This is a genomic window from Pseudomonas sp. B21-040, assembly GCF_024748695.1.
Taxonomy (GTDB): Bacteria; Pseudomonadota; Gammaproteobacteria; order Pseudomonadales; family Pseudomonadaceae; genus Aquipseudomonas.
Genome location: NZ_CP087176.1, coordinates 1212596 through 1269578, shown reverse-complemented (window position 1 = coordinate 1269578; position 56983 = coordinate 1212596). Strand labels below are relative to the sequence as shown.

The following is a 56983-nucleotide window of genomic DNA, read 5'->3' as shown; positions in this document are numbered from 1 at the left end:
CAATGCGCGCAGTACCGTGGCTCTGGATCAGGAACAGTGCGACCAGCACGATCAGCGACAGCGGCACCACCCAATGGTCGATGCCATCAAACGCCAGCCCCAGGCCTTCGATGGCCGAGAGCACGGAAATCGCCGGGGTGATCATGCTGTCGCCGTAGAACAGCGCCGCACCGATCAACCCGCAGACCACCAGCAAGGTGCGCAACTTCGGGTGCCCCGCCGCCGCCCGTCGGGCCAGTGCGGTCAAGGCCATGATCCCGCCTTCGCCCTGGTTGTCGGCACGCAGGACAAACATCATGTACTTGATCGAAACGACCCAGATCAGCGACCAGAAGATCAGCGCCAGAATCCCCAACACGCCGTCATGGTTGACCGGCACGCCATAGCCACCGGAAAACACTTCTTTGAGGGTGTACAGCGGGCTTGTGCCGATATCGCCGTAAACCACTCCGACCGCCGCGACCAGCATGCCGATCGGCTTCGCCGCCGAATGCTCGGCGCCCGCCACCTGACTACTTGCCTGACCCATCCACCACTCCTGATTCCCAGACCCGGCTTCTTTTAAAGAAGCACTATGCTTTGTCGTGCAGCATGCGCTGTTTTACTTCACGTTACAGACGTTTTGTTGACTGTAAAAATTCGGTAAAGCCTAACGGCGCGAAGCATAGCGCAGCACTCGTCGTATTTCCCTGCATAAAGCTGGTCAAGTGAGCGACTCATCGCTAGAATTGCGCACTTTTTGACCAGAGGCGCACCAAGCGCCCGTCTGTCGCCTTGCCGTCTTCGGCTGGAGGCGTCCCAAATACCGAGGTTAGACATGTCCACCACTCCTGCGCCGGCCAATCCAAAGGTTGGCTTCGTATCCCTGGGTTGCCCCAAAGCACTGGTCGACTCCGAGCGCATCCTTACCCAGCTGCGCATGGAAGGCTATGACGTTGTGTCCACCTATCAGGACGCTGACGTCGTGGTGGTCAACACCTGCGGTTTCATCGACTCGGCCAAGGCAGAATCGCTGGAAGTGATCGGCGAAGCCATCAAGGAAAACGGCAAGGTCATCGTGACCGGCTGCATGGGCGTCGAAGAAGGCAACATTCGTAACGTGCACCCGAGCGTGCTGGCCGTGACCGGTCCGCAGCAGTACGAGCAAGTGGTCAACGCCGTGCACGACGTCGTGCCGCCGCGCCAGGACCACAACCCGTTGATCGACCTGGTACCGCCACAAGGGATCAAACTGACCCCGCGCCACTACGCCTACCTGAAGATTTCCGAAGGCTGCAACCACAGCTGCAGCTTCTGCATCATCCCCTCGATGCGCGGCAAACTGGTCAGCCGTCCGGTCGGTGACGTGCTCGACGAAGCCCAGCGCCTGGTCAAGGCCGGCGTCAAAGAGCTGCTGGTGATCTCTCAAGACACCAGCGCCTATGGCGTCGACGTCAAGTACCGCACCGGTTTCTGGAACGGCGCGCCGGTGAAAACCCGCATGACCGAACTCTGCGAAGCCCTGAGCACGCTGGGCGTCTGGGTTCGCCTGCACTACGTTTACCCGTACCCGCACGTCGACGAGCTGATTCCATTGATGGCCGCCGGCAAAATTCTGCCGTACCTGGACATCCCGTTCCAGCACGCCAGCCCGAAAGTGTTGAAGTCGATGAAACGCCCGGCGTTCGAAGACAAGACCTTGGCGCGCATCAAGAACTGGCGCGAGATCTGCCCGGACCTGATCATCCGTTCGACCTTCATCGTCGGCTTCCCTGGCGAAACCGAAGAAGACTTCCAGTACCTGTTGAACTGGCTGACCGAAGCTCAGCTCGACCGCGTCGGCTGCTTCCAGTACTCGCCGGTTGAAGGTGCGCCCGCCAATGACCTGGACCTGGACATCGTTCCGGACGACGTCAAGCAGGACCGTTGGGACCGCTTCATGGCGCACCAACAAGCGATCAGCTCGGCGCGCCTGCAAATGCGCATCGGCCGCGAAATCGAAGTGCTGGTCGACGAAGTCGACGAGCAAGGCGCGGTTGGCCGCTGCTTCTTCGATGCCCCGGAAATCGACGGCAACGTGTTCATCGATAACGGCAGCAACCTCAAGCCAGGCGACAAAGTCTGGTGCAAAGTGACCGACGCTGACGAATACGACTTGTGGGCTGAACAGATCTAAACGCAAAAAATACGCAAAGCCCCGCTCTCTTGACGAGATGCGGGGCTTTTTTACGTCTATCGTTTTGTGGGAGAAAGGACTCGCACCCTCCACGCACATAAGGCATCCGGCCATGCGCCATCATTCGGTCATCCTCACACCGAAACAGAGTGACTACAAAGAACTCACCCGGGTCTGGGAGGCCTCGGTACGCGCCACCCATGACTTTCTGCCAGACAGTTACATCCTGTTGTTGAAAGATCTGGTGCTGACCCGCTACCTCGATGCGGTGATGCTGATTTGCACCAAAGACTCACGCCAGCGCATCACCGGGTTCGCCGGGGTGGCAGCCGGCAAGATCGAAATGCTCTTTATCGATCCGGCGCATCGCGGCCAGGGTCTGGGCAAACAGTTGCTACGCTATGCCATGGAACACCTGAATGCCGATGAACTGGACGTCAACGAACAGAACCCGCAAGCGCTGGGGTTTTACCTCAAACAAGGCTTCGAGGTGATCGGTCGCTCCGAGTTTGACGGCATGAAGCAGCCTTATCCGCTGTTGCATATGCGCCTGCGCCAGGCGCAACAACTGACGCGTAATGGCTGACACAACATAGATCAAATGTGGGAGCTGGCTTGCCTGCGATGCAGGCGACGCGGCAGGTCAGTTAGACCCGGCTGATGCCATCGCAGGCAAGCCAGCTCCCACAAAAAGCCCCAGCACTGAAATGGAGCCGGGATTAACCGGCGCCAGGCAGGTACAATGCCCACCCCTTTTTTGTTACGGCCCTGTCATGACTGACCCGATTCGTCTCTCCAAACGCCTCATCGAACTCGTCGGCTGTTCCCGTCGGGAGGCTGAGCTGTTCATCGAGGGCGGCTGGGTGACCGTGGACGGTGAAGTCATCGACGAGCCGCAGTTCAAGGTCGACACGCAAAAAGTCGAACTCGACCCAGAGGCCAAGGCCACCGCACCGGAACCGGTGACTATCCTGTTGAACGTACCCGTGGGCATGGACGCGGACACCGCCATGGCCACCCTGAGCGCCGAGACCCTGAGCGAAGAGCACCGCTTCAGCAAACGTGCGCTCAAGGGCCACTTCCTGCGCCTGACCGCCAGCACCGACTTGCAGGCCAACGCCAGCGGGCTGCTGGTGTTCACCCAGGACTGGAAGATCCTGCGCAAACTCACCGCCGATGCCAGCAAGATCGAGCAAGAGTATGTGGTCGAGGTTGAAGGCGACATGGTGGCTCACGGCCTCAACCGCCTGAACCACGGTCTGACCTACAAAGGCAAGGAGCTGCCGCCCGTCAAAGCCAGCTGGCAGAACGAAAATCGCCTGCGCTTTGCCATGAAGAACCCGCAACCGGGCGTGATCGCCCTGTTCTGCCAGGCCGTAGGCTTGAAGGTCGTTGCCATCCGCCGCATCCGCATAGGTGGCGTGTCCATCGGCAAAGTGCCGTTGGGGCAATGGCGCTACCTGTCCGGCAAAGAGAAGTTCTAAAACCTCTCCCGCCGCCACACATTTCGGTGCCGCTGTTTGATGCGGCGCCCACTGCCGAATATCAGGATTGCACACCATGATTCATAACGACGTACTGCGCAGCGTTCGCTACATGCTGGACATCAGCGACAAGAAAGTCATCGAGATCATCAAACTCGGCGGCATGGACGTGTCCATGGAAGACCTGTTGACTTACCTCGACAAAAAAGAGGAAGACGAGGAAGGCTTCGTGCGTTGCCCGGATGAAGTCATGGCGCACTTCCTTGATGGCCTGGTGATCTTCAAGCGCGGCAAGGACGAAAGCCGTCCACCGCAGCCAATCGAAGTGCCGGTGACCAACAACATCATCCTCAAGAAACTGCGCGTGGCGTTCGAACTGAAAGAAGACGACATGCACGCGATCCTGAAGGCCGCCGAGTTTCCGGTGTCCAAGCCGGAGTTGAGCGCGTTGTTCCGCAAGTTCGGCCACACCAACTACCGCACCTGTGGCGACCAGTTGCTGCGCAACTTCCTCAAGGGCCTGACCCTGCGCGTTCGCCCGCAGTAAGCGCCCATCCCTGTAGGAGCACAGCTTGCTGGCGATGGCGATCTTCAAAACGCCATCGCCAGCAAGCTGTGCTCCTACAGAGGCCGTTGCAGGCCACGCTGTATAGATCCTCATTCCCGGCAAAAATAGTGGCTCCGCTTAACGCGGCTGACGACTAGGGTGTAGTCACCCTTAAGCGCTCAGGATTTGCCATGCACCCGTACTTTTCCCTTCAAGGTCGCACCGCCCTTGTAACCGGCGGCACCCGTGGTATCGGCAAAATGATCGCCAAGGCTTACGTCGAGGCTGGGGCGACGGTGTATGTCTGCGCCCGGGACGCCGAAGCCTGCCAGCAAACGGCGGATGAATTGAGTGTGCTCGGTCGTTGCCACGCGATTGCGGCCAACCTGGCCACCGAAGAAGGCGTGCTTCAGTTGGCCACGCAACTGGGTGAACAGATCACCCATCTGGACATCCTGGTGAACAACGCTGGGACGACCTGGGGCGCACCACTGGAAAGCTACCCCGTCAAAGGCTGGGAAAAGGTCATGCAACTCAACGTAACCTCGGTGTTCAACTGCATTCAGCAGTTCTTGCCACTGTTACGCAAGGCAGGCTCCGCCGCCAATCCGGCACGGATTATCAACATCGGCTCGGTGGCCGCGATTTCTTCCTTTGGTGAACAAGCGTATGCCTACGGCCCGAGTAAAGCGGCCCTACACCAACTGTCGCGGATTCTGGCCCGGGAACTGGTGAGCCAGCACATCAACGTCAACGTGATCGCGCCGGGGCGCTTTCCGAGCAAGATGACGCAGCATATTGGCAGCGATGAACAGGCGCTGGCGCAGGATACCGCGATGATTCCGATGAAGCGTTGGGGCCGGGAGGAAGAGATGGCGGCGCTGGCGATCAGCCTGGCGAGCACGGCGGGGGCGTACATGACGGGGAATATCATTCCGTTGGATGGTGGGTTTAGCCTCTAGATCGGCAGTGCGGCTATCGCGGGCAAGCCACGCTCCCACAGGTTTTATGCCGTACACAAAATGTGTATACGCCCGAGAACCCTGTGGGAGCGTGGCTTGCCCGCGATGGCGGACTGACAGGCACCAACGATCCCGTGGCCGCTCGGGTTATCATGCCCACCCTCACCCCGCCTCGACCCAGACCATGACCTACAGCGTTTCCCCCATCGGCTTCGTGCGCTCCTGCTTCAAGGAGAAGTTCGCTATCCCGCGCCAACCGCAACTGGCCCCAGCCGCTCGCGGTGTTCTGGAGCTTGTCGCGCCGTTTGATCAGGGGGATGCGGTACAGGGCCTGGAACAGGTCAGTCACGTTTGGCTGCTGTTTGTGTTCCATCAGGCGCTGGAAGAAAAGCCACGCCTGAAAGTCCGCCCGCCACGTCTGGGCGGCAACAAATCCATGGGCGTGTTCGCCACCCGCGCCACGCATCGGCCCAATGGCATTGGTCAATCCGTAGTGAAGCTGGACAAGGTCGAAGCCAATCGCCTGTGGATATCCGGTATCGATCTGTTGGACGGCACGCCGATTCTCGACATCAAACCCTACGTGCCTTACGCCGACATCATCGACAGCGCCTCCAACAGCATCGCCAGCGCCGCGCCGCAATTGATCCCCGTGCAGTGGACGGATGCAGCGCTGCATCAGGCTCACGCGCATGCTCAGCGCCTTGAAGAGCCCCTGGTGGCGCTGATCGAACAGTGCCTGGCCCAAGATCCACGGCCGGCCTACCAGACGCCGACGCCCGAACGGGAATACGGCGCACAGTTCTGGGACCTGGATGTGCGCTGGCATTACCCCGAAGCAGGGGTTATCCGCGTTCTCGAAGTCATCCCTGTACCTGACTTGTAGGAGCAAAGCTTGCTCGCGATGGCGAACTCAAGGACGCCATCGCCGGCAAGCCGTGCTCCTACAGGGATTGCGTCGGGCATAACAAAGCCCCACTGCCTGCAAGGACAATGGGGCTTTTTAGTGATGCGTTTGCTTACTTCTCGACGAATGCACGCTCGATCAGGTAGTCACCCGGCTCGCGCATCCGCGGCGAAACTTTCAGGCCGAAGCTGTTCAACACTTCGCTGGTCTCGTCGAGCATGCTCGGGCTACCGCACAGCATGGCGCGGTCGTCCTGCGGGTTGATCGGTGGCAGGCCGATGTCGCTGAACAGCTTGCCGCTGCGCATCAGGTCGGTCAGGCGGCCTTCGTTCTCGAACGGCTCGCGGGTCACGGTCGGGTAGTAGATCAACTTGTCACGCAGCGCCTCACCGAAGAACTCGTTCTGCGGCAAGTGCTCGGTGATGAACTCGCGGTAAGCGACTTCGTTGACGTAACGCACGCCGTGGCACAGGATCACTTTTTCGAAACGCTCGTAGGTTTCCGGGTCCTGGATGACGCTCATGAAGGGCGCCAGACCGGTACCGGTGCTGAGCAGGTACAAATGTTTGCCAGGCTTCAAGTCATCCAGCACCAAGGTACCGGTAGGCTTCTTGCTGATGATGATCTCGTCGCCTTCCTTCAGATGCTGCAACTGGGAAGTCAGCGGGCCATCAGGCACCTTGATGCTGAAGAACTCGAGATGCTCTTCCCAGTTCGGGCTGGCAATCGAGTAAGCGCGCATAAGCGGGCGGCCGTTGGGCTGTTGCAGGCCGATCATCACGAACTGACCGTTCTCGAAGCGCAGGCCCGGATCGCGGGTGCACTTGAAGCTGAACAGAGTGTCGTTCCAGTGATGAACACTGAGGACACGCTCGTGGTTCATGTTGCTCATGTACGTGGGACTCCTGGAGATTTTGCCTGCGCCAGTGATATGCGCAATTGCATCGCATTCTAAAGGCAGAGACAATATCTGTTAAATGGATTATTAAGATAAGGGTTATCGGTTATATCGATATGCGATTTACTCTCCGTCAACTTCAAGTTTTCGTCGCCGTCGCCCAGCAGGAAAGCGTATCCCGTGCTGCGGGCTTGCTCAACCTCTCACAATCGGCGGCGAGCACCTCGATCACCGAACTGGAGCGCCAGTCCAGCTGCCAGTTGTTTGACCGCGCTGGCAAACGCTTGAGCCTCAACGCCCTCGGCAAACAGTTGCTGCCACAGGCCGTGGCATTGCTCGATCAGTCCAAGGAAATTGAAGACCTGCTCAACGGCAAGTCCGGGTTCGGCTCCCTGGCGGTCGGCGCGACCCTGACCATCGGCAATTACCTTGCCACCCTGCTGATCGGCAGCTTCATGCAGCGCCACCCGGAAAGCCAGGTGAAGCTGCACGTGCAAAACACTGCCAATATCGTGCAACAAGTTGCCCACTATGAAATTGATCTGGGTCTAATCGAAGGCGATTGCAGTCATCCCGACATCGAAGTGCAGAGTTGGGTCGAGGATGAACTGGTGGTGTTTTGCGCGCCTCAGCATCCACTGGCCAAACGCGGCACCGCGACCATGGAAGAACTGACCCACGAGGCCTGGATTCTGCGAGAACAAGGCTCTGGCACACGGCTGACCTTTGACCAGGCCATGCGTCACCATCGCAGTGCGCTGAATATCCGGCTCGAACTGGAACACACCGAAGCGATCAAGCGCGCCGTGGAGTCGGGATTGGGGATCGGTTGCATTTCGCGCCTGGCACTGCGCGATGCGTTCCGTCGTGGCAGCCTGGTGCCCGTGGAGACACCGGACCTGGACCTGGCGCGGCAGTTTTATTTCATCTGGCACAAACAGAAATATCAGACGTCGGCGATGCGCGAATTCCTCGAGCTGTGCCGCGCGTTCACCGAGGGGGTTCAGCGCAGCGACGAGATCGTTCTGCCAAACATCGCTTAAAGCAGGATGACTGCCCAGACCAGCGCGATCATGCTCAACGCCACGAATTGAGCTGCGCTGCCCATGTCCTTGGCGTTTTTGGACAGCGGGTGCAGTTCGAGGGAAATGCGATCGATGGCGGCTTCCACCGCCGAGTTCAGCAGTTCGACGATCAGCGCCAACAGGCAGACGGCGATCAGCAGCGCCTGTTCGACGCGGCTGACGTTCAAGAAGAACGAAATCGGTATCAGGATAACGTTGAGCAACACCAGTTGCCGAAAGGCCGCTTCACCGGTGAAGGCGGCGCGCAGGCCATCCAGCGAGTAACCGGAGGCATTGAGGATGCGTTTGAGGCCGGTTTGGCCTTTGAAAGGTGACATAGAATGGGCAACTGACCAGGTAGGAATGGGAACGCTAGATCAAGCAAAGTCAAAAAAGCGTGAACATGTAATAGTTTAGTGGCTGGAAATTGACTCAAGTTGTTGCAAGAGCAACGCCGCCTGAGTGCGGGTCCGCACATTCAGCTTGCGGAAAATCGCCGTGACATGGGCTTTGATCGTCGCCTCGGAGACGCTCAGCTCGTACGCAATCTGTTTATTCAGCAAGCCCTCGCAAACCATGGTCAACACCCGGAATTGCTGGGGCGTCAGGCTCGCAAGGCCTTCGCTGGCCGCTTTGGCCTCATCGGAAACACTGACCGCTTCAAAGGCTTGAGGTGGCCAGAATACGTCGCCGTCCAGCACCGCACGGACAGCCTTCTGGATGACACTCAGGTCGCTGGATTTTGGAATGAACCCACTGGCGCCGAACTCACGGGACTTGACCATGATTGACGCTTCTTCCTGCGCGGAAACCATCACCACCGGAATTTGCGGGTACTGACCGCGCAACAGCACGAGCCCGGAAAAACCGTAGGCGCCGGGCATGTTCAGGTCCAGCAGCACCAGATCCCAGTCGGACTTTTCATCCAGGCGGGCTTCCAGCTCGGCAATGCTCGCCACTTCCACCAGCCGAACATCCGGGCCCAGGCCCAGCGTCACGGCCTGATGCAGCGCACTGCGAAACAGTGGGTGATCATCGGCAATCAGGATTTCGTATGTGGCCATTTTTCAAATGATCCTGTTTTTCAAACAACTCAAGGCACAGCCACGAAGCTGCACTAACAGGGCACGTTCAACGCCAATCACGTAGCTATTAACTAACGCAAGAATTCGGCGTATCAAACCTGGCCGCGCCCTAATCGGCGCCAAGCATGCCCAGCGAAGTCGGGGTGGTCAAGGTGCTTGGCCGGTACAGTTCTTTGCAGTATGGGTGACAATCAGCAGATGACCGGGGCCGTGTTTTGCACGAACGGCATCAGGTCGGCGTGAGCCGGCGTTGCCACATTCATGTCCAACTGATGCTTTGCGTCCAGGTAATGCTGGCTGAACACGTCGAAATAAGCGTCCAGCGCCGATGCAGCGTCAGTGTCACCGGCCAGATCCAGACACAGTGCCGCCACTTCGGCGGTGCACAAATGCTCGCTGCGGGTCGACCTGCGCAACCGATACCGTGACAGTTTCTCGGGCAGCAGGCTCAAGATCGGAAGCCGGTCAAAATAGGGGCTTTTGCGGAAAATCTTCCGGGCCTCTGTCCAGGTGGCATCCAGCAAAATGAACAGCGGACGTTTCGAGCTATCCGTGTCGACGCTGTTGGTGACACGCTCGGGCTCGACGTACTCCCCCGGAAACACCAGATACGGCTGCCATTGCGGGTCGGCCAGCAACGCCAACAGTTGTTCATCGACCTCCGTGCGCGACCAGATGAACGCATGGTTGTCGCGCACTACATCGGCAATCAGCCAACCGGTGTTGCTCGGTTTGAACACTTCCTTGTTGGTCATGATCAGGCACACACCAGAACGCGCCTCGACCTGCGGGCGCCAGGCGCACAGGCAGTGGCTCTCGATCACGCGGCAGGCACGGCAACGCGCTGCCCGCCAGCCTCGGGCCTGAATCGGCTTGATACCCTCTTCCTCTCGCATATCGCGCAAGCGGGCCACAGCGTTGGCAGCAAAGTGAGAAATTGCGGGGTTCATCGCAGGCAACGCCGGCAAGGGAAGTAAATCGACACGAAAAACACTCGGCAGGGCAAAAAGTGGCGCCAGTTTACCAGAGCAGTCGGTGCAAGCCTGTACCGTCTGGAGCTCGTCCCCTATAATTCGCCGCCACTGAACGCACAGTCATGTGGCGGGTCGAAGCACCAGTCACTGAACCAGGAGAGTTTCATGCTGCGCCTTATCGTTCCCACCGTTGCCATTTTGCTGGCGTCGTCCTTCAGTGCTCAGGCGGCGTCCTTGAAAGAGCAGAACCTCAACAAAGAGCTGCAAAATGTCGCGGCACAAAGCAGCGTCGGCACGCCACGGGCGATCAACGAGGACATTCTCGATCAGGGCTACACTGTCGAAGGCAATGTACTGATCAACCACCTGAGTGTGCAGAGCAGCCACGCCGAAAAGATGCGGTCTGACCCGAAAGCGGTTTACTTCCAGCTTGGCGCGTCCGTCTGCAGAAACCCGGGGTTCCGCAAGCTGATGGCAAAGGGCGCGATCATGCGTTATGACTTTGCCGAGGTGAAGTCCAATCGCCCGATCGGCTCCGCAAGCTTCCAGGAATCGGATTGCCCGAAAGCCACACCGGTGAAGAAAAAGTAATCAACGAGCATTTGCGCGCCGCTGTTCATCCTCGGCGCGCAGTTCAGCCAATAACGCCTGCAAGTAACGTGAGCGCCGTTCGGCTCCCTCTAAACGCCGACAGCACTCCTCTTCGAGACTCACATGATGGGTCTCGGCAGATGATTTCAGTAATCGATACAGTTGCGCATCGATTTCCAGAATGACTCTGGCCATAACATCCCGCCTCCCTGCTCCTCGCCCTGCTTGAGCGAAACAAATCCTTCAATCTCTTGAACCGCGCGCCCTGCCTTTGACGCAAAGTTGTCGTGTTACGCCTGTAACTTAGTAAATCAGAGCGCCAGAGACTCGGCTCGTGTTCAGACGAGCGGTGAAATCACCTTGCAAACCGTCAATAAGCGATTGCCAGGAAAGACTTTGCGGCGCAATGATCAAGGCAGCGTAAATCTCTGCAAGGGTCTAGATTCATAGTGTTCCCATTCACTTTTCCGGGCTGGAAAGGGGCCGCCCGCGACGCGTCTTGATGTGCGAATGTTTCCTTCATCCAAGGGAAAAACAGAGCCTGTATGGAAGGAGAAATTGATGCCTTACCAACCGAATGATCTGCTAAGCCGTCATTTTGAAGAAAGCGGCCACGACCTCACCAGCAAGGTCGAAGAACAGCTCAACCTGGTTTCACCCAACAGTCCCAACCTCCCCATTTACCGCGACATGATCCTGACCGTGCTGCGCATGGCCCAGGAAGATCACAACCGCTGGAATGCCAAGATCACCCTTCAAGCCCTGCGCGAACTGGAGCACGCCTTTCGTGTTCTCGAGCAGTTCCGGGGGCGGCGTAAAGTCACCGTGTTTGGCTCCGCCCGAACACCGATCGAACACCCGCTGTATGGTTTGGCCCGAGAATTGGGGGCGGCGCTGGCGCGCTCCGACCTGATGGTGATCACGGGTGCTGGCGGCGGCATCATGGCGGCCGCTCACGAAGGGGCCGGCAGGGAGCACAGCCTGGGATTCAACATCACCCTGCCCTTCGAACAGCATGCCAATCCCACCGTGCAAGGCACTGCCAATCTGCTGCCCTTCCACTTCTTTTTTACCCGCAAGCTGTTCTTCGTCAAAGAAGCCGATGCGCTAGTCCTGTGCCCAGGTGGTTTCGGCACCCTGGATGAGGCGCTGGAAGTACTGACATTGATTCAAACCGGTAAAAGCCCTTTGGTGCCGGTGGTACTGCTGGATGCGCCGGGCGGCAAGTTCTGGCAAGGCGCGCTGGACTTCATTCACCATCAATTGGAGGAAAACCGCTACATCCTGCCGACCGACATGAAGCTCGTGAGCCTGGTCTACAGCGCCGAAGAGGCGGTGGAACAGATCAACCAGTTCTACAGCAACTTCCATTCCAGTCGCTGGCTGAAGCGTCAGTTCGTGATTCGCATGAATCACAGGCTCAGCGAGCAAGCGCTCGAACACATGCAGAAGGCCTTTGCCGACTTGTGCCTGAGCGATCGTTTTCATCAGCATGCCTACAACGAAGAGGAACACGACGAAGCACAGTTCAGCCACCTGGCGCGACTGGCCTTCAATTTCAACGCGCGTGATCATGGCCGTCTGCGCGAACTGGTGGATTACATCAACCTGCCGGAAAACCGGGCTCAGCCCAAACCCCAGACACAACAACTCACGCGCAAACCTTCCAAGGTGACGTAAGGCAGAAAAAATGGCCCGCTATCGAAATAGCGGGCCATTTTTTATCAATCATCCATTCCCCGGCCACTGAGCAAGCGACCGATCATCTCCATGGAGTATCCCCGATAACTCAGGAAGCGCCCCTGCTTGGCACGCTCCCGAGCGTCTATCGGAAGATGCCCGGAAAATTTACGCCGCCAGGTATCCTCCAGTTGCTCCTGCCAGTTGATACCACTCTCGCGTAACGCCAGTTCGATATCGACTCGTTGCAGACCGCGCTGGCTCAACTCCTCACGAATACGCAAAGGGCCATAGCCCGAACGGGCACGGTAGGAAACAAAGCTTTCGAGGTAACGGGATTCAGACAGCAGGCCCTCTTCCGTCAAGCGGTCGAGTGCTGTGTCGATCATTTCAAGGAGGGCGCCGCGCTGACGCAGTTTACGCGTCAGCTCGACTCGACCGTGCTCGCGTCGTGCGAGCAGGTCCATTGCGGTTCGCCGCACCGCGACGAGTGTATCGAGTACGGCGGTCATCGGATCAATCAGATATCAGCGTCAGCCAGGTCATCAGCAGTCTCTTTGACTGGCGATGCTTTGACGTCCGGCGCCGGGGTCAGCAGTTTGTCACGCAGCTGCTTCTCGAGCTTCGCGGCGATTTCCGGATTGTCCGCCAGGAACTTGGCCGAGTTGGCCTTGCCCTGACCGATCTTGGTGCCTTCATAGGCATACCAGGCACCGGATTTCTCGACGAAACCGTGCAGAACACCCAGGTCGATCATCTCGCCATTGAGGTAGATGCCTTTGCCGTAAAGGATCTGGAACTCGGCCTGACGGAACGGCGAAGCCACTTTGTTCTTCACGACCTTGACGCGGGTTTCGCTACCGACGACTTCATCACCTTCTTTCACCGCGCCAGTACGACGGATGTCCAGACGAACCGAAGCGTAGAACTTCAGCGCGTTACCACCGGTGGTGGTTTCCGGGCTACCGAACATCACGCCGATCTTCATACGGATCTGGTTGATGAAGATCACCAGGCAGTTGGCGTTCTTGATGTTACCGGTGATTTTACGCAGCGCCTGGGACATCAGACGGGCTTGCAGGCCGACGTGCATGTCGCCCATTTCGCCTTCGATTTCTGCCTTTGGCACCAGTGCCGCCACGGAGTCGACGATGATCACGTCAACCGCGTTGGAACGCACCAGCATGTCGGTGATTTCCAGGGCCTGTTCGCCGGTGTCCGGCTGGGAAACCAGCAGGTCGTCGACGTTGACGCCCAGTTTGCCGGCGTACTCAGGATCGAGCGCGTGTTCGGCATCGACGAATGCGCAGGTCGCGCCAGCTTTTTGAGCCTGGGCGATCACGGACAGTGTCAGTGTGGTTTTACCGGAGGATTCAGGACCGTAGATTTCAACGATACGACCTTTTGGCAGACCGCCAATACCGAGCGCGATGTCCAGACCCAGAGAGCCAGTGGAGATGGATGGGATCGCCTGACGGTCCTGATCGCCCATACGCATTACGGCACCCTTGCCGAATTGACGTTCGATCTGACCCAGGGCCGCAGCCAAGGCTTTCTTCTTGTTGTCGTCCATTAAAGTCCTCACGTAATCAATAAGGCCTGACGGCCAACACCTGTATAAGTAGCCAGTATTATTCCACAGCGATTCAGGATCGCCTACCCCTGATTTGAGATTTCTGCGGCGGCATGGCGCAGCAGCCCCTCTAGCGCGGCCTTCACCGTTTGTCGGCGGACCTCATCGCGGTTTCCAGGGAAGTGCTGGACCTCGCTGAACACCTGCTCACCGACGCCCCAGGCCAGCCAGACCGTGCCCACCGGCTTGCTTGCAGAACCGCCATCCGGTCCGGCCACGCCGCTGACCGCCACGGCAAAATGCGCCCGGCTTTTTTCCTGGGCGCCGCGAACCATCGCCTCGACCACCTCCCGACTGACCGCCCCCACCGTCGAAAACAACTCGACCGGCACATTCAATTGCTGGGTTTTCTGCCGGTTGGAGTAGGTGACATAACCGGCCTCGAACCAGGCCGAACTCCCTGGAATACGAGTGATTGCCTCCGAGATACCGCCACCGGTACAGGACTCGGCAGCCGTGACGTGAGCATTGAGCACCTGCAAGCGCCTGCCCAGTTCTGCGGCCAGTTGGGTAATTTCTTTCACGGTCATCTCCTGAGCGAGCGCAAGCGGAATGAGCACTACCGTACACGAGCATATCGCGCTTGCAAGGCGCAGGATCAATCAAAATGTGAGGGGATGAGGGCTCTGATACAGGCCTGACAAACCTGCAACGCATTCAGTGCGTGATCGTCGGTGTTGGTTGATTAAAACCGAAGGCTGGCATAACACCGCCCTCGCCCGCGCCCACAGTTGCAGGCGATCCTGCAGACCGTTCAATCCGCCATTGATGCGCCGGGTGATGCTGTTGAACTGGTCGCGGTCAGCCAGTTCGTTAAGGCCGTTTTGCTCCCAGAACCAGGCGGCCGACTCGGCTGCCCATTGGGGCTTTTCCAGCAGCTCAGGGATGAACAGCAAACGATCATCGCCGAACAGTCCGAGACTGCATTGGCGGTAGTTGTCGCGGCCGGTGATCTGAATCAGGCCTCGACCCCGGTATTTTTGACCGTCACCGTCAAGCGCGAGGGTGTTGCCCAAACGAGCGGCCAACGTGCCGGTGTCGTATTTGCTCAGATACTGATCACTGCCGAGTTCACGCACGTATTGCAATTGCCCGGACTCATGGCCGACTTGGGCGAGAAAGGCAGCGATGCGTTTGGGGGTGTTGATGTTGAAGCGGGACATGGCTGTATTGAGGGCAGAAATGAAAACGCCCGCTTGGGTGCGGGCGTTGGGCATGATGCTCAAAAGCTGTTGAATGGTAAACGTCATTGAAGTCCTCTTTCGATATCCAGGTGACGGTTGATGCGAGGCAGCTCTCCTCCGATATCGGACATTACTGCGTAGGGTCCAGACAATTGGCATCAACAACGCACTGATAGCTTTTTTCCCGACTACCGCTTGCTGTCAGCTTGGTGACCGCCCAACGACCTTGCATGATTCGTGGCCAACTGGCATCCAGCCGAATCACGCCCTCCGCGCTCAATTCCGGGTGCCCCGGACAATTGATTTTCAAATTGAATGCAGCACGCTCCAGTCGCCGTAACTCACCCTCTGCAACGGCCAGGGCCTGATCATGATTCTGACTACGCAAGCGAAGGATACGAAACGGTGAAAGCCCCAATTTGACCTTACGCTCGATGCCCGCCGTCGCATCCCACCAGGTGGCGATACACCCTTTGTATTTCGACTGACTTTTCTCATTGATAACAGCGCTGGTGAATGACCGATCACCTGGACGGTTGTCCGTTGTCACCGAGAGCACCACTTCCGTCAGGGTCTTGCCGGAAATAGATTTCAACTGGCCGCCCTTTGCCAATACGTACAAGCCGTTCACCGGTTTCGTAATCGCCCCATATATGCTCGCGACCCGCGTCAAAAAACCCATGTCCGTCTCGTTGGACTGGTCGATGTGGTCAATCCTTTTGGACTCAAGCTCGGGTGCCACACGCGGCGAAAACCCATGCTTCATCGTCAGTTCACGAAACAACGCACCGAGCGTGATGGGGCCGTAACTGGCTGATCTGCGTTGCTTGAAGCCGGTTTCATCCGCTTCACTGAACGGCGCGGACATGGCGATGAGCGACACCTGAAGGGGATACAGAACAGGGCTGCGCTGAGTGATGACAAAGACACCTTTGTCGACTAGTCCAGACTCCTTGTAACCCACTAGCAAACCAATCCTCCCCCCAAGACTGGGCAGCCCCTCAAGCCCCTCGACATCAATGAGGAGTTTGATCTGATCAGACTCGATGCCGGAGGAATCGATATGTTCCCATTGGATCAACCGCTCATTGAGGAGTGTGGCGTTAGCACCGTAGATTTCCACGGCCGGCGTAAATCCAAGCGTCATACATCCCCCTTAATCCCAGGCCGAAACCGGGACAGTGACCTTAAGCTGCGTATCAACCTCGGGCACCGTTACCCAAATCCCCGCGGGCAGCACCGGCCCTTGTTCCGCCAGCAGTGGATTCAGGCGCCAAAGCGCCTCTTCTGTGGCGTCGTCGCACCGTCCGATCTCACGGAACAGCAGGAGATTTACCGAGTCACCGGCAATACTTCTGACCCTACGCATTGGCAAACTCCTTCAGCTCAATACTCCAATTGATCAACATCGCAGTCCCGTCATCAATCACAAAAGTTTGAGTCTCCGTTACATTATCGATCCGCCACAGGCCCCAATTACGCCCAATCCCGTCAATAAATGGCAGAGGCAGGCGCAAGGCCTGTAACGCCCGCAGTTCGTCGAGCCTGTCCATGGACACTGCGTACATCGCCTTGCCAGTGACGGTCAAGGGAGTGGTCAGCGCCCGGGTCGCGCGCTGTACAAATTGCGGCCAGTCATCGACTGTCACGCCGGTGTTTCTTTCGATTCCGATCATGGAAAACTCTTTATGCAGAGCTAATGACTCGACCCTGGTGATCCACCAATGGGCCGCTCAGATGCACGCCGGCTGCGTCAATCAGCATGCCGACCGCCCCCAATTGCAGCTGGATTGCCTCAGGCGTCATGACCAACTTTGCCTCGCCGATGTTCAGTTCGAGCGATTCGCGAGAGCCGGTGAATGTTGCCGGGCCGTTATGCCAGCGCAGGGAATGACTGGCGTCGTCATAGCCACTTTCGGTGCCGTCCTGGTAGTGGCGACGCGTCAGCGAAGCCACTGTTGAGGCCGGAGGAAACTGACCACTATTGAGGCCGAATAGCGCGACGGACTGACCGCTGCTCTCGCCCCCCCCATGGTTCAGCAACACGCACTGTTCGCCGATGGAAGGAATGCGCGACTCGCTTTGCGCGCCGGCGCTTGGGTTGAAAAACCGGATAGCCGGGGTCAGCAACTCGCCGTGGCGAACCCGGCACGTGTTGCTCGCGGCATCGACTTGTTCGCACACGCCAATGCGACAGAGGCTGTCGGTACGCCGATTCAGGTCCTCGATCTCGGTTTCCATCTCGGCCAGACGCTCGATAATCGGGCCCAGTTGCTGGCTGATAAATGCATCCAACATGGGCTACTCCTCGAGTGTCGTGTATTGGTCCGGATCGTCGATATCCGACACCTCCCAGGTCCGGGCAAATTTCGGCGTGCCCAGCGGGTCGTCGAGCAGTAACGGTCCAAGGTACAAAGCCTGGGTAAATGAAACGGTCCAGGCGTTGTATTGCCGGGTTCCGCTGATGAATGTCGAGGCAACCCCGTCGATGTTCATCGGCAGGTCGCATTGGTCGCGGGGCAGGTTCCAGCGGTTATCGGTGATCAGGTTTTTCAACGCGCTGCCCAGATCACAAGCCTCCAGGCTGGAAGTGGGCAACACGGCTTGCAACGAAACCGTCATGACATGGGCGATGCGCCCGTCATTGGCGCGTTCACCCAGCGCATTGCGTTCCAGGGCAATCAAGACCCAGGCCGGATCACCCGTACTGTCAAAGTCTTGAAGACTCCCAACCCTCAAACCGGGAATGGCAATGCGCAATGCCTCGGCAATGGCGGTAAACAGCTGTGAAGGCTTTTCGATATTTTCAATAACAACAGGCATCAAAGGCCTCCTGTTCAGATTTCAGCGTGAAGGTCAGCGATGCTTGTTTACTGTTGATCGGGACGAGAATCGCGCGGCGGCACCTCGCAAACCCCGATCCGCTTGGCAGCCCAGCGTTCATAAAGCCCGATGGCGACATCCGCCCCGGCCATCGCGGTGAGGCATCCAAAAGCCCCCGCCGCCCAGATCGACACGCCGGCGGCGTACAGCAGCATGATTGCCGAGACCCCGCAGATCATGCAGGCCCCGGAACGCAAGGCCAGGCGCCGCAGCAGTGACCAGCCGCGAGCGCCGTCCTTGTCGGCGCGCCACATTTCGCCGGACACCCCGCCCACCAGGGCAAGGACGATGACGAGCCAGATCGGCATGTCCAGCAACGCTTGTTGCTCGTTTGTCATGTCACGCCTCCGGGAGTGATTGATGAGTGGTTCTTTAAAACGGTGTTTTCTTGAGGTGCCTGATGGAAGGTAGGCATTCCAAAAAGCCCGGCGTAGTTCCGGGCTTTTCAGTAATGCGGCCCTTCGTTGACCTTTCGGCGCTACTGGCGCGGTACGAGTCCATTCATATTGTTTTTCCGACCGCGGTCCCTGCCCGCCGGATAACTGCTTCTGGTGCTTTACGCTGCACACCCGGGTCAGTTGCCAACCCTCTGAACCGTTGAGGCCGGTTCATCGCTGCCTTTGTGGTGGAACTAAAGAACTTCGTTTCGAGCTGCTTTGTTGAGCGGCTTGAGACAAAGAATATGCATGGATGCATATACAGTCAATGCACAAATGCATTTATTTATGCACTGGAAATGCACTGACGCATTGAAACCCCCGCAAACAAAGGCGTTGCCGGTTTTCGATAGGCGAAAAAAAACCCGCCGGGTGGCGGGTTTTATCTGAACGTAGCGAGGTTAGCGGGCGTACATGCCCCACCAGAAGACATGGCCGAGGATGACGATCTGCTCTTCCTGGATTTCCTGGAAGGTGTAGTCCTCGTCCGGATGCTCATCGCGATTGAAGCTGCGCAGGCGAATGCCGGTCGGCAGGCGATATAGCTGCTTCACTCGCAGTTGGCCGTTATGGTTGATCGCATAAAGGTCGCCATCCACGATGTCGCCGATCCCGCACTTGCCCGCGTTCACCCCAACGGTTGCACCATCGCGCAGCACGGGCAACATGCTGTTGCCACGCACCGTCACGCATTTTGCCTGGTCGAATTGCACGCCGTTGTGGCGCAGGCTGCGTTTGCCGAAGCGCAGGCTAGAGCGCTCGCTCTCTTCGATGACGAATCTTCCTGATCCAGCAGCCAATTCAACCTCGCGAAGAAAGGGGACCGACACTTCGTCATCATCGACCGGCGTATCGTCGTCCCACAGACTTATGTCCTTGAGTTCGGAATGTGATTGATCGCGCCCGGCATTGGCGGTCGCCGACACGTCCGTACGGCCGCGCAACTGATCGGTGCTCACGGCGAAGTACTCGGCGATCTTCGAGATGTGTTTATCCGAGGGATCGACGATCTTCCCGCTGAGGATCCGCGAGAGAGTGGATTGAGGCACGCCGGTACGACGGTGAAGCTCCGTGGGGGAGATCCCGTGCTGATCGAGCAGTGCTCTTAAAACGGTAGAAACATTGCGTTTTTGCATAACGCGCATAGTGCTTGTTCTTTTCACTGAAGACAAATGCTGTTTTGCATAAAACGTGCATATCCAGCGCAAATGTGCCACAGGGCTTTCATGCCTGCGTCGGGCGGACCGCCCATGGTAATCTTGCGCCCATCGCGGAAAAGCCGGGCCAATGCCCCTCCTTTGCCCTACACCTTTCAACGAGTTTTCCTGAATTTCCGATGAATAAAGCCATCTCCGATTTGTCCTCTCACACGCCAATGATGCAGCAGTACTGGCGTCTGAAGAACCAGCACCCTGATCAGTTGATGTTCTACCGCATGGGCGACTTCTACGAGATCTTCTATGAAGACGCAAAGAAAGCCTCCAAGTTGCTGGACATCACCCTGACCGCTCGCGGGCAGTCTGCCGGCCAGGCGATTCCGATGTGTGGGATTCCTTACCATGCAGCGGAAGGTTACCTCGCGAAACTGGTCAAGCTTGGCGAGTCGGTGGTGATTTGTGAGCAGGTGGGTGACCCGGCCACCAGCAAAGGGCCGGTGGATCGTCAGGTAGTGCGGATCATCACGCCGGGCACGGTCAGTGATGAAGCGCTGCTGGATGAGCGTCGGGACAATCTGATCGCCGCGGTGCTGGGTGACGAGCGCCTGTTCGGCCTGGCCGTGCTGGACATCACCAGCGGCAATTTCACGGTGTTGGAAATCAAGGGTTGGGAAAACCTGCTCGCTGAACTGGAGCGGGTCAATCCGGTAGAGCTGATGATCCCGGATGATTGGCCAAAAGACCTGCCGGCGGAAAAACGTCGAGGGGTTCGTCGCCGTGCGCCGTGGGATTTCGAGCGCGACTCGGCGCTGAAAAGTTTGTGCCAGCAGTTTTCGACCCAGGACCTTAAAGGCTTTGGCTGCGAGAACCTGACCCTGGCCATCGGTGCCGCCGGTTGCCTGCTCAGCTACGCCAAGGAAACCCAGCGCACCGCCCTGCCGCATTTGCGCAGCCTGCGCCATGAGCGCCTGGATGACACCGTGGTGCTGGATGGCGCGAGCCGTCGCAATCTGGAACTGGACACCAACCTGGCCGGTGGCCGCGACAACACCCTGCAATCGGTGGTCGATCGCTGCCAGACCGCCATGGGCAGCCGTTTGCTGACCCGCTGGCTGAATCGTCCGCTGCGGGATCTGACCGTATTGCTGGCGCGCCAGACCTCGATCACGTGCCTGCTCGACGGCTACCGCTTTGAAAAGCTGCAACCGCAGCTCAAGGAAATCGGCGACATCGAGCGGATTCTGGCGCGGATCGGCCTGCGCAACGCCCGCCCTCGCGACCTCGCTCGTCTGCGCGATGCACTGGGCGCTTTGCCTGAGTTGCAAGTGGCGATGACCGAGCTGGAAGCACCGCACATCATTCAACTGGCCAAGACCACCAGCACCTACCCGGAACTGGCGGCGCTGCTGGAAAAAGCCATCATCGACAACCCGCCTGCGGTGATCCGTGACGGCGGCGTGTTGAAGACCGGTTACGACAGCGAACTCGACGATCTGCAATCGCTCAGCGAAAACGCCGGGCAGTTCCTGATTGATCTGGAAGCACGCGAGAAAGCCCGCACCGGCCTGTCGCACCTGAAGGTCGGTTACAACCGCATTCACGGCTACTTCATTGAACTGCCAAGCAAGCAAGCCGAATCCGCGCCGGCCGACTACATCCGTCGCCAGACGCTCAAAGGTGCCGAGCGTTTCATTACCCCGGAACTCAAGGCGTTCGAGGACAAGGCGCTGTCGGCCAAGAGCCGTGCCCTGGCCCGCGAGAAAATGCTTTACGAAGCGCTGCTCGAAGACCTGATCGCCCAATTGCCACCGCTGCAGGACACCGCCGCTGCGCTGGCCGAACTGGACGTACTGAGCAACCTGGCCGAACGAGCGCTGAACCTCGACCTGAACTGCCCGCGTTTCGTCGACGAGCCCTGCATGCGTATCACCCAGGGTCGTCACCCGGTGGTCGAGCAAGTGCTGAGCACGCCGTTCGTGGCCAACGACCTGAACCTCGACGACAACACGCGGATGCTGGTGATCACCGGTCCGAACATGGGCGGTAAATCCACCTACATGCGTCAGACCGCGCTGATCGTGTTGCTGGCGCACATCGGCAGCTTCGTGCCGGCGGCCAGTTGTGAACTGTCGCTGGTGGACCGGATCTTCACCCGGATCGGCTCCAGTGATGACCTGGCGGGCGGCCGTTCGACCTTCATGGTCGAAATGAGCGAAACCGCGAACATTCTGCACAACGCCACCGAACGCAGCCTGGTGCTGATGGACGAAGTCGGGCGCGGCACCAGCACCTTCGATGGCCTGTCCCTGGCATGGGCCGCCGCCGAGCGACTGGCGCACCTACGGGCTTACACGCTGTTCGCCACCCACTACTTTGAGCTGACAGTGCTACCGGAGGCGCAACCACTGGTGGCCAACGTTCACCTCAATGCTACCGAGCACAACGAACGCATCGTGTTCCTGCACCATGTGCTGCCTGGGCCGGCGAGTCAGAGTTACGGCCTGGCAGTAGCGCAACTGGCCGGTGTGCCGAGCGAAGTGATCGTGCGTGCTCGCGAGCATTTGGGTCGCCTGGAAGCCACCGCCCTGCCCCACGAGGTTGCGCCACCCGTCAAAGGCAAACCGGCCGCGCCACAGCAAAGCGACATGTTCGCCAGCCTGCCGCACCCGGTGCTCGACGAGTTGACTAAGCTCAACCTGGATGACATGACCCCGCGTCGTGCACTCGAAATGCTCTATACACTGAAGAACCGGATCTAACGCACTTGCCTGCAAGCTGTTAGAATCTCGCGCGGTTTGGGATGCTGCTGGCTAATAGCCTGGCCAGCAGACTATCGCTCCCAAACCTGGCGACCCCTACGTGAAGGGGCGCAGCAAGCCGCGCCTGAGGAGAAAATTAGAAATGACCTTCGTCGTCACCGACAACTGCATCAAGTGCAAGTACACCGACTGCGTAGAAGTCTGTCCGGTGGACTGCTTTTACGAAGGCCCGAACTTCCTGGTGATTCACCCGGATGAGTGCATCGACTGCGCATTGTGCGAACCAGAATGCCCTGCCGTGGCCATCTTCTCCGAAGATGAAGTGCCTGCCGGCATGGAGGAGTTCATTCAGCTGAACGTGGAACTGGCCGAAATCTGGCCGAACATCACCGAGAAGAAAGAATCGTTGCCTGATGCAGAAGAGTTTGATCGCGTCATCAACAAATCTGTAGGCAGTAAGCTCAAAGATCTCGAACGCTGATTACCCCCGCGTTCCGATAAAAGGCCCCACGAGGGCCTTTTTGCTTTTTTGCAGGCAAAAAAAGGGGCGGTTCGACCCGCCCACATTTTTTCCCTATTCCCTGTATTCCTTTTCATCGTCCTGATGAATCACTTCCTGTGATGTCCTTTCCCTTCATCCTTGAAAGGCGTGTCTGTCCGTCGACACAGTTCAGATAGTAGAGACTTCCTTACCAGGAGCAATCAGCCCGAATCAGGAAAACCTGTTGTCACATGCTCTTAACTTTAAAAAATATGCATACACATCAAATAGATAGATTTGATGTTGTAGGAAAATGGACGACTAGCGCCCTGTAAAAATAACGAACGCTTACGAAAGAGTAAGCAAAGACTTACAACGCAAGACTACAAACTTGCGGCAAACCCCCAGGCAATAAAAAACCCCGAACCAGTCGGGGTCTTTTACTACCGACCAAGCGTATCGCCTATTGAAACAGCGACTCGCTCGACAGGCCGTTCTTCTCGAGAATCTCCCTAAGACGCTTCAGGCCTTCCACCTGAATCTGTCTGACCCGTTCCCGGGTCAGGCCGATCTCCAGGCCTACGTCTTCAAGCGTGCTGCTCTCGTGCCCCCGCAAGCCGAAGCGACGCACCACCACTTCGCGTTGCTTGTCGGTCAGCTCCGACAGCCATTGATCGATGCTTTGGGACAAATCGTCATCCTGCAGCAGCTCACAAGGGTCGGTTGGACGGTCATCAGTCAGGGTGTCCAGCAGGGTTTTATCCGAATCCGGACCCAGCGAGACGTCGACCGAAGAAACCCGCTCGTTGAGGCCAAGCATGCGCTTGACTTCGCCCACCGGTTTTTCCAGCAGGTTGGCGATTTCTTCGGGTGAGGGTTCATGATCGAGCTTTTGAGTCAGCTCCCGTGCAGCCCGCAGGTACACGTTAAGCTCCTTGACCACATGGATCGGCAACCGGATGGTCCGGGTCTGATTCATGATCGCGCGCTCGATGGTCTGACGAATCCACCAGGTTGCGTAGGTCGAAAAGCGGAAGCCGCGTTCAGGGTCGAACTTCTCCACTGCCCGAATCAAGCCGAGGTTACCCTCTTCGATCAGGTCCAGCAGCGACAGCCCACGATTGACGTAACGCCGGGCGATTTTAACCACCAGCCGCAGGTTGCTTTCAATCATGCGCTTGCGCCCGGCCGGATCGCCACTTTGCGACAGGCGCGCAAAATGAACTTCTTCTTCCGGGGAGAGCAATGGGGAAAAGCCGATTTCATTGAGGTACAACTGCGTGGCATCCAGTGCCCGCGTGTAATCGATGTACTTGTGCTGCTTTAGCGAAGCGGAGTGTTTGGATTTGGCACGAACGGAAGGTGGAGCTGCCCCTTCATCATTCGACATCGAATCCGTCCCGATGCCGGTCTCCATCAGGAGAACCTCATCGTCGATGTCAAACTCCGGCACTTCTTTACTGAGAGCCATTGTTATAGTCCTTTGGTGAGTTCGACCTCAAGCTCAAGCGGCGCCTTTATCCTTGGCAACGCTGGAGCCTGTTCCCTCTACGTGACGGAACAGGCTGGCTAACAAATCAACGACGTGGCAGGAATTGCAGCGGATCTACAGGTTTACCTTGCCGGCGAATCTCAAAATGCAGTTTCACCCGGTCTGTACCCGTTGACCCCATTTCGGCAATTGTCTGTCCGACCTTGACCTGCTGCCCCTCCCGAACCAACAGCCTGCGGTTATGTCCGTAGGCACTAACGTAGGTATCGCTGTGTTTGATGATGACTAATTCGCCGTAGCCCCTTAAGCCACTCCCGGCGTATACCACCGTCCCATCAGACGCAGCTAAAACAGGCTGTCCCAAATCTCCGGCGATATCAATTCCTTTATTCAAACTACCGTTTGAAGAGAATTTTCCAATCAGAATGCCATTAGATGGCCATCCCCAGCCGGTCGGGGCCGGTCCCGCAGGCGGCAATGGAGCGGGTGCCGGCTTGCTGGCGACGGACGGTGCAACCACCGTTGTCGTCGTAGTTACGCCATTCGCCTGACGTCGGATTATCGTGGTTTTACTCGACGACGAAGGCGCCGAATCGGATGCGTTGGCCACCGCTGTCGGCGTTGATCCGGTGCGACCATCGAAGCGAATTATCTGACCCGGATGGATCGTGTAGGGCGTAGGAATGTTGTTCCGTGCGGCGAGGGCTTTGTAGTCCCAGCCGTAGCGAAAAGCGATCGAGAACAGGGTGTCTTTTGGCCGAACGACATACTGACCCGTGGTCACTGCCGGACGTTGGGGCGTAGCGTTACTGCGATCGACGACACCGACGCTACTCGATTTGGTGCTGGAGCAACCGACCAGCAAGGTGCTCAAGACAAGGCCAGTCACCAGGCGCTGAAAGCTCGTTGTACTCATACGCTGCGCAATGACTGTGAGACTCACCCGCCGCTCCCTATGTGGTGGCTGAAATTGTGGTTTGCCGTGTCCCGGCTCGAGATGTCGCAAGTATAACGGGCCGAACAGGCTTTACCTTTAATGAAGCGAAATCGCGACGCGCACACGTTTGCTGACTGACGATAAATACCGTTTAACCAATCGATGCCGCTGTAAGACACGGCCAATCGAAGAGAATTCAGCGCGCCAAAACAAATGCTCAGGCCAGTGGTCCGTTGAGCAATGGCACGAAACGCACCGCCCCCAAAACCCGCCGGGAAAAGCCTTGTTCTTCGCGGATGATCAGCATCAGCTGTTGCACCTCGCCGGAGCCGACCGGAATCACCAGCCGTCCACCCGGTGCCAACTGATCGAGCAACGCCTGAGGCACATCGGTGGCCACTGCCGTGACGATGATGCCGTTGTAAGGCGCCAGCGCTGGCCAGCCCTCCCAGCCATCGCCCCACCGAAACACCACGTTGCGCAGGTTCAGCTCCACCAGGCGCTCCTTGGCCCGGTCCTGCAAAATCTTGATGCGCTCAACGGAAAACACCCGTTCGACCAACTGCGACAGCACCGCTGTCTGGTAGCCCGAGCCCGTGCCAATTTCCATCACCTTGTCCAAGGGACCTGCCTCCAGCAGCAACTCACTCATGCGAGCCACCATGTAGGGCTGGGAAATGGTCTGGTTGTGCCCGATAGGCAACGCCGTGTCTTCGTAAGCACGATGGGCCAGCGCTTCGTCGACAAACAGGTGACGCGGTGTACGACGGATGACTTCCAGCACCTTGGCATTGGAAACACCTTCTTCATACAGACGCTGAATCAGGCGCTCGCGGGTCCGTTGAGAGGTCATCCCGATGCCGCGACGCAGCATATCGTCTTGTTCACGAGACATTAGCGCAGCCCCTCCAACCAGCCATCGAGACTACTGAAGGCATCATTGAAGGTGCGATCCAGTTGCAGCGGGGTGATAGAAACATAACCCTGCATGACGGCATGGAAATCGGTGCCCGGGCCACCATCCTCAGCATCCCCGGCGGCGGCGATCCAGTAACCGGACTTGCCGCGGGGGTCGACCACTTTCATGGGTGCCGCGGCCCGTGCGCGATGCCCGAGGCGGGTCAGCTGAATACCGCGAATATGGTCCAGCGGCAAATTGGGAATGTTCACATTCAGTACCGTGCGCGGCGGCAGGTCGAGATCGCCATGGGCTTCGACCAGCTTGCGTGCAAAGTAGGCGGCTGTGGGAAGGTTCTCTACTTGTCGTGAGACCAACGAGAAGGCAAACGAAGGGCGCTCAAGGAAACGCCCCTCAAGGGCTGCCGCCACGGTGCCGGAATACAACACGTCATCGCCCAGGTTGGCGCCCAGGTTGATCCCCGAAACAACCATATCCGGTTCGCGCTCCAGCAAGCCGTTCAGGCCCAGGTGCACACAATCGGTGGGAGTGCCGTTCACGCTGATAAAGCCGTTGGCCAGAGTTTGCGGGTGCAACGGACGGTCGAGCGTCAGCGAGCTGCTGGCGCCGCTTTTGTCCTGGTCCGGGGCGATAACCACGCATTCGGTGTAATCCGCCAGCGCAGCATAAAGCGCGGCGAGACCGGGTGCGGTTACCCCATCGTCGTTAGAAATCAGAATACGCATGGGCTGTCCGTCTGCCCCACCGGCACCAGATCAACAAGCTCGCGCACCAATACGGTGGCAAAGCATCCGGCCGGTAGGACGAATTCCAGTTGCAGAATGTCAGGCTCGGGATAATGCCACGTCAACCCACCAATGGGCAGCCGCAGAATGCGACGTTCGTGGCTCATACCGGCGTTAATCAACCAATCACGCAAGTCCGCTTCGCGAGCGGCGATTTCCTGCTCCAGTACATGGACAACGCCGGTCGCCGGCGAGTCACCTTCGCCCCACTGCGGGCCTGTCGGATGCAGATCGAGTATCGCCAGTCGCGGGTCGTTGCATTCGGCCTCACCGGCTGGAAAGAAGCTGCGACTGTCGGTGAAGGCCAGCAGATCGCCGACCTGGGCCTGCTGCCAGGTACCATCGGCGACGCGTGCCGCCAACACCTGATTAAACAAAAAACTGCGCGCCGTAGAGAGCAGACGCGAGCGCACGTTGCGCTGCTCAGGCAACGCTTTGCGCGCGGCCCAGGCACGGGCATCGACCACATTGCCGCCGTCGAAGCCGAAACGTTGGGCACCGAAATAATTGGGAATACCCTGCTTGGCGATCAGTTGCAGTCGCTGTTCAATCGCCGTTTTGTCGCCAGCAAATTGAGTCAGGCGCAAGGTGAAACCATTGGCCGAATGAGCGCCGCGTTGCAGCTTGCGCTTATGCCGACCGGTCTTGAGAATTTTCAGCGTGTCGTTTTCGGCGGCCGACAAATCAGGATCAGCCTTGCCCGGCAGTTGCACGCTGAACCATTGGCGCGTCAGCGCCTGACGGTCCTTGAGCCCGGCATAACTGACGGTGCGCAATGGCACGCCCGCAGCCTTGGCGATACGCCGCGCCGCTTCCTCGGTATTCAGTCCGCGCTTTTCCACCCAGATCCACAAATGCTCGCCATCACCGCTGAGGGGGATATCGAGCACTTCATCGACCTGAAAATCTTCTGCCGTGGCTTTCAGAACCGCGGTGCCAAGCGCCTCACCATAGGCCCGCGGGCCAAGCAATTGCGATTCGTTCATGCGCGCAGCAACAAGGCAACGGAGTGCACGGCAATGCCTTCTTCGCGCCCGACAAAGCCAAGCTTTTCGGTGGTGGTAGCTTTCACGTTCACTTGATCCAGTTCAATTTGAAGATCCGCGGCAATCAGCGCGCGCATCGATTCGATATGCGGGGCCATTTTCGGCGCCTGGGCGACGATGGTGTTATCAACATTGCCGACTTTCCAGCCTTTGGCATGAATCAATGCGACGACATGACGCAACAGCACACGGCTGTCGGCGCCCTTGAAGGTCGGGTCGGTGTCCGGAAAATGCTTGCCGATATCACCCAGCGCGGCCGCGCCGAGCAAGGCATCGCTCAAGGCGTGCAGCAGGACGTCACCGTCGGAGTGAGCGAGCAGCCCGAAGCTGTGTGCAATGCGCACGCCGCCCAGAGTAATGAAATCGCCTTCAGCGAAACGGTGCACATCATAGCCGTGGCCAATACGCATAAAAAAACGCCCCGATTTTTGTCAGGGCGTGATTCTACCTGCTTTGTCGATCATTAGGCGCCTAGTGCACGCCCATGATGTTGCAAGTGATCGCCGATAAAACTGGCGATGAAGAAATAGCTGTGGTCATAGCCCGGTTGCAGGCGCAACGTCAGCGGATAACCGGCCAGTTTGGCCGCCTGTTGCAAGGCTTCAGGCTTGAGCTGGGTGGCAAGAAAATCATCGCGATCGCCTTGATCCACCAGCAGCGGCAACTGCTCGTCAGCCTCGGCAATCAATGCACAGGCATCCCATTCACGCCACTTCGAACGGTCTTCACCCAGGTAACGACTGAAGGCTTTCTGACCCCATGGGCAATCCATGGGATTGTTGATCGGCGAGAACGCCGACACCGATTGATAACGCCCCGGGTTGCGCAGCGCGCAGACCAGCGCGCCATGGCCACCCATGGAGTGCCCGCTGATGCCACGCTTGTCCGATGCAGGGAAATGGGCTTCAACCAATGCCGGCAATTCCTGCACGACGTAGTCATGCATCCGATAGTGCCGCGACCATGGCTCCTGCGTGGCATTCAGATAAAACCCGGCACCCAGTCCGAAGTCCCAGGCCCCCTCCGGATCACCCGGCACATCCGGACCGCGCGGGCTGGTGTCCGGCGCCACAATAATCAGCCCCAACTCGGCGGCCATGCGCATGGCGCCGGCCTTTTGCATGAAGTTCTCGTCGGTGCAGGTCAGGCCGGACAACCAGTACAGCACCGGCAATTTGCCGCCCTGCTCCGCTTGCGGCGGCAGATACACGGCAAACACCATGTCGCAGCCGAGCACATCTGAACGGTGCCGATAGCGCTTGTGCCAGCCGCCGAAGCTTTTCTGGCAGGAGATATTTTCCAGGCTCATGACCGACCTCAGAAATGGATGACGGAACGGATGCTCTTGCCTTCATGCATCAGGTCGAACGCCTTGTTGATATCTTCCAGGCCCATGGTGTGGGTGATGAACGTGTCCAGCGGGATCTCACCGGTCTCGGCCATTTCAACGTAGCTTGGCAACTCGGTACGACCACGCACGCCGCCGAACGCCGAACCGCGCCAGACGCGACCGGTGACCAGCTGGAATGGTCGGGTGGAGATTTCCTGACCGGCACCGGCGACTCCGATGATGACCGACTCACCCCAGCCCTTGTGGCAGCACTCAAGTGCGGCGCGCATCAGTTGCACATTGCCGATGCACTCGAAGGAAAAGTCGACGCCGCCATCGGTCATGTCGACGATGACTTCCTGAATCGGACGGTCGAAGTCTTTCGGGTTCACACAATCGGTTGCACCCAGCTGCTTGGCGATCTCGAATTTGGCCGGGTTGATGTCGATGGCAATGATGCGTGCAGCCTTGGCTTTTACCGCGCCAATCACCGCCGACAGACCAATGCCGCCGAGGCCGAAAATGGCCACGGTGTCACCCGGTTTCACCTTGGCCGTATTGAGCACCGCGCCGATGCCGGTGGTGACACCGCAGCCCAGCAGGCAGACTTTTTCCAGTGGCGCTTCTTTAGCAATTTTGGCGACCGAGATTTCCGGCAACACCGTGTATTCGGAAAACGTCGAAGTGCCCATGTAGTGGAAAATCGGCTGGCCCTTGTAGGAGAAGCGCGAAGTGCCATCCGGCATCAGGCCTTTGCCCTGGGTTGCGCGAATCGCCTGACACAGGTTGGTTTTGCCCGACAGGCAGAATTTGCACTGGCGGCATTCCGGGGTGTACAGCGGGATCACATGATCGCCGACTGCAACCGAGGTCACGCCCTCGCCGATCGCTTCAACCACCGCGCCACCTTCGTGACCGAGGATTGACGGGAAGATACCTTCCGGATCAGCGCCGGACAGCGTGTAGGCATCGGTATGGCAGACGCCGGAAGCAACCACACGCAACAGAACTTCGCCGGCCTTGGGCATGGCGACATCGACTTCGACGATCTCGAGGGGTTTCTTGGCCTCGAAGGCAACGGCAGCGCGCGACTTGATCATGTGGGTTCTCCAGTGAATAAAAACGAGACAATGAGTGTAATACACCGTCGCTCGGTGAATAATCAGGACAAAAGCAAAACATTATTGCTACACAGGGATAATTCTAGGTGTCCGAGAATCGCTGGGAAGGTATCGACGAGTTCGTCGCCGTCGCCGAGTGCAGCCAGTTCACGGCTGCCGCCGAACGACTTGGGGTTTCTTCCTCCCATGTCAGTCGACAAATCGTACGCCTGGAAGAGCGCCTTCAGACACGACTGCTGTATCGCAGCACCCGCCGGGTCACGCTGACCGAAGCCGGGCAAACGTTTCTGCAGCATTGCCAGCGTTTGCAGGATGGTCGCGAAGAAGCGTTGCGCGCGGTCGGCGACTTGACCAGCGAACCCAAGGGCATGCTGCGCATGACCTGCGCCGTGGCGTACGGCGAACGTTTTATCGTGCCGCTGGTGACGCGGTTCATGGGGCTTTATCCACAACTGCGTGTCGACATCGAACTGAGCAATCGCCCGCTCGATCTGGTGCATGAGGGCCTCGACCTGGCGATCCGCCTTGGGCGCTTGCAAGACTCCCGGCTGGTCGCCACTCGCCTGGCACCACGACGCATGTACCTGTGCGCATCGCCGTCCTATCTGGAGCGTTATGGTCGGCCACATAGCCTGTCGGAACTGAGTCGCCACAACTGCCTCATCGGCAGCTCGGACCTGTGGCAACTGGAACAGAACGGGCGGGAGTTTTCGCAGCGGGTCCAGGGAAACTGGCGCTGCAACAGTGGGCAAGCGGTGCTGGATGCAGCGCTGCAAGGCGTAGGGTTGTGTCAGCTACCGGACTATTACGTGCTGGAGCATTTGAAAAGCGGCGCATTGATTTCGTTACTGGACGCGCATCAACCACCGAATACCGCCGTATGGGCGCTTTATCCACAGCAACGGCATCTGTCGCCCAAAGTGCGCAAATTGGTGGATTACTTGAAGGAAGGGTTGGCCGAACGGCCGGAGTACGCGGCTTAGCGGCGATTGGCCCAACGCTGGCGCAGCCATTCAAGGTCTTCGGGACGAGTGACCTTGAGATTGTCGGATCGACCTTCTATCAACCGTGGCGCCATGCCCGCCCATTCCATGGCCGACGCTTCATCGGTGATGACCGCATCAGCGACGAGACTGTCCGCCAATGCCCGATGCAATGCGCCCAGGCGAAACATCTGCGGCGTATAGGCTTGCCAGATCACACTGCGATCCACGGTTTCGACGACACGACCGTGCTTGTCGACCCGCTTGAGGGTATCGCGTGCCGGCACCGCCAGCAGCCCGCCTACCGGATCATCGGCTAATTCACTCAGCAACTTGTCCAGATCATCACGATTCAGATTCGGCCGAGCAGCGTCGTGAACCAGCACCCAGTCTTCATCATCAGCACCCAGCGCATGCAAATGCAGCAAGGCATTGAGTACCGAACCGGAACGCTCGGAGCCACCCTCAACCCGCTGAATACGCGGATCGCAAGCACTTGCAAGGTTCGGCCAATACGGATCATCAACAGCAAGACTGACCACCACCCCCTTCAGGCAGGGATGATCAAGGAAACAGCCGAGGCTGTGTTCGAGAATAGTGCGCCCGCCCAGTTGCAAGTATTGCTTGGGACGGTCTGCGGCCATACGGGCACCTACACCCGCGGCAGGGATCACGGCCCAGAAGGCCGGTAACGAGGTGTTCATTGAGCCAACTGGTAAAGGGTTTCACCGTCCTTGACCATGCCCAACTCATGGCGAGCCCGCTCTTCAACGGTCTCCATGCCTTTTTTCAGCTCGCTGACCTCGGCGTCCATGACCCGATTGCGTTCCAGCAACCCTTCGTTCTCAGTCTGTTGATCCGCGATCTGCTGAGTCAGCTCAGCCACTTGCGCCAGACTGCCATTACCTACCCACAGGCGGTATTGCAGGCCAGCCAGCAACAGGAGCAAAACGAGGAACAACCAATTGGGACTGCGCATCGAATATCAGGTTTCCAGTGAAAAAAGACAGCCATGCAAAAACTTTGAAGCTTCTGATAGCACGAAGCCTGGAAAATCCAGGCTTGTGCTTATAAGGCATCAGATTAGTGGCAAAAACGTCGCTGTAGCGATTTTTCCGACACAATCCGGTGTCTTTTTACCATTTAGCAATTAACCGCGGAACTCGCTGCGGCCATTGTATTTGGCTTTGCCATTCAACTGCTCTTCGATACGCAGCAGTTGGTTGTACTTGGAAACGCGGTCCGAACGGCACAGGGAACCGGTTTTGATCTGACCAGCCGAAGTGCCCACAGCCAGGTCGGCGATGGTCGAATCTTCGGTTTCGCCGGAGCGGTGCGAGATCACAGCCGTGTAACCCGCAGCCTTGGCCATCTGGATGGCTTCCAGGGTTTCGGTCAGGGTGCCGATCTGGTTGAACTTGATCAGGATCGAGTTGGCGATCTTTTTATCGATGCCTTCTTTCAGGATCTTGGTATTGGTCACGAACAGGTCGTCGCCTACCAACTGAGTTTTCTCTCCGATCTTGTCGGTGAGGATTTTCCAGCCTGCCCAGTCGGACTCGTCCAGGCCGTCTTCGATCGAGATGATCGGGTAACGCTCGGTCAGGCCTTTCAGGTAGTCAGCGAAACCTTCAGCGGTGAACACCTGGCCTTCGCCGGACAGGTTGTACTTGCCGTCTTCGTAGAACTCGCTCGCAGCGCAGTCCAGAGCCAGGGTCACGTCGGTGCCCAGCTTGTAACCGGCGTTGGCTACCGCTTCGGAGATCACTTTCAAAGCGTCTTCGTTGGAGGCCAGGTTCGGTGCAAAACCACCTTCGTCACCGACAGCAGTGCTCAGGCCACGTGCCTTCAGAACAGCCTTGAGGTGATGGAAAATCTCGGTGCCCATGCGCAGACCTTCCGAGAAAGACTTGGCGCCAACCGGCTGAACCATGAATTCCTGGATGTCGACGTTGTTATCGGCGTGCTCGCCACCGTTGATGATGTTCATCATCGGAACCGGCATCGAGTAAACACCCGGGGTACCGTTCAGGTTGGCGATGTGAGCGTACAGCGGCAGGTCCTGGTCCTGTGCTGCTGCCTTGGCCGCGGCCAGGGAAACGGCGAGGATCGCGTTAGCGCCCAGGGAGCCTTTGTTTTCGGTACCGTCGAGCTTGATCATCGCGTGATCCAGCGCTTTCTGGTCGCTTGGGTCCATGCCTTTCAACAGATCGCGGATCGGACCGTTGATGTTGGCCACGGCCTTCAGAACGCCTTTGCCCAGGTAACGGCTCTTGTCGCCATCACGCAGCTCGAGTGCTTCACGCGAGCCAGTGGAAGCACCGGACGGCGCGCAGGCGCTGCCGATGATGCCGTTATCGAGAAGCACGTCCGCTTCCACGGTGGGATTGCCACGGGAGTCGAGAACTTCACGACCTTTGATGTCGACGATTTTTGCCATTGTTGTAAACACTCCAAAGTTGACGAAAACGCTGTAGGAGCACGGCTTGCCGGCGATGGAGCCCTCAAGGACGCCATCGCTGGCAAGCCATGCTCCTACAAGAGCAGTGCGGCCAGCGGGCCAGAGCATAAATTCGTGCGGTACTTTACCGGAGAATTGAGGTTTACGCGGTTTCTACCGTCGGAAAACTCTTCACCAGTTCGTCCAACGCTTTGAGCTGGGCCAGGAATGGCTCCAGTTTGTCCAGACGCAAGGCGCAAGGGCCGTCGCATTTGGCGTTGTCCGGGTCCGGGTGGGCTTCGAGGAACAGGCCGGCCAGCGACTGGCTCATGCCAGCCTTGGCCAGATCCGTCACCTGGGCACGACGACCACCGGCGGAATCGGAACGACCACCGGGCATTTGCAGCGCGTGAGTCACGTCGAAGAACACCGGGTATTCGAACTGCTTCATGATACCGAAGCCGAGCATGTCGACGACCAGGTTGTTGTAGCCGAAGCTCGAACCGCGCTCGCAAAGGATCAACTGATCGTTGCCCGCTTCCACGCACTTGCTGAGGATGTGTTTCATCTCATGCGGTGCGAGGAACTGGGCTTTCTTGATGTTGATCACCGCACCAGTCTTGGCCATCGCGACCACGAGGTCGGTCTGGCGCGACAGGAAGGCCGGCAGCTGGATGATGTCGCAGACTTCAGCGACGATCGCGGCCTGATCAGGCTCGTGGACATCGGTGATGATCGGCACACCGAAGGCTTGCTTGATGTCCTGGAAAATCCGCATGCCCTCTTCCAGGCCGGGGCCACGGTAAGAGGTCACGGAGGAACGGTTGGCCTTGTCAAAGCTGGCCTTGAACACGTAAGGGATGCCGAGTTTTTCGGTGACCTTTACGTACTCTTCGCAGACCTGCATCGCCATGTCGCGGCTTTCCAGCACGTTCATGCCACCGAAAAGCACCATTGGCTTGTCGTTGGCAATCTCGATATCGCCTACGCGGATGATCTTCTGCGCCATCGGATTTACGCCTTCTTCTGGTGTTGAATCAACGCTGCTTTAACGAAACCGCTGAACAACGGGTGACCGTCACGCGGTGTCGAGGTGAACTCAGGGTGGAACTGGCAAGCGACGAACCATGGATGATCCGGAGCCTCAACCACTTCAACCAGCGCACCATCACCGGAACGACCGGAGATTTTCAGGCCGGCTTCCATGATTTGCGGCAGCAGGTTGTTGTTCACTTCATAGCGGTGACGGTGACGCTCGACGATGACGTCTTTGGCGTAGCAGTCGTGTACCAGCGAACCCGGCGCCAGCAGGCAATCCTGAGCGCCGAGGCGCATGGTGCCGCCCAGATCGGACGATTCGGTACGGGTTTCGACCGCGCCGGTAGCATCTTCCCACTCGGTGATCAGGCCCACGACCGGATGGCCGCTGGCGCGATCGAATTCGGTTGAGTTGGCGTCTTTCCAGCCCAGCACGTTACGAGCGAACTCGATCACGGCCACTTGCATGCCCAGGCAGATGCCCAGGTACGGAACCTTGTTTTCGCGAGCGTATTGAACGGCGGTGATCTTGCCTTCCACGCCACGCAGACCGAAGCCGCCCGGTACGAGGATCGCGTCAACACCTTCGAGCAACGCAGTGCCCTGGTTTTCGATGTCTTCGGAATCGATGTAGCGCAGGTTGACCTTGGTGCGGTTGCTGATGCCGGCGTGACTCATCGCTTCGATCAGCGACTTGTAGGCGTCCAGCAGCTCCATGTACTTGCCGACCATCGCGATGGTGACTTCGTGTTCCGGGTTCAGCTTGGCGTCAACCACCGCTTCCCACTCGGACAGGTCAGCGCTGCCGCATTGCAGGCCGAAACGCTCGACCACGAAATCATCCAGGCCCTGGGAGTGCAGGATGCCCGGGATCTTGTAGATGGTGTCGGCGTCTTCCAGCGCGATCACCGCACGTTCTTCAACGTTGGTGAATTGCGCGATCTTGCGGCGCGAAGAGATGTCGATCGGGTGATCGGAGCGGCAAACCAGTACGTCTGGCTGCAGGCCAATGGAACGCAATTCCTTGACCGAGTGCTGGGTCGGCTTGGTTTTGGTTTCGCCGGCAGTGGCAATGTACGGCACCAGCGTCAGGTGCATCAGCATCGCGCGCTTGGCGCCGACTTCGAAACGCAATTGGCGGATCGCTTCCAGGAACGGTTGCGATTCGATGTCACCCACGGTGCCACCGATCTCGACCATCGCCACGTCGGCATCGCCGGCGCCCTTGATGATCCGGCGCTTGATTTCGTCGGTGATGTGCGGAATCACCTGGATGGTTGCACCCAGGTAGTCACCACGGCGCTCTTTGCGCAGCACGTGCTCGTAGACACGGCCAGTGGTGAAGTTGTTGTTCTGGGTCATGGTCGTGCGGATGAACCGCTCGTAGTGGCCCAGGTCCAGGTCGGTCTCGGCGCCGTCGTGGGTGACGAACACTTCACCGTGCTGGAACGGGCTCATCGTGCCCGGGTCAACGTTGATGTACGGGTCCAGCTTCAGCATGGTGACCTTAAGTCCCCGCGCCTCCAGGATGGCCGCCAATGAAGCCGATGCAATGCCTTTCCCCAATGAAGAAACAACACCGCCCGTGACGAATATGTAGCGCGTCATGAAAAACCCTAGAAGTCTGCGTTAAAGCGGTCCGAGCCGCCGGGGAAAGCGAAGGAAGGCCGAAGCCCCCGATCACCTGCATTAATCACAGTGCACCTTTCAAAAAAACCGCCGCGTTGGGACAGACCGGCAGATGAAACACCGGTACGTTGCTCGCTACACATTTTTTGGAATCGCCCAGCAAAGACTGCTTGGTAATCGGCAACTCCTGCAATTCAGGCGAATCCACAGAAGTTGTATCAAGAAGGGAGCGTAGTCTACCGGAAAGCCCCTTTCAGCTCAAACCTTGATCTTCGCTCGGCGGTTGCCAATGCAAATGCCAGCCATCTTGCCCACTGCCATTCAAGCCCCGTACGTTGGCCACTGCCAGCAATTGCCCCTCGCGGTAGACCAGCGGCAATCTGCCACGGATGAAGCCCGGAACCCCGCGTTCATTGAACAAACGCTTGAGATCGCGATGACCGCGATCGGGCAAATTCATGACCTCGCCTCCCTGACGATAGCGGATTTGCAGCGAGCCATCGGGGATTTGCCCGGTGAGTGTGAGCACGCCGTTATCCGGCAATTCCAGCGGTGTCGAAGGATCCGGCCAATCCACGGCAGGCGGCGGATTGCGTAGCCAACAGCCCGAGAGCCACCAGATACGTCCAGCCGAACGATGCACTTCGCCATCGGCCAGCCGCCAGACCGGACGGGCATCACCGGTGGCATCACGCAAATTCTCCCAACCCGACCAATGGTCACTGTCCGGCAACCGCGTCAGTGCTGTGAGCCAGTGGCTCAGCGCGTTACGCTGGCGAGCGGCAGAGTGCCTTGCAAGGCAAGCCAGCTCCAGAGATTGCACGCCCAACCAGTCGAACTCATGGGCTGTTGCCGCTTCGACCAGATCAATTTCTGCCAACTCATCCAGCAAAGCCTGCGCTTCACTCAAGTGAGCAGCGCTACGCGCCATCGTCACCGCCGCTTGCGGCCAGCGCTCGGTCAATACCGGAAACACCTGATGCCGCAGGTAGTTGCGGGAGAACTGGCGATCCTGGTTCGAAGGGTCTTCGATCCAGCTCAGCCGGTGTTCGATTGCGTAGGCTTCAAGTTCGGCGCGTGAGACATCCAGCAGCGGGCGCAGAAGATGTCCACGGCCCAAGACCCGCTCACGCGGCATTCCCGACAAACCTCTCACCCCGGCTCCGCGCAACAGTCGGAACAACAGGGTTTCAGCCTGATCGTCACGGTGCTGGGCGGTCAGCAGAATGTCCTCGGCATGAATCACCGCGCTGAACGCCCCGTAACGCGCCTCACGGGCGGCGCGCTCGATACTGGCGCCAGGTTGAACCTGAACGCGAACCACCTGTAGCGACACACCGAGCGCATCACAGACCGACTGACAATGCTCCGGCCAGGCATCCGCCGCCGCTTGCAGGCCGTGATGAACATGAATGGCGCTGAGCGCCGGCAGGGATTCGGTTTTTGCCAGGTCGGCGAGAAGGTGCAGCAGGACGGTGGAGTCGAGACCACCGGAGAAGGCGATGTGCCAGGTTGTGGCGTTGCGCCATGGAGCGAGTTGTTTGAGAAGCGTTGCACAAAGTGTCATTGACGCACCAAAACCTGTAGGAGCCGAGCTTGCTCGCGATGAACGTTAACGCGGTCGGCCTGTTAAACCGAGGCGTCCCAATCGCGGGCAAGCCTTGCTCCTACATGATGGAGGAGCGATCGATCAGAGACCGTAGCTCATCAGTCGCTCGTAACGACGGGCCAGCAGCGCATCATTGTCGAACTTCTTCAGCATCGCCAGTTGCGAGCTCAGCTCGGCACGGATCGACGCAGCCGCAGCAGCCGGGTCACGGTGTGCGCCGCCCAATGGCTCGCCGATCACCTTATCCACAATGCCCAGGCCTTTCAGGCGCTCGGCAGTGATGCCCATCGCTTCAGCGGCGTCCGGGGCTTTCTCGGCGGTTTTCCACAGAATCGATGCACAACCTTCCGGCGAAATCACCGCGTAGGTCGAGTACTGCAGCATGTTCAACTGATCGCAAACACCAATCGCCAAAGCACCACCGGAACCACCTTCACCGATCACGGTGGCGATGATTGGGGTTTTCAGACGCGACATGACACGCAGGTTCCAGGCGATCGCTTCGCTCTGGTTACGCTCTTCAGCGTCAATACCAGGGTAAGCGCCCGGGGTGTCAATGAAGGTCAGGATCGGCATTTTGAAACGCTCGGCCATTTCCATCAGGCGGCACGCCTTGCGGTAGCCTTCAGGACGCGGCATGCCGAAGTTGCGGCGAACCTTCTCGCGCACTTCGCGGCCTTTCTGGTGACCGATGATCATGACCGGCTGGTCGTCCAGACGGGCGATACCGCCAACGATGGCAGCGTCATCGGAGAAATGACGGTCACCGTGCAACTCATCGAACTCGGTGAAAATGTGTTCGATGTAGTCCAGGGTATACGGACGTTTCGGGTGACGCGCCAGGCGTGCGATCTGCCAGCTGGTCAGCTTGCCGAAGATGTCTTCGGTCAGCGTGCTGCTTTTGTCCTGCAGGCGGGAGATCTCATCGCCGATATTCAGCGAATTGTCGTTACCGACCAAGCGCAACTCTTCGATCTTGGCTTGCAGGTCGGCGATCGGCTGTTCGAAATCTAGAAAATTCGGGTTCATAGGCGTCCGTCTTGGGTCGACGTCCAAGAGAGCTTGGGCCGGCCGGTTGTCTATTCGCGCCCTACCTTAAGGGAGAGGCGCGTTCAGGTCGAGATTAAAAATTCGGGTCGAGATCAGGGCACGTTCCAAGGGGGACGAATGGCACCTGACCGTCAACGGTATTGGAGGAAGACGTTGTCTCGCCCGAACTGGTCACGCAAGGCTTGAATCAACGCATCCGCCGGATCGATTCGCCAGGTCTCGCCAAACTGCAGCAAGGCCTTAGCATCGGGGCTCGTGTACTCCATGGTGATCGGGCACGCACCGCGGTGACGCTTGAACAACTCACCCAGCCAGCGTAGCTGATCACCCTTCAAATCCTTGGTTTGCAGCTTCAGGCGCAGGCTCTCGGCGAGGTTGGTGCGCGCATCTTCCATGCTCATCACCCGCTTGACCCGCAGTTTCAGGCCACCGGAGAAGTCGTCATTACTGACCTCGCCCTCGACCACCACCATCGCGTCCGTCTGCAACAGCGACTGCGCCGTATGGAACGCCTCGGCAAACAACGACGCCTCGATCCGACCGGAGCGATCATCGAGGGTGATGAAGCCCATCTTGTCGCCTTTTTTGTTCTTCATAACCCGCAGGGCGATGATCATGCCGGCGACCGTTTGGGTATCGCGCGCAGGCTTCAAATCGATGATGCGCTGACGGGCAAAGCGACGGATTTCACCTTCGTATTCGTCAATCGGGTGGCCGGTCAGGTACAGGCCCAGGGTGTCTTTCTCCCCTTTCAACCGCTCCTTGAGGGTCAGTTCCTTGGCCTTGCGATGACTGGCGTAGACGTCCGCGTCTTCTTCGACAAACAGACCGCCAAACAGGTCGGCATGGCCGCTGTCCTGGGTGCGCGCGGTTTGTTCGGCGGCTTTGATCGCCCCTTCCATCGCGGCCAGCAAGATCGCACGATTCTGGTCGATGCTCGCCTGATAAGCCTTCGGTTCGTCATGGAAACAAGGCCCCAGACGATCCAGCGCGCCACTGCGGATCAAACCGTCCAGGGTGCGCTTGTTGATACGCTTGAGATCGACACGGGCACAGAAGTCGAACAGATCCTTGAACGGACCGTCCTGGCGCGCCTCGGTGATCGCTTCCACCGGACCTTCGCCCACGCCCTTGATCGCGCCGAGGCCGTAAATAATCCGGCCTTCGTCATTCACCGTGAACTTGAACTCGGAGGCATTCACATCCGGCGCGTCGAGACGCAGCTTCATGGTGCGAATTTCTTCGATCAAGGTCACAACCTTGTCGGTGTTGTGCATGTCCGCCGACAGCACCGCCGCCATGAATGGCGCCGGGTAATGCGTTTTCAGCCACGCCGTCTGGTACGACACCAGGCCATACGCCGCGGAGTGGGATTTGTTGAAGCCGTAGCCGGCGAATTTTTCTACCAGGTCGAAAATGTTACCGGCAAGGTCAGCGTCGATGTTGTTGGTCGCGCAACCTTCAATGAAACCGCCGCGCTGCTTGGCCATTTCTTCCGGTTTTTTCTTACCCATGGCACGACGCAGCATGTCCGCACCGCCGAGGGTGTAACCGGCCATGACCTGGGCAATCTGCATCACCTGTTCCTGATACAGGATGATGCCGTAAGTTGGCGCCAGTACAGGCTTGAGGCCTTCGTACTGGTAATCCGAGTGCGGGTACGCGAGCTCGGCGCGGCCGTGCTTACGGTTGATGAAGTCGTCCACCATGCCCGATTGCAGCGGGCCCGGACGGAACAGGGCCACCAGTGCGATCAAGTCTTCCAGGCAGTCGGGCTTGAGCTTTTTGATCAGCTCCTTCATGCCGCGGGATTCGAGTTGGAACACCGCCGTGGTTTCGGCTTTTTGCAGCAGTGTGTAGGTCGGCTTGTCGTCCAGCGGAATGAACGCAATGTCCAGAGGCGGTTCGTCGACCTTCGCGCGGTCGCGGTTGATGGTCTTCAACGCCCAATCGATAACGGTCAGGGTCCGCAGGCCGAGGAAGTCGAACTTCACCAAACCGGCCGCTTCAACGTCATCCTTGTCGAACTGGGTCACCAGACCGTCACCGGCCTCATCGCAATAAATCGGCGAGAAGTCCGTCAGTTTGGTCGGCGCGATCACCACACCACCGGCGTGTTTACCGACGTTTCGCACGACGCCTTCCAGCTTGCGGGCCATTTCCCAGATTTCGGCGGCTTCTTCATCGACCTTGATGAAGTCACGCAGGATCTCTTCCTGCTCATACGCCTTTTCCAGGGTCATGCCGACTTCGAACGGAATCATCTTCGACAGACGATCCGCCAGTCCGTAGGACTTGCCCTGCACCCGCGCCACGTCCCGGACCACGGCTTTTGCAGCCATGGAACCGAAGGTGATGATCTGGCTTACGGCGTTGCGACCGTACTTGTCGGCCACGTATTCAATTACCCGATCACGACCGTCCATGCAGAAGTCGACGTCGAAGTCGGGCATCGATACCCGTTCCGGGTTAAGGAAACGTTCGAACAGCAGGTCATATTCGAGCGGATCGAGGTCCGTGATCTTCTGTACATAGGCCACCAACGACCCGGCACCCGAACCCCGGCCGGGACCTACCGGGACGCCGTTGCTCTTGGCCCACTGAATGAAGTCCATAACGATCAGGAAGTAACCGGGGAACCCCATCTGGATGATGATATCCAGCTCGAAATTCAACCGGTCGACGTAGACCTGACGCTTGGCCTCGTAGTCTTCGGTGGTGTCCTTGGGCAGCAGAACGGTCAGCCGTTCTTCCAGGCCATCGAAGGAGACCTTACGGAAATACTCGTCGATGGTCATGCCATCGGGAATCGGGAAGTTGGGCAGAAAGTGTTTGCCCAATTTCACTTCGATGTTGCAGCGCTTGGCGATCTCGACTGTGTTTACCAGTGCCTCGGGCAGGTCACTGAACAACTCGGCCATTTCCTCGGCGCTTTTGAGGTATTGCTGGTCGCTGTAATTTTTCGAACGACGCGGATCGTCGAGGGCGCGGCCCTCACCGATGCAAACACGGGTTTCGTGGGCGGCGAAGTCTTCCTGCTTGATGAAGCGCACATCGTTGGTCGCGACCAGTGGCGCACCGATTTTCTCGGCCAGGGCCACGGCACCGTGCAACTGCTCTTCATCGTTGGGGCGATTGGTGCGCTGGATTTCCAGATAAAAACGGTCCGGAAACACCGCCATCCATTCGCGTGCCAGGTTTTCCGCTTCAGCCGGGTTGCCACTGAGCATGGCCAGGCCAATTTCGCCCTCTTTCGCCGCTGAGAGCATGATCAAGCCTTCGCTGGCTTCGGCGACCCATTCGCGCTCGATGATCACCGAGCCATTGCGCTGGCCGTCGATGAAACCACGGGAAATCAGTTCAGTCAGGTTGCGATAGCCGACAGCGTTCATGGCCAGCAGGCTGATCCGGCTAAGGGCGTTGTCCGGATCCTTGTTCGACAGCCACAAGTCGGCGCCACAGATCGGCTTGATCCCGGCCCCCATGGAGGCTTTGTAGAATTTGACCAGGGAACACATGTTGTTCTGGTCGGTGACCGCTACGGCAGGCATGTTCATGCCGACCAGGGTCTTGACCAGCGGTTTGATCCGCACCAGACCGTCGACCAGGGAATATTCAGTGTGCAGGCGTAGGTGAACGAATGAAGCCGGCATAGTGATCCTGTCTAGAAACGTGAAGACAACAAGGCCCGGATTGTACCGGGCCTTGAGTAAAACATCAGCCTTGCGACTAACTCTCGATCAGACTTTCCCGCGCCTCGTACGCCAGGCGCACCGGGGCGAACGAGCGGCGGTGAATCGGCGTTGGCCCCAAGCGGGCCAGCGCTTCCAGATGAACGGGGGTCGGATAGCCTTTGTGCCCGCCGATGCCGTAACCCGGGTAAATCAGTTCGAACGCGGCCATTTCGCGGTCGCGGCTGACCTTGGCCAGAATCGATGCCGCGGCAATGGCTGGCACCTTGCCGTCGCCCTGCACCACCGCTTCAGCGCGCATCGACAGTTTCGGGCAGCGATTGCCGTCGATCATGGCCAGTTTCGGCTGGATGTGCAGACCTTCGACCGCGCGCTGCATCGCCAGCATGGTGGCGTGCAGGATGTTCAGCTCGTCGATTTCCTCGACTTCGGCCCGGGCGATGCACCAGCTCAGGGCTTTTTCGCAGATTTCGTCGAAGAGCTTTTCGCGACGGGCTTCGGTGAGTTTTTTCGAATCATTCAGACCGAGGATCGGACGGTTCGGATCGAGGATCACCGCAGCCGTGACCACTGCACCGCAGAGCGGGCCGCGACCGACTTCGTCGACACCGGCCACGAGGTCTTCGACTTCGGCGACCAGGGTGAAGTCCAGGCCCATCTGTGTGCTGGTTTTGCTCATTGTGTTTTGCCGATCAAGTTCAGTACTGCATCCGCCGCCTGATTGGAGGCGTCCAGACGCAAGGTACGGTGAATTTCGTCGAAGCCGCGAGTCTGTTCCTCGCCGCCTTCGATCAGAGGGAACAGCGTTTGCGCCAGCGCTTCGACTGTCGCGTCGTCTTGCAGCAACTCAGGCACCAACAGGCGCTGGGCCAAGAGGTTCGGCAAGGACACGTAAGGGCTTTTCACCATCCGCTTGAGGATCCAGAACGTCAGCGGCGCCAGACGATAAGCCACCACCATCGGTCGCTTGTAGAGCAACGCTTCCAGCGTAGCGGTCCCGGAGGCAATCAGCACCGCATCACAAGCGGCCAGGGCCAGATGGGATTTGCCGTCAAGCAAGGTCAGCGGCAGATCGCGACCGGCCAACAGCTCTTCAAGCTGCGCGCGCCGTTCAGGGTTGGCGCATGGCATGACAAAGCGCACACCTGGGCGCATGGCCCGCAAACGCTGGGCAGTATCAAGGAACAAGGCGCCGAGACGGCCCACTTCACCGCCACGACTGCCGGGCATCAACGCGACCAGAGGTCCCTCTGGCAATCCGAGCTCAGCCCGCGCGGCAGCCCTATCGGCCTCCAGCGGGATCGCATCGGCCAGGGAGTGCCCGACAAAACGCACCGGCACGCCCTTCTCTTCATAGAATTTCGCTTCGAACGGAAACAGCGTCAGCATCAGGTCGCAGCCTTCGCGGATCTTCAGCACGCGCTTCTGACGCCATGCCCACACCGACGGGCTGACGTAATGCACGGTCTTGATCCCGGCCTGACGCAGCTTGAGTTCGATATTGAGGTTGAAGTCCGGAGCATCGATACCGATGAACACGTCCGGCTTCTCAGCGATCAGGTCGGCGATCAGCTTCTTGCGACGCGCCAGCAGCTCACGCAACCGTCCCAGCACTTCCACCAGGCCCATGACCGAAAGCCGTTCCATGGGGAAGTATGAGGTCAGCCCCTCGGCCTGCATCAACGGACCACCGACACCGATGAATTCCACCGCCGGATGTCGAGCCTTGAGTGCGCGCATGAGGCCTGCGCCCAGAATGTCGCCGGAAGCCTCACCCGCTACCAGCGCAATACGCAGATTAGCCATGATTAACGAGTAATGCCGCGGGTCGAAGACTGGATGGAATCACGGAACACCGCGACTTCCGGGAACTGATCCGAAGGTTCGGCCAGTTCGGCAAGCGCTTGCTCGACGGTCAGGCCCTGGCGATAAACCACCTTATAGGCGCGGCGCAGCGCGTGGATCGCGTCTTCACTGAAACCGCGGCGACGCATGCCTTCGAAGTTCATGCTGCGGGCTTCAGCGGGGTTGCCAAACACGGTGACGTACGCTGGAACGTCCTTGCCGATGGCTGTACCCATACCGGAAAAGCTGTGGGCACCAATGTGGCAATACTGGTGAACCAGGGTAAAACCGGAGAGGATCGCCCAGTCTTCAACGTGTACATGGCCAGCCAACGCGGTGTTGTTGACCAGGATGCAGTGGTTGCCGATGACGCTGTCGTGGCCGATGTGGGCATAGGCCATGATCAGGTTGTGATCACCCAGGGTCGTTTCCGAACGGTCTTGAACGGTCCCGCGGTGAATCGTCACGCCTTCACGGATGACGTTGTGGTCACCGATGACCAGACGGGTTTCTTCGCCTTTGTATTTCAGATCGGGCGTGTCCTCACCTACCGAAGAAAACTGGTAGATGCGGTTGTGCTTACCGATACGGGTCGGGCCTTTGAGAATCACGTGCGGCCCGATCACTGTCCCCTCGCCGATTTCCACACCTGCGCCGACGATCGACCATGGGCCGACCTCAACGTCGTCGGCCAGTACAGCCGTCGGATCGATGATTGCGCGAGGGTCAATCAAACTCATAGTTTGCGTTCCGCACAGATGATTTCAGCAGAGCAGACTGGCTTGCCGTCGACCGAAGCCTGGCATTCGAACTTCCAGATCTGACGCTTGCAGCTCAGGAACTTGGCTTCAAGGATCAACTGATCGCCCGGCAGCACAGGCTGGCGGAAGCGCAGCTTGTCGGAGCCGACGAAGTAGTAAAGGGTGCCGTCCGCCGGTTTCACGTCGAGCATTTTGAAACCAAGGATCCCGGCAGCCTGAGCCATCGCTTCGATGATCAATACGCCCGGCATGATTGGATGCGCAGGGAAGTGACCATTGAAGAACGGTTCGTTGATGCTGACATTCTTGTAGGCGCGAATGCGCTTGCCTTCCACATCCAGATCCACAACCCGGTCCACCAGCAGGAACGGGTAACGGTGAGGCAGGTATTCGCGAATCTCGTTGATGTCCATCATTTCGGGGGGAAGCCTATGTAAAGATTGGGAACGCACGAGTGACGCGCGCTCCTCTAGCAAATCAAGGAGGCAGTCTAACGGCTGTGCACACTTGATATGGAAATGGTATCAGCCATCTGAAGAAGCATTACCGTCAGGGGTCACTTCCCCTACGTGCTTTTCCAGTTGTCGCAGTCGCCGCGCGATGTCATCGAGCTGACGGATGCGTGCCGCGCTTTTGCGCCACTCGGCAGCCGGTTGCATGGCTGTACCGGAAGAATAGGCGCCCTTTTCGGTAATCGAGTGGGTCACCATGGTCATCCCGGTGATGAAAACGTTGTCGCAAATTTCGATGTGCCCCACCAGCCCCACACCACCTGCGAGCATGCAATGCTTGCCGATCTTGGTGCTGCCGGAGATCCCCACACAAGCGGCCATGGCGGTGTGATCACCGATCTGCACGTTGTGGGCAATCTGGATCTGGTTGTCGAGCTTCACACCATTACCGAGAACGGTATCGGCCAACGCACCGCGGTCGATGGCGGTATTCACGCCAATCTCCACATCGTCACCGACCAACACGCCACCGATCTGGGCGATTTTCTGCCAGACACCTTTTTCGTTGGCAAAACCGAAACCTTCGCCACCGAGCACGGCACCCGACTGAATGACCACTCGCTTGCCGATGCGCACGTCGTGATACAGCGTGACGCGCGGGGCCAGCCAGCCGCCTTCGCCGATTTCGCAACGCGCACCGATGAAGCAATGAGCGCCGATGGTCACGCCCGCCGCAATACGCGCACCGCTTTCGATCACCGCAAAGGCACCAATACTCGCCGCTGGATCAACCACTGCATCCGCGGCCACTACCGCTGTCGGGTGAACACCTGCGGGCGCCTTGGGCTTGGGATCGAACAAATGGGAAATACGCGCGTAGGCCAGGTACGGATCCGGCACTACCAGCGCATCACCGGAAAACCCTTCGGCATCAGCGGCCTTCAGCAACAGCGCTGCGGCCCGGCAGTCGGCCAGGTATTTACGGTATTGAGGATTTGCGAGAAAGCTCAACTGAGCTGGGCCAGCCTCTTGCAAAGTGGCTAGCCCAGTAATTTCTTTCTCCGGGTCGCCACGTAGCGTGGCGCCGAGGAACTCGGCCAACTGGCCGAGCTTAATAGTCGCTGTCATGGTTACTTCAGCTGATTCATGCGCTCGATAACCTGGCGAGTGATGTCGTACTGAGGCTTGACATCAATCACTGCGCCACGCTCGAAGACCAGGTCAAAAGCACCTTTCTTGATGACTTCTTCCACAGCGCTGTCCAGTTTCGGCTTGAGCTGCTTCAGCATTTCACGGTCGGCAACGGCTTTGGCTTCGTTCAGTTCCTTGGACTGGAACTGGAAGTCACGGGCCTTTTGCTTGAACTCGAGTTCAAGGCGCTCACGCTCACCTTGTTGCATCTTGTCGCCACCGGCCATCAGACGATCCTGAATACCTTTGGCGCTGCTTTCCAGCGTCTTGAGCTTGGTCAGTTGCGGGCCAAATTTCTTCTCGGCATCCACGGCATATTTCTTGGCCGCGTCGGATTCCAGCAGAGCCATCTGATAGTTCAGAACGGCGATTTTCATGTCGGCAAAAGCCGGACCTGCTACCAGTACGGTCGCCAGGAGAACCAATTGAGTCAACTTACGCACGATGTACTCCTACAAAATCCATTGTCGTTATTTTGGGACAGACGCTTAGAACGTCTGGCCAAGAGAGAATTGGAACACCTGGGTTTCAGCGTTATCCGGTTCTTTTACTGGCATGGCCAATGCAAAGCTCAGAGGACCCAGCGCGGTGACCCATGTCACACCCACACCGACGGAACTGGCCAGGTTGCTCAGACTGATATCGTTGCACTGCGTATTGGACTTCACATTAGCGTTAGTGTTGGAAGTCTGCTGGCACTTGGAGTCGAAGACGTTACCCACATCCCAGAATACCGAGGTACGCAGCGAGCGCTGATCTTTGACGAATGGCAGCGGGAACAGAATCTCCGCACCACCTTGAATCAGGACGTTACCGCCAAATGGCAGTGGATCCTGATCCGGGTCAGCAAGCGTGCCCGGGTTGCCAGTGACGCCTTGACCGCGGCTCGGAGTACTACGCGGCCCCAATGTGCTGTCCTTGAAGCCACGAACCGAGTTGAAACCACCAGCATAGTAGTTTTCATAGAATGGCAAGCCATCGGTCGAACCGTAACCGTCGCCATAACCCAATTCAGTGTGCAGGCGCATGGTGTAGTTCTCGCTCAGCGGCTGGAACAACTGGCCACGGTAGTCGAGCTTGTAGAACGACAGGTCGCTACCCGGCACGGTCACTTCCGCTGTCAAGCTTTGAGAATGACCACGGGTCGCCAGCACACCTTTGTTCAGGGTGGACTCGGACCAACCGGCCGATGCCTTGAAGTTCAGGTACTGGTCGCCTTCGGTGTTTACGAAGTCGAAGATTTCATCGACGGTGTACTGACCGGTCTTGATCTTGTCTTGCTGTGCAGTCAGGCCAAAGGTCAGACGCGAAGTCTCACTGATCGGGTAACCGACACTTACGCCGGCACCCAGGCTATCTACGGCATAGCTCGCTACGTCGACATCAAGGTCTTTGTAGTCGGTGGTGCGATAGAAAGCGTTGTAACCCAGGCTCACGCCATCGGCTGTCCAGTACGGGTCGACATAACCGAAGTTATAGCGGCTCTGGTATTCGCTTTTGGTCAAGCCGATGCTGACCTTGTTACCGGTACCCAGGAAGTTGTTCTGAGTGATGGAACCACCGAGGATCAGGCCAGCACTTTGAGCGAAACCAACGCTGGCAGTGATCGAACCGGAAGCCTGTTCTTCAACGCTGTAGTTCACATCAACCTGGTCATCGACACCTGGCACAGCAGGTGTTTCGACGTTCACTTCCTTAAAGAAGCCCAGACGCTCAAGACGAGTCTTGGATTGGTCGATCAGGTAGGTCGAAGCCCAGCCGCCTTCCATCTGACGCATTTCACGGCGCAGCACTTCGTCTTCAGACTTGGTGTTGCCACGGAAGTTGATACGGTTCACGTAAGCACGCTTGCCTGGATCGACCGCGAAAGTAATGTCGACGGTGTGGTCGTCTTCATGCGGCTGAGGCACACCGCTTACGTTGGCGAAGGTATAGCCCTCGTTACCCAGACGGCGAGTAATCAGCTCCGACGTGGTGGTCATCAGCTTGCGCGAGAACACCTGGCCTTTCTGCACCAGCAGCAGGGATTTGATCTGGTCTTCAGGGACTTTCAGGTCACCGCTCAACTTGACGTCACGAACGGTGTACTTATCGCCTTCGTTGACGTTGACGGTGATGTAGACGTGTTTCTTGTCCGGAGTAATCGATACCTGAGTCGAAGCGATATCCATATTGATATAGCCGCGGTCCAGGTAGTAGGAACGCAGGCGCTCCAAGTCACCGGAAAGTTTTTCCCGCGCGTACTTGTCGTCGTTCTTGAAGAAGGACAGCCAGTTGGTGGTCTTCAGTTCGAACAGGTCGATCAGGTCTGCTTCAGGGAAGACGGTGTTACCCACCACGTTGATGTGCTGGATGGCAGCGACGGTGCCTTCGTTGATGTTGACCTTCAATCCGACACGGTTACGCGGCTGCGGGACCACCTCGGTGTCGACGGTGGCCGAGTAGCGGCCCTGAGCGACGTATTGGCGTTGCAGCTCGTTACGCACACCTTCAAGGGTGGCGCGCTGGAAGATTTCACCTTCGGCCAGACCGGACTGCTTGAGGCCCTTCATCAGGTCTTCAGTAGAGATCGCCTTGTTACCTTCGATCTCGATACTGGCGACCGATGGACGCTCGACTACCGTGATGACCAGGACGTTGCCATCGCGGCCCAGCTGGATATCTTGAAAGAAACCGGTTTTGAACAACGCACGAGTGGATTCCACCAGGCGACGATCGTCCGCCTGTTCGCCGACGTTCAACGGCAAAGCACCAAAGACGCTACCCGCGGAGACCCGCTGGAGGCCATTGACGCGAATATCAGAGATAGTGAAGGACTCGGCGTGAACTTCGGCGATCATCAATACGGTGAGAACCGCAGTTAGCAGCAGACGTTTCATGAAGTCCTTTCTTATTCCAACTGGCAATAAACAAACTGCCGCAAAATGCGGCAGATTCGCAATTCAGCGAAGTGTTACAGACGGCCCAAATCATTGACCAGAGCAAGCAACATCACCCCGACCACCAAACTGATACCGATCTGTATCCCCCAACCCTGCACCCGATCTGACAAGGGGCGACCACGCGCCCACTCGATCAGATAAAACAACAAATGCCCCCCATCCAGTACAGGAATGGGCAACAAATTCAGAACTCCCAGGCTAATACTCAGATATGCAAGGAAATTCAGGAAATCAGCTACGCCCGACTGGGCAGAAGCGCCCGCCACTTTAGCAATGGTTATCGGTCCACTCAAGTTTTTTACCGAGAGCTCACCGAACAACATTTTCTTGAGTGAATCGAGGGTCAGCACGCTCATGGTCCAAGTGCGTCGCGCGCCCTCTCCAATCGCAGCCAATGGACCGTAACTGACTTCTCGAACCATCTCTGGCGGCCAATCGACCGCTTTCACTCCGGCCCCCATGTAACCGGTAGGTGCCTTGCTCTCGCCGCGAGAGGCCAACGTCACAGGGACGTCGATTTGAGCACCATCGCGCTCGATGCGCAGCATGATTTTGGTATCTGGATGCATACGCACGGTGTCGACCACTTGCTGCCAGTCATCCAGCGCCTTGCCGTCAAGGGCAAGCAAGCGATCACCGGTTTTCAGGCCCGCAGCCTGTGCCGGCCCCTTCGGATCGAGTTCGGCGAGCACTGGCGGTAACGCCGGGCGCCAAGGACGAATGCCCAGCGAACGAATCGGATCTGGCTCGTCGGCACCTTTAAGCCACTTATCCAGCACCAGCTCACGTGGGGAATCCGTCGTGGAACCCTGCTCACGCACCAATAATTGAAGGGTTCCGCTCTCACCAAGACGACGAACCAATTGCAGATTCACCGCAGCCCAACCGGACGTTGGTTCGCCATCAATGGCAATGATTTCCTGACCTGCGCTCAAACCAGACCGGGCGGCAACACTGCCAGACTCGACCGCACCAATGACGGGCCGTACCTGCTCGCTGCCGAGCATGGCCAACACCCAGAAAAACACCATTGCCAACAAGAAGTTGGCGATCGGGCCTGCCGCCACGATCGCAATACGCTGACGGACAGATTTGCGATTGAAAGAATGTTCGAGCTGATCGACCGGCACTTCGCCTTCACGCTCATCGAGCATCTTCACGTAGCCACCCAATGGAATGGCAGCCACTACAAACTCAGTACCTTTCTTGTCGTGCCAGCGCAGCAGCGGCATACCGAAGCCTACGGAGAAACGCAGCACTTTGACCCCACAGCGACGTGCGACCCAGAAATGGCCGAATTCGTGGAAGGTAACCAGCACACCCAAAGCCACCAGGGTGCCGAAAATCATATAGAGCGCGCTCATCTACTTTCTCCGCAATTCTATCCGGTGCTGCATGGGCCAACATATGGCAGCACTTACCGCCCGTGACGACTCAACCATTGCCCGGCCAGCACTCGCGCTTTCTCGTCAGCCGTAAACACGGCCTCGAGATCGCCCACTGCGACGACAGGCTCGAGGTTCAACACTTCTTCGATAATACTCGCGATTTCCAGGTAGCGGACCCGCCCGTCGAGAAAGGCTGCAACAGCCACTTCATTCGCTGCATTCAGCATCGCTGGCGCGCTGTTGCCAGCCTCGGCTGCCTGGCGCGCAAGGCGCAGGCAAGGGAAACGCTCTTCATCGGGCGCCTGGAAATCCAGACGCGCAATAGCGAACAGATCCAGCGGTGCCACGCCGGAGTCAATACGTTCTGGCCAGGCCAGGGCATTGGCGATCGGGGTGCGCATGTCCGGATTGCCCAACTGAGCCAGCACCGAACCATCGATATAGTCGACCAGGGAATGGATCACGCTCTGAGGGTGAATAACCACTTCAACCTGGGACGGCTTGGCGTCGAACAGCCAGCAGGCTTCGATCAACTCGAGCCCTTTGTTCATCATGCTCGCCGAATCGACCGAAATCTTGCGTCCCATGGACCAGTTCGGGTGCGCACAGGCTTGCTCAGGGGAAACATGTGCCAATTCGGCCATCGGCGTCTGTCGGAACGGACCACCAGAGGCTGTCAGTAAAATCCGGCGTACGCCGACCACGCCAAGCCCACGGGCGAAATCCTGCGGCATGCACTGGAAAATCGCGTTGTGCTCGCTGTCGATCGGCAGCAATACCGAACCGCTTTTGTGCACGGCTTGCATGAACAGCGCCCCGGACATCACCAGCGCTTCTTTGTTAGCCAGCAGGATTTTCTTGCCGGCTTCAACTGCTGCCAGGGTCGGGCGCAAACCCGCAGCACCCACGATGGCCGCCATGACGGCATCGACTTCAGGATCGGAGGCCACCTGACACAACCCCTCCTCGCCCACCAATACCCGGGTCGACAGGCCGGCAGCGCGCAAGTCGTCCTGCAAGCCACGAGCAGGGCCCGCCTCAGGCACGACGGCGAATCGCGGGGTGTGGCGCACACACAGCGCCAGCAATTCACTCAAACGAGTAAAACCGCTCAAGGCAAAGACTTGATAACGCTCGGGATGGCGAGCAATGACATCCAGAGTGCTCAGACCAATCGAACCGGTCGCCCCCAGAACAGTAATCTGCTGAGGGCGACTCACGGTGCAGCCATCCACAACAATACGGCGAATACCGGGATCGCTGCCGTCAGGCTATCGATTCGGTCAAGGACACCGCCATGCCCTGGCAGCAGGTTACTGCTGTCCTTGATGCCTGATTGACGTTTGAACATGCTCTCGGTGAGGTCACCCACCACCGAAATGAAGACGATGACTGCAGCACCGACCAACCCCATGAGCATCTGGGCGAAACTCCAGTCGCGCACCAGGCCGACGATCGCTGTGATCACCAGGCTCAGCACCAGGCCACCGTAAACGCCTTCCCAGCTCTTGCCGGGACTGACCTGTGGCGCCAGCTTGCGCTTGCCAAAGGCACGGCCGGAAAAATACGCACCAATATCCGCGCCCCATACCAGCACCATCACGGCCATGATCAACCAGTTACCCAAGGGTTCCTGCTTGATCTGGACCAGACCTTGCCAGGCCGGCAACAGGATCAGCAAACCGATCACCAGCTTGCAGGCGGCACTGGCCCAGTGTTCGCTGGAACGCGGGTAGGTCAGCACCAGATACGTCGCCACGCCCCACCAGAGCACTGAAGCGCCCAGAACCCAAGGCGCAAGCCCCGGCAGGATGTGCATGACAAACAGCATCAATGCGACCACGACGGCATAGGCAACGCGAACCGGCTGAGCGGTGAAACCGGCCAGCCTGGCCCACTCCCAGGCACCGAGCGTCACTACTAGCCCGATAAACAGCGCAAAGCCGGAACCTTCGAGCAGGAAAAAACCGCACAAAGCGATCGGCAGCAGGATCAGCGCAGTAATGATTCGTTGTTTAAGCATTAAAACCGGGCTCCAGCCTCGACCTGCTCGCTCGTTTTACCGAAGCGGCGCTGGCGAGAAGCGAAATCGGCCAGCGCGTTTCGCATGGCGTCGTGTTTGAAGTCCGGCCAGAACAGGTCGGAGAAGTACAACTCGGCGTAGGCCAACTGCCACAGCAGGAAGTTACTGATGCGGTGCTCGCCACCGGTACGGATGCACAAGTCCGGCAACGGCAGATCACCGGTGGCCAGACAGGTCTGCAGCAATTCAGGGGTGATGTCTTCCGGGCGCAGATGCCCGGCCTGAACTTCCCGCGCCAGACGCTGGGCAGCCTGCGCGATATCCCACTGACCGCCGTAGTTGGCGGCGATTTGCAAGACAAAGCGGTTGGCCCCGACGGTCATCGCTTCCGCTTCACGCATGGCTGCTTGAAGTTCGGGGTGAAAACGCGAGCGATCGCCGATGATGCGCAGACTGATATTGTTGTCGTTGAGGCGCTTGGCCTCACGACGCAACGCTTTGAAGAACAAATCCATCAAGGCACTGACCTCATCAGCCGGGCGCTGCCAGTTTTCACTGGAGAAGGCGAACAGGGTCAACACCTCGACCTTGGCCTCAGCGCACACCTCGATTACCGCACGCACCGCGTCCACACCCGCTTTATGCCCGGCAACACCCGGCATAAAGCGCTTCTTCGCCCAGCGATTATTACCATCCATGATGATCGCGACATGGCGCGGCACCGCGGACGGTACAGTCTGCTTGGTCTTATCCATGAAAACTCGACCCTTATACGGCCATCAGGTCTTTTTCTTTCTCTGCCAGCTTCGCGTCGATTTCAGCCACGAATTTCTTGGTCAGATCATCAATCTCGCCGGTGGCACGACGCTCTTCGTCTTCACTGATTTCTTTTTCCTTGACCAGGTCCTTGAGCTGACTGTTCGCATCACGACGGATGTTGCGCACTGCAACACGGGCGTCTTCAGCGACATCGCGAGCCTGCTTGGTGAAACCGCGGCGGGTTTCTTCAGTCAGGGCCGGCATGCTGATCAGCAGCAATTCACCCAGGTTGGTCGGGTTCAGGTTCAGACCGGCACTGCCAATGGCTTTGTCGACAGCACCCAGCATGTTGCGCTCAAAGGCAACGACTTGCAGGGTACGGGCGTCTTTGACAGTAATGTTCGCCACTTGCTTGATCGGCGTGTCGGAACCGTAGTAAGGAACCATCACACCCTCCAGAATGCTTGGGTGCGCCTGGCCCGTACGGATACGGCCAAAGTTGTGCGCCAGCGATTCCACGGATTTTTGCATACGCTCTTTAGCGTCTTTCTTGATTTCGTTGATCATTGTTGGCCTTCCTCGATCAGGGTCCCTTCAGCGCCGCCATGCACGATGTTCAGCAAGGCGCCGGGCTTGTTCATGTTAAAGACGCGCAACGGCATCTTGTGGTCGCGACACAGGCAAATAGCCGTCAGATCCATCACGCCCAGCTTGCGATCCAGCACTTCATCGTAAGTCAGATGATCGAACTTCTCGGCATGCGGGTCTTTGAACGGGTCAGCGGTGTAGACGCCATCGACCTTGGTCGCCTTGAGCACGACATCGGCGTCGATTTCGATCGCTCGCAAGCAAGCTGCCGAATCCGTGGTGAAAAACGGATTACCGGTACCGGCCGCGAAAATCACGACCTCTTTGGCGTTCAGATGGCGCATGGCTTTGCGGCGATCATAGTGATCGGTCACGCCTACCATGGAAATGGCCGACATCACGATGGCCGAGATATTGGCACGCTCCAGCGCATCGCGCATGGCCAGGGCGTTCATCACAGTGGCCAGCATGCCCATGTGGTCGCCAGTTACCCGATCCATGCCGGCCGCGCTCAGCGCCGCACCGCGGAACAGGTTACCACCACCGATCACCAGACCGACCTGAACACCGATGCCGACCAATTGGCCGACTTCCAGCGCCATGCGATCCAGAACTTTCGGATCAATCCCGAACTCTTCCGAGCCCATCAGGGCCTCGCCGCTAAGCTTGAGTAGAATGCGTTTATAGCGAGCCTGATAACCACTGCCCTGCTGAGCCATTGCGAATCTCTCCTGCGGCGTATTTTAAAAATTCTTTGCGAGCTGTTTACAGCTGCGCTCACTCTAGCTTGGCGCTGCTTCAGCGCCATCGGAACATGGCTTTGTAAGCCAGTTCCAAAGGGAAACCAATTAAAAATTGGTGCCCCATCTGAAAAGAGGCTGCGCGCGTAAGCGGGCAGCCTCTTCAGGGCGACAGTTAAAAAACCGTCTTACTGCTTGGCAGCAGCCAGTTGAGCGGCAACTTCTTCAGCGAAGTTGTCGACTGGCTTCTCGATGCCTTCGCCTACCTTGAAGTAGGTGAAAGAAACGATTTCAGCACCGGCTTTCTTGGCCAGCTCGCCGACCTTGATTTCAGGGTTCTTGACGAACGCCTGCTCAACCAGGCTGGCTTCGGCCAGGAACTTGCTGATACGGCCTTTGACCATGTTTTCAACGATGTTTTCTGGCTTGCCTTTGATTTTTTCTTCGTTCAGCTGCAGGAACACAGCTTTTTCACGCTCGATCGCTTCGGCAGAAACTTCCGAAGGCAGCAGGAACTCTGGGTTGCTGGCCGCTACGTGCATAGCGATGTCTTTGGCCAGTTCAACGTTGCCGCCTTTCAGGACAACTGCAACACCGATCTTGTTGCCGTGCAGGTAACCACCAACAACATCACCTTCAACGCGTACCAGGCGACGGATGTTGACGTTTTCGCCAACCTTGCCAACCAATACCAGGCGATCAGCTTCTTGAGCGGCGATCAGCGGAGCGACGTCAGTCAGTTTGTCGGCGAACGCTTTTTCAACGCTAGCAGCAACAAATGCCTTGAAGTCGTCCTGCAGGGCCAGGAAGTCAGTCTGCGAGTTTACTTCCAGCAGAACAGCAGATTTGCCGTCTTCTTTCAGAGCGATAGCGCCTTCTGCAGCCACGTTGCCTGCTTTCTTGGCAGCCTTGATTGCGCCGGAAGCACGCATATCATCAATGGCTTTTTCGATGTCGCCGTCAGCCTTTTCCAGGGCTTTCTTGCAATCCATCATGCCTTCGCCGGTACGCTCACGCAGTTCTTTAACCAACGCTGCAGTAATTGCTGCCATTTTCAAAATCCTCTTGGATAGGTTTTCAACCATTCCACCCGATCGAACGGGCGATCAATTCTTCCCGAACCACCGTTGTAAGCCGCTGCACGTTACAGCTCTGCAAGTGCGGGGCCGACAAACGGTTTTCGAGGTGGCAAAAAGGGGGCCAAGCCCCCTTTTTGCTTACTGAGTCAACGCCAAGGCGTCAATTACTCAGCTGCTGCTACCGGAGCTTCTTCAACGAACTGCTCGGTGCCGCCAGCAACGTGGTTGCGACCGCGGATTACAGCGTCAGCCATCGAACCCAT

Annotated in this window: 59 protein-coding genes and 2 pseudogenes (2 of these 61 cut by a window edge); 12 read left to right on the top strand and 49 right to left on the bottom strand. The window is 58.1% G+C overall.

The features are described from left to right. A protein-coding gene (locus LOY55_RS05680) for a potassium transporter Kup (RefSeq protein WP_046029276.1) crosses the window boundary here: on the bottom strand, positions 1–529 show its start. Its footprint begins 1373 nt before the window's first position; 529 of the gene's 1902 nt are visible here — the first part of the coding sequence; the start codon lies at positions 527–529; the stop codon falls past the left edge of the window. A 288-nt stretch (positions 530–817) separates the two neighbouring features. Between LOY55_RS05680 and rimO the strand changes: the two genes are divergently transcribed. From rimO to tsaA, 6 genes are all read left to right on the top strand, one after another. Next, entirely contained in the window at positions 818–2155 is a 1338-nt protein-coding gene (gene rimO / locus LOY55_RS05675) for a 30S ribosomal protein S12 methylthiotransferase RimO (protein WP_046029273.1), read from the top strand. 112 nt (positions 2156–2267) lie between these two features. Beyond that, positions 2268–2741, top strand: coding sequence for a GNAT family N-acetyltransferase (locus tag LOY55_RS05670; protein WP_046029271.1), 474 nt, complete (start codon positions 2268–2270; stop codon positions 2739–2741). Between the two features lie 187 nt (positions 2742–2928). Further along, the gene (locus LOY55_RS05665; protein WP_077430783.1) at positions 2929–3639 is read left to right on the top strand and encodes an rRNA pseudouridine synthase; all 711 of its coding nucleotides are present in this window, start codon (positions 2929–2931) and stop codon (positions 3637–3639) included. 76 nt (positions 3640–3715) lie between these two features. Next, on the top strand, positions 3716–4186 hold the full coding sequence (locus LOY55_RS05660) for a DUF1456 family protein (protein WP_008010137.1): 471 nt from the start codon (positions 3716–3718) through the stop codon (positions 4184–4186). A gap of 191 nt (positions 4187–4377) precedes the next feature. Next, positions 4378–5148 carry an SDR family oxidoreductase gene (locus LOY55_RS05655; RefSeq protein ID WP_109788009.1) on the top strand — a complete coding sequence of 257 codons (771 nt, stop codon included), beginning with the start codon at positions 4378–4380 and terminating at the stop codon, positions 5146–5148. 184 nt (positions 5149–5332) lie between these two features. Beyond that, entirely contained in the window at positions 5333–6034 is a 702-nt protein-coding gene (gene tsaA, locus LOY55_RS05650) for a tRNA (N6-threonylcarbamoyladenosine(37)-N6)-methyltransferase TrmO (protein ID WP_109788010.1), read from the top strand. A 133-nt stretch (positions 6035–6167) separates the two neighbouring features. On the opposite strand, the gene fpr is transcribed toward tsaA, so the two are convergent. Continuing rightward, a complete protein-coding gene (gene fpr, locus LOY55_RS05645) occupies positions 6168–6947 on the bottom strand; it encodes a ferredoxin-NADP reductase (RefSeq protein WP_003443014.1) in 780 nt (259 codons plus the stop codon). 122 nt (positions 6948–7069) lie between these two features. Between fpr and LOY55_RS05640 the strand changes: the two genes are divergently transcribed. After that, positions 7070–7996: a LysR family transcriptional regulator gene (locus LOY55_RS05640; RefSeq protein ID WP_046029261.1), complete on the top strand. Its 927-nt coding sequence runs from the start codon at positions 7070–7072 to the stop codon at positions 7994–7996. Here the strand turns inward: LOY55_RS05640 and LOY55_RS05635 are convergent. From LOY55_RS05635 to LOY55_RS05625, 3 genes are all read right to left on the bottom strand, one after another. Next, on the bottom strand, positions 7993–8355 hold the full coding sequence (locus LOY55_RS05635) for a diacylglycerol kinase (protein WP_046029258.1): 363 nt from the start codon (positions 8353–8355) through the stop codon (positions 7993–7995). The genes LOY55_RS05640 and LOY55_RS05635 overlap by 4 nt on opposite strands. Positions 8356–8430: 75 nt before the next feature. Continuing rightward, positions 8431–9081, bottom strand: a complete 651-nt coding sequence (gene erdR / locus LOY55_RS05630) for a response regulator transcription factor ErdR (RefSeq protein ID WP_046029256.1) — start codon at positions 9079–9081, stop codon at positions 8431–8433. 212 nt (positions 9082–9293) lie between these two features. After that, the gene (locus LOY55_RS05625; RefSeq protein ID WP_077430785.1) at positions 9294–10052 is read right to left on the bottom strand and encodes a tRNA-uridine aminocarboxypropyltransferase; all 759 of its coding nucleotides are present in this window, start codon (positions 10050–10052) and stop codon (positions 9294–9296) included. A 189-nt stretch (positions 10053–10241) separates the two neighbouring features. Here LOY55_RS05625 and LOY55_RS05620 point away from each other — a divergent pair, with 189 nt between their 5' ends. After that, complete coding sequence (locus LOY55_RS05620; RefSeq protein ID WP_077430786.1) at positions 10242–10667, top strand: PA3611 family quorum-sensing-regulated virulence factor; 426 nt, start codon at positions 10242–10244, stop codon at positions 10665–10667. Here LOY55_RS05620 and LOY55_RS05615 read toward each other — a convergent pair whose 3' ends face one another. Next, entirely contained in the window at positions 10668–10862 is a 195-nt protein-coding gene (locus LOY55_RS05615) for a hypothetical protein (protein ID WP_046029250.1), read from the bottom strand. It lies immediately after the preceding gene. Between the two features lie 366 nt (positions 10863–11228). Here LOY55_RS05615 and LOY55_RS05610 point away from each other — a divergent pair, with 366 nt between their 5' ends. Then, complete coding sequence (locus LOY55_RS05610; protein ID WP_046029248.1) at positions 11229–12347, top strand: TIGR00730 family Rossman fold protein; 1119 nt, start codon at positions 11229–11231, stop codon at positions 12345–12347. Between the two features lie 44 nt (positions 12348–12391). Here LOY55_RS05610 and recX read toward each other — a convergent pair whose 3' ends face one another. The 12 genes and pseudogenes from recX to LOY55_RS05555 form a co-directional block, all read right to left on the bottom strand. Beyond that, positions 12392–12859, bottom strand: coding sequence for a recombination regulator RecX (gene recX / locus LOY55_RS05605; protein WP_109788012.1), 468 nt, complete (start codon positions 12857–12859; stop codon positions 12392–12394). Positions 12860–12867: 8 nt separating this feature from the next. Next, on the bottom strand, positions 12868–13920 hold the full coding sequence (gene recA, locus LOY55_RS05600; RefSeq protein WP_046029245.1) for a recombinase RecA: 1053 nt from the start codon (positions 13918–13920) through the stop codon (positions 12868–12870). 83 nt (positions 13921–14003) lie between these two features. Beyond that, positions 14004–14504: a CinA family protein gene (locus tag LOY55_RS05595; protein WP_046029637.1), complete on the bottom strand. Its 501-nt coding sequence runs from the start codon at positions 14502–14504 to the stop codon at positions 14004–14006. Positions 14505–14582: 78 nt separating this feature from the next. Next, positions 14583–15230, bottom strand: coding sequence for a glycoside hydrolase family 19 protein (locus LOY55_RS05590; protein WP_223523886.1), 648 nt, complete (start codon positions 15228–15230; stop codon positions 14583–14585). Between the two features lie 64 nt (positions 15231–15294). Further along, the gene (locus tag LOY55_RS05585) at positions 15295–16311 is read right to left on the bottom strand and encodes a phage late control D family protein (RefSeq protein WP_223523883.1); all 1017 of its coding nucleotides are present in this window, start codon (positions 16309–16311) and stop codon (positions 15295–15297) included. Between the two features lie 9 nt (positions 16312–16320). Then, positions 16321–16533 carry a tail protein X gene (locus tag LOY55_RS05580; protein ID WP_109788210.1) on the bottom strand — a complete coding sequence of 71 codons (213 nt, stop codon included), beginning with the start codon at positions 16531–16533 and terminating at the stop codon, positions 16321–16323. Next, a pseudogene (locus tag LOY55_RS05575) lies at positions 16526–16753 on the bottom strand (phage tail protein); the annotation flags it as partial. The gene LOY55_RS05580 and the pseudogene LOY55_RS05575, both read right to left, overlap by 8 nt. After that, positions 16751–16840, bottom strand: a pseudogene (locus LOY55_RS30990) (phage baseplate protein); the annotation flags it as partial. The pseudogenes LOY55_RS30990 and LOY55_RS05575, both read right to left, overlap by 3 nt. Before the next feature lie 10 nt (positions 16841–16850). Then, positions 16851–17462, bottom strand: a complete 612-nt coding sequence (locus LOY55_RS05570; RefSeq protein ID WP_223523877.1) for a phage baseplate assembly protein V — start codon at positions 17460–17462, stop codon at positions 16851–16853. Between the two features lie 3 nt (positions 17463–17465). After that, the gene (locus LOY55_RS05565; RefSeq protein WP_223523875.1) at positions 17466–17987 is read right to left on the bottom strand and encodes a hypothetical protein; all 522 of its coding nucleotides are present in this window, start codon (positions 17985–17987) and stop codon (positions 17466–17468) included. 47 nt (positions 17988–18034) lie between these two features. Continuing rightward, on the bottom strand, positions 18035–18385 hold the full coding sequence (locus LOY55_RS05560; RefSeq protein ID WP_109788206.1) for a phage holin family protein: 351 nt from the start codon (positions 18383–18385) through the stop codon (positions 18035–18037). A gap of 500 nt (positions 18386–18885) precedes the next feature. Next, positions 18886–19620 (bottom strand): XRE family transcriptional regulator, encoded by a 735-nt coding sequence (locus tag LOY55_RS05555; RefSeq protein ID WP_109786100.1) that lies wholly within the window; start codon positions 19618–19620, stop codon positions 18886–18888. Between the two features lie 212 nt (positions 19621–19832). Between LOY55_RS05555 and mutS the strand changes: the two genes are divergently transcribed. Then, the gene (gene mutS / locus LOY55_RS05550; RefSeq protein ID WP_223523989.1) at positions 19833–22400 is read left to right on the top strand and encodes a DNA mismatch repair protein MutS; all 2568 of its coding nucleotides are present in this window, start codon (positions 19833–19835) and stop codon (positions 22398–22400) included. A 142-nt stretch (positions 22401–22542) separates the two neighbouring features. Continuing rightward, entirely contained in the window at positions 22543–22881 is a 339-nt protein-coding gene (fdxA, locus tag LOY55_RS05545) for a ferredoxin FdxA (protein ID WP_223523872.1), read from the top strand. 463 nt (positions 22882–23344) lie between these two features. Here fdxA and rpoS read toward each other — a convergent pair whose 3' ends face one another. The 8 genes from rpoS to LOY55_RS05505 all read right to left on the bottom strand — a co-directional run bounded on the left by rpoS (position 23345) and on the right by LOY55_RS05505 (position 30490). Next, positions 23345–24352, bottom strand: coding sequence for an RNA polymerase sigma factor RpoS (gene rpoS, locus LOY55_RS05540; protein ID WP_059407844.1), 1008 nt, complete (start codon positions 24350–24352; stop codon positions 23345–23347). A gap of 106 nt (positions 24353–24458) precedes the next feature. Further along, complete coding sequence (locus LOY55_RS05535; protein WP_258667790.1) at positions 24459–25316, bottom strand: peptidoglycan DD-metalloendopeptidase family protein; 858 nt, start codon at positions 25314–25316, stop codon at positions 24459–24461. Positions 25317–25527: 211 nt separating this feature from the next. Next, complete coding sequence (locus tag LOY55_RS05530) at positions 25528–26163, bottom strand: protein-L-isoaspartate(D-aspartate) O-methyltransferase (RefSeq protein WP_175649021.1); 636 nt, start codon at positions 26161–26163, stop codon at positions 25528–25530. A 41-nt stretch (positions 26164–26204) separates the two neighbouring features. Continuing rightward, positions 26205–26954, bottom strand: a complete 750-nt coding sequence (gene surE / locus LOY55_RS05525; protein WP_046029231.1) for a 5'/3'-nucleotidase SurE — start codon at positions 26952–26954, stop codon at positions 26205–26207. Further along, a complete protein-coding gene (gene truD, locus LOY55_RS05520) occupies positions 26942–28000 on the bottom strand; it encodes a tRNA pseudouridine(13) synthase TruD (RefSeq protein WP_109786000.1) in 1059 nt (352 codons plus the stop codon). The genes surE and truD overlap by 13 nt, the downstream gene beginning before the upstream one ends. Continuing rightward, complete coding sequence (gene ispF / locus LOY55_RS05515; RefSeq protein ID WP_109786001.1) at positions 27997–28470, bottom strand: 2-C-methyl-D-erythritol 2,4-cyclodiphosphate synthase; 474 nt, start codon at positions 28468–28470, stop codon at positions 27997–27999. Before ispF ends, truD begins: the two co-directional genes overlap by 4 nt. Positions 28471–28523: 53 nt before the next feature. Then, on the bottom strand, positions 28524–29369 hold the full coding sequence (gene fghA / locus LOY55_RS05510) for an S-formylglutathione hydrolase (RefSeq protein ID WP_109786002.1): 846 nt from the start codon (positions 29367–29369) through the stop codon (positions 28524–28526). Between the two features lie 8 nt (positions 29370–29377). Continuing rightward, the gene (locus LOY55_RS05505) at positions 29378–30490 is read right to left on the bottom strand and encodes an S-(hydroxymethyl)glutathione dehydrogenase/class III alcohol dehydrogenase (protein WP_027924991.1); all 1113 of its coding nucleotides are present in this window, start codon (positions 30488–30490) and stop codon (positions 29378–29380) included. Positions 30491–30597: 107 nt separating this feature from the next. Here LOY55_RS05505 and LOY55_RS05500 point away from each other — a divergent pair, with 107 nt between their 5' ends. Continuing rightward, positions 30598–31494 (top strand): LysR substrate-binding domain-containing protein, encoded by an 897-nt coding sequence (locus tag LOY55_RS05500; protein WP_046029220.1) that lies wholly within the window; start codon positions 30598–30600, stop codon positions 31492–31494. Here LOY55_RS05500 and ispD read toward each other — a convergent pair. From ispD to rpsB, 23 genes are all read right to left on the bottom strand, one after another. Further along, positions 31491–32198, bottom strand: a complete 708-nt coding sequence (gene ispD, locus LOY55_RS05495) for a 2-C-methyl-D-erythritol 4-phosphate cytidylyltransferase (RefSeq protein ID WP_046029218.1) — start codon at positions 32196–32198, stop codon at positions 31491–31493. The genes LOY55_RS05500 and ispD overlap by 4 nt on opposite strands. Then, positions 32195–32473, bottom strand: a complete 279-nt coding sequence (ftsB, locus tag LOY55_RS05490; RefSeq protein WP_109786003.1) for a cell division protein FtsB — start codon at positions 32471–32473, stop codon at positions 32195–32197. The genes ispD and ftsB overlap by 4 nt, the downstream gene beginning before the upstream one ends. A 171-nt stretch (positions 32474–32644) precedes the next feature. After that, positions 32645–33934, bottom strand: coding sequence for a phosphopyruvate hydratase (gene eno / locus LOY55_RS05485; RefSeq protein WP_046029212.1), 1290 nt, complete (start codon positions 33932–33934; stop codon positions 32645–32647). 163 nt (positions 33935–34097) lie between these two features. Next, positions 34098–34943, bottom strand: coding sequence for a 3-deoxy-8-phosphooctulonate synthase (gene kdsA / locus LOY55_RS05480; RefSeq protein WP_046029210.1), 846 nt, complete (start codon positions 34941–34943; stop codon positions 34098–34100). Positions 34944–34948: 5 nt separating this feature from the next. Next, complete coding sequence (locus LOY55_RS05475; protein WP_223523869.1) at positions 34949–36580, bottom strand: CTP synthase; 1632 nt, start codon at positions 36578–36580, stop codon at positions 34949–34951. Between the two features lie 274 nt (positions 36581–36854). Next, complete coding sequence (tilS, locus tag LOY55_RS05470) at positions 36855–38168, bottom strand: tRNA lysidine(34) synthetase TilS (protein ID WP_223523866.1); 1314 nt, start codon at positions 38166–38168, stop codon at positions 36855–36857. A gap of 123 nt (positions 38169–38291) precedes the next feature. Then, positions 38292–39239: an acetyl-CoA carboxylase carboxyltransferase subunit alpha gene (locus LOY55_RS05465; RefSeq protein WP_109786005.1), complete on the bottom strand. Its 948-nt coding sequence runs from the start codon at positions 39237–39239 to the stop codon at positions 38292–38294. Positions 39240–39391: 152 nt separating this feature from the next. Next, positions 39392–42913, bottom strand: coding sequence for a DNA polymerase III subunit alpha (gene dnaE, locus LOY55_RS05460; protein ID WP_223523863.1), 3522 nt, complete (start codon positions 42911–42913; stop codon positions 39392–39394). Positions 42914–42989: 76 nt separating this feature from the next. Then, on the bottom strand, positions 42990–43631 hold the full coding sequence (gene rnhB, locus LOY55_RS05455; RefSeq protein WP_046029204.1) for a ribonuclease HII: 642 nt from the start codon (positions 43629–43631) through the stop codon (positions 42990–42992). Continuing rightward, complete coding sequence (lpxB, locus tag LOY55_RS05450) at positions 43628–44758, bottom strand: lipid-A-disaccharide synthase (protein ID WP_046029202.1); 1131 nt, start codon at positions 44756–44758, stop codon at positions 43628–43630. Before lpxB ends, rnhB begins: the two co-directional genes overlap by 4 nt. A 2-nt stretch (positions 44759–44760) precedes the next feature. Beyond that, positions 44761–45537 carry an acyl-ACP--UDP-N-acetylglucosamine O-acyltransferase gene (gene lpxA, locus LOY55_RS05445; protein WP_046029200.1) on the bottom strand — a complete coding sequence of 259 codons (777 nt, stop codon included), beginning with the start codon at positions 45535–45537 and terminating at the stop codon, positions 44761–44763. After that, positions 45534–45974: a 3-hydroxyacyl-ACP dehydratase FabZ gene (gene fabZ, locus LOY55_RS05440; protein WP_007907157.1), complete on the bottom strand. Its 441-nt coding sequence runs from the start codon at positions 45972–45974 to the stop codon at positions 45534–45536. The genes lpxA and fabZ overlap by 4 nt, the downstream gene beginning before the upstream one ends. Before the next feature lie 108 nt (positions 45975–46082). Then, positions 46083–47138, bottom strand: a complete 1056-nt coding sequence (gene lpxD / locus LOY55_RS05435; protein ID WP_077430792.1) for a UDP-3-O-(3-hydroxymyristoyl)glucosamine N-acyltransferase — start codon at positions 47136–47138, stop codon at positions 46083–46085. A 2-nt stretch (positions 47139–47140) separates the two neighbouring features. After that, the gene (locus LOY55_RS05430) at positions 47141–47644 is read right to left on the bottom strand and encodes an OmpH family outer membrane protein (protein ID WP_008028980.1); all 504 of its coding nucleotides are present in this window, start codon (positions 47642–47644) and stop codon (positions 47141–47143) included. A gap of 45 nt (positions 47645–47689) precedes the next feature. Further along, positions 47690–50080 carry an outer membrane protein assembly factor BamA gene (gene bamA, locus LOY55_RS05425; protein WP_223523860.1) on the bottom strand — a complete coding sequence of 797 codons (2391 nt, stop codon included), beginning with the start codon at positions 50078–50080 and terminating at the stop codon, positions 47690–47692. Positions 50081–50154: 74 nt separating this feature from the next. Next, positions 50155–51507 (bottom strand): sigma E protease regulator RseP, encoded by a 1353-nt coding sequence (gene rseP / locus LOY55_RS05420; protein ID WP_109786008.1) that lies wholly within the window; start codon positions 51505–51507, stop codon positions 50155–50157. A 53-nt stretch (positions 51508–51560) separates the two neighbouring features. Next, positions 51561–52751, bottom strand: a complete 1191-nt coding sequence (gene ispC / locus LOY55_RS05415; RefSeq protein ID WP_109786009.1) for a 1-deoxy-D-xylulose-5-phosphate reductoisomerase — start codon at positions 52749–52751, stop codon at positions 51561–51563. Continuing rightward, positions 52748–53554, bottom strand: a complete 807-nt coding sequence (locus LOY55_RS05410; RefSeq protein WP_109786010.1) for a phosphatidate cytidylyltransferase — start codon at positions 53552–53554, stop codon at positions 52748–52750. Before LOY55_RS05410 ends, ispC begins: the two co-directional genes overlap by 4 nt. Continuing rightward, complete coding sequence (gene uppS, locus LOY55_RS05405) at positions 53554–54309, bottom strand: polyprenyl diphosphate synthase (protein WP_046029189.1); 756 nt, start codon at positions 54307–54309, stop codon at positions 53554–53556. Before uppS ends, LOY55_RS05410 begins: the two co-directional genes overlap by 1 nt. A gap of 13 nt (positions 54310–54322) precedes the next feature. Next, on the bottom strand, positions 54323–54880 hold the full coding sequence (gene frr, locus LOY55_RS05400) for a ribosome recycling factor (protein WP_046029188.1): 558 nt from the start codon (positions 54878–54880) through the stop codon (positions 54323–54325). Further along, the gene (gene pyrH / locus LOY55_RS05395) at positions 54877–55620 is read right to left on the bottom strand and encodes a UMP kinase (RefSeq protein ID WP_003172271.1); all 744 of its coding nucleotides are present in this window, start codon (positions 55618–55620) and stop codon (positions 54877–54879) included. Before pyrH ends, frr begins: the two co-directional genes overlap by 4 nt. A 209-nt stretch (positions 55621–55829) precedes the next feature. After that, positions 55830–56693: a translation elongation factor Ts gene (gene tsf / locus LOY55_RS05390; protein ID WP_027604480.1), complete on the bottom strand. Its 864-nt coding sequence runs from the start codon at positions 56691–56693 to the stop codon at positions 55830–55832. 191 nt (positions 56694–56884) lie between these two features. Next, positions 56885–56983: the 3' portion of a 30S ribosomal protein S2 gene (rpsB, locus tag LOY55_RS05385; protein WP_003219330.1), read on the bottom strand. The gene runs 639 nt beyond the window's last position; only the last 99 of its 738 coding nucleotides appear in the window; its start codon lies off the right edge, out of view — the gene reads right to left on this strand; its stop codon occupies positions 56885–56887.

Bases quoted from the DNA above. Each gene is read 5' to 3' on its own strand.
- rimO (WP_046029273.1), top strand. From the start codon at position 818: ATGTCCACCACTCCTGCGCCGGCCAATCCAAAGGTTGGCTTCGTATCC.
- LOY55_RS05670 (WP_046029271.1), top strand. From the start codon at position 2,268: ATGCGCCATCATTCGGTCATCCTCACACCGAAACAGAGTGACTACAAA.
- LOY55_RS05665 (WP_077430783.1), top strand. From the start codon at position 2,929: ATGACTGACCCGATTCGTCTCTCCAAACGCCTCATCGAACTCGTCGGC.
- LOY55_RS05660 (WP_008010137.1), top strand. From the start codon at position 3,716: ATGATTCATAACGACGTACTGCGCAGCGTTCGCTACATGCTGGACATC.
- LOY55_RS05655 (WP_109788009.1), top strand. From the start codon at position 4,378: ATGCACCCGTACTTTTCCCTTCAAGGTCGCACCGCCCTTGTAACCGGC.
- tsaA (WP_109788010.1), top strand. From the start codon at position 5,333: ATGACCTACAGCGTTTCCCCCATCGGCTTCGTGCGCTCCTGCTTCAAG.
- fpr (WP_003443014.1), bottom strand. From the start codon at position 6,947: ATGAGCAACATGAACCACGAGCGTGTCCTCAGTGTTCATCACTGGAAC.
- LOY55_RS05640 (WP_046029261.1), top strand. From the start codon at position 7,070: ATGCGATTTACTCTCCGTCAACTTCAAGTTTTCGTCGCCGTCGCCCAG.
- LOY55_RS05635 (WP_046029258.1), bottom strand. From the start codon at position 8,355: ATGTCACCTTTCAAAGGCCAAACCGGCCTCAAACGCATCCTCAATGCC.
- erdR (WP_046029256.1), bottom strand. From the start codon at position 9,081: ATGGCCACATACGAAATCCTGATTGCCGATGATCACCCACTGTTTCGC.
- LOY55_RS05625 (WP_077430785.1), bottom strand. From the start codon at position 10,052: ATGAACCCCGCAATTTCTCACTTTGCTGCCAACGCTGTGGCCCGCTTG.
- LOY55_RS05620 (WP_077430786.1), top strand. From the start codon at position 10,242: ATGCTGCGCCTTATCGTTCCCACCGTTGCCATTTTGCTGGCGTCGTCC.
- LOY55_RS05615 (WP_046029250.1), bottom strand. From the start codon at position 10,862: ATGGCCAGAGTCATTCTGGAAATCGATGCGCAACTGTATCGATTACTG.
- LOY55_RS05610 (WP_046029248.1), top strand. From the start codon at position 11,229: ATGCCTTACCAACCGAATGATCTGCTAAGCCGTCATTTTGAAGAAAGC.
- recX (WP_109788012.1), bottom strand. From the start codon at position 12,859: ATGACCGCCGTACTCGATACACTCGTCGCGGTGCGGCGAACCGCAATG.
- recA (WP_046029245.1), bottom strand. From the start codon at position 13,920: ATGGACGACAACAAGAAGAAAGCCTTGGCTGCGGCCCTGGGTCAGATC.
- LOY55_RS05590 (WP_223523886.1), bottom strand. From the start codon at position 15,230: ATGACGTTTACCATTCAACAGCTTTTGAGCATCATGCCCAACGCCCGC.
- LOY55_RS05585 (WP_223523883.1), bottom strand. From the start codon at position 16,311: ATGACGCTTGGATTTACGCCGGCCGTGGAAATCTACGGTGCTAACGCC.
- LOY55_RS05580 (WP_109788210.1), bottom strand. From the start codon at position 16,533: ATGCGTAGGGTCAGAAGTATTGCCGGTGACTCGGTAAATCTCCTGCTG.
- LOY55_RS05570 (WP_223523877.1), bottom strand. From the start codon at position 17,462: ATGTTGGATGCATTTATCAGCCAGCAACTGGGCCCGATTATCGAGCGT.
- LOY55_RS05565 (WP_223523875.1), bottom strand. From the start codon at position 17,987: ATGCCTGTTGTTATTGAAAATATCGAAAAGCCTTCACAGCTGTTTACC.
- LOY55_RS05560 (WP_109788206.1), bottom strand. From the start codon at position 18,385: ATGACAAACGAGCAACAAGCGTTGCTGGACATGCCGATCTGGCTCGTC.
- LOY55_RS05555 (WP_109786100.1), bottom strand. From the start codon at position 19,620: ATGCAAAAACGCAATGTTTCTACCGTTTTAAGAGCACTGCTCGATCAG.
- fdxA (WP_223523872.1), top strand. From the start codon at position 22,543: ATGACCTTCGTCGTCACCGACAACTGCATCAAGTGCAAGTACACCGAC.
- rpoS (WP_059407844.1), bottom strand. From the start codon at position 24,352: ATGGCTCTCAGTAAAGAAGTGCCGGAGTTTGACATCGACGATGAGGTT.
- LOY55_RS05530 (WP_175649021.1), bottom strand. From the start codon at position 26,163: ATGACCTCTCAACGGACCCGCGAGCGCCTGATTCAGCGTCTGTATGAA.
- surE (WP_046029231.1), bottom strand. From the start codon at position 26,954: ATGCGTATTCTGATTTCTAACGACGATGGGGTAACCGCACCCGGTCTC.
- truD (WP_109786000.1), bottom strand. From the start codon at position 28,000: ATGAACGAATCGCAATTGCTTGGCCCGCGGGCCTATGGTGAGGCGCTT.
- ispF (WP_109786001.1), bottom strand. From the start codon at position 28,470: ATGCGTATTGGCCACGGCTATGATGTGCACCGTTTCGCTGAAGGCGAT.
- fghA (WP_109786002.1), bottom strand. From the start codon at position 29,369: ATGAGCCTGGAAAATATCTCCTGCCAGAAAAGCTTCGGCGGCTGGCAC.
- LOY55_RS05505 (WP_027924991.1), bottom strand. From the start codon at position 30,490: ATGATCAAGTCGCGCGCTGCCGTTGCCTTCGAGGCCAAGAAACCCCTC.
- ispD (WP_046029218.1), bottom strand. From the start codon at position 32,198: ATGAACACCTCGTTACCGGCCTTCTGGGCCGTGATCCCTGCCGCGGGT.
- ftsB (WP_109786003.1), bottom strand. From the start codon at position 32,473: ATGCGCAGTCCCAATTGGTTGTTCCTCGTTTTGCTCCTGTTGCTGGCT.
- eno (WP_046029212.1), bottom strand. From the start codon at position 33,934: ATGGCAAAAATCGTCGACATCAAAGGTCGTGAAGTTCTCGACTCCCGT.
- kdsA (WP_046029210.1), bottom strand. From the start codon at position 34,943: ATGGCGCAGAAGATCATCCGCGTAGGCGATATCGAGATTGCCAACGAC.
- LOY55_RS05475 (WP_223523869.1), bottom strand. From the start codon at position 36,580: ATGACGCGCTACATATTCGTCACGGGCGGTGTTGTTTCTTCATTGGGG.
- tilS (WP_223523866.1), bottom strand. From the start codon at position 38,168: ATGACACTTTGTGCAACGCTTCTCAAACAACTCGCTCCATGGCGCAAC.
- LOY55_RS05465 (WP_109786005.1), bottom strand. From the start codon at position 39,239: ATGAACCCGAATTTTCTAGATTTCGAACAGCCGATCGCCGACCTGCAA.
- dnaE (WP_223523863.1), bottom strand. From the start codon at position 42,913: ATGCCGGCTTCATTCGTTCACCTACGCCTGCACACTGAATATTCCCTG.
- rnhB (WP_046029204.1), bottom strand. From the start codon at position 43,631: ATGAGCAAAACCAGCACACAGATGGGCCTGGACTTCACCCTGGTCGCC.
- lpxB (WP_046029202.1), bottom strand. From the start codon at position 44,758: ATGGCTAATCTGCGTATTGCGCTGGTAGCGGGTGAGGCTTCCGGCGAC.
- lpxA (WP_046029200.1), bottom strand. From the start codon at position 45,537: ATGAGTTTGATTGACCCTCGCGCAATCATCGATCCGACGGCTGTACTG.
- fabZ (WP_007907157.1), bottom strand. From the start codon at position 45,974: ATGATGGACATCAACGAGATTCGCGAATACCTGCCTCACCGTTACCCG.
- lpxD (WP_077430792.1), bottom strand. From the start codon at position 47,138: ATGACAGCGACTATTAAGCTCGGCCAGTTGGCCGAGTTCCTCGGCGCC.
- bamA (WP_223523860.1), bottom strand. From the start codon at position 50,080: ATGAAACGTCTGCTGCTAACTGCGGTTCTCACCGTATTGATGATCGCC.
- rseP (WP_109786008.1), bottom strand. From the start codon at position 51,507: ATGAGCGCGCTCTATATGATTTTCGGCACCCTGGTGGCTTTGGGTGTG.
- LOY55_RS05410 (WP_109786010.1), bottom strand. From the start codon at position 53,554: ATGCTTAAACAACGAATCATTACTGCGCTGATCCTGCTGCCGATCGCT.
- uppS (WP_046029189.1), bottom strand. From the start codon at position 54,309: ATGGATAAGACCAAGCAGACTGTACCGTCCGCGGTGCCGCGCCATGTC.
- frr (WP_046029188.1), bottom strand. From the start codon at position 54,880: ATGATCAACGAAATCAAGAAAGACGCTAAAGAGCGTATGCAAAAATCC.
- pyrH (WP_003172271.1), bottom strand. From the start codon at position 55,620: ATGGCTCAGCAGGGCAGTGGTTATCAGGCTCGCTATAAACGCATTCTA.
- tsf (WP_027604480.1), bottom strand. From the start codon at position 56,693: ATGGCAGCAATTACTGCAGCGTTGGTTAAAGAACTGCGTGAGCGTACC.